53 protein-coding genes, 1 tRNA gene and 1 other annotated feature (2 of these 55 only partly in view) are annotated in these 57,671 nt (G+C 39.5%); of the genes, 45 read left to right on the top strand and 9 right to left on the bottom strand.

Annotation, left to right across the window (positions count from 1 at the left end; all coding sequences use genetic code 11):
• The 11 genes from IEU65_RS03410 to IEU65_RS03365 all read left to right on the top strand — a co-directional run.
• Positions 1–397: the 3' portion of a phage tail tape measure protein gene (locus IEU65_RS03410; protein WP_010276369.1), read on the top strand. 2,486 nt of this gene lie to the left of the window's left edge; 397 of the gene's 2,883 nt are visible here — the last part of the coding sequence; the start codon falls outside the window, past its left edge; the stop codon is at positions 395–397.
• A 3-nt stretch (positions 398–400) separates the two neighbouring features.
• Positions 401–1,126: a phage putative tail component gene (locus IEU65_RS03405; RefSeq protein WP_010276367.1), complete on the top strand. Its 726-nt coding sequence runs from the start codon at positions 401–403 to the stop codon at positions 1,124–1,126.
• Complete coding sequence (locus IEU65_RS03400; RefSeq protein WP_168441502.1) at positions 1,123–6,927, top strand: phage tail spike protein; 5,805 nt, start codon at positions 1,123–1,125, stop codon at positions 6,925–6,927. Before IEU65_RS03405 ends, IEU65_RS03400 begins: the two co-directional genes overlap by 4 nt.
• A gap of 1 nt (position 6,928) precedes the next feature.
• Positions 6,929–7,057 (top strand): hypothetical protein, encoded by a 129-nt coding sequence (locus IEU65_RS10450; protein ID WP_010276360.1) that lies wholly within the window; start codon positions 6,929–6,931, stop codon positions 7,055–7,057.
• Positions 7,058–7,059: 2 nt separating this feature from the next.
• Positions 7,060–7,296, top strand: a complete 237-nt coding sequence (locus IEU65_RS03395; RefSeq protein WP_010276358.1) for a hypothetical protein — start codon at positions 7,060–7,062, stop codon at positions 7,294–7,296.
• A 1-nt stretch (position 7,297) separates the two neighbouring features.
• On the top strand, positions 7,298–7,537 hold the full coding sequence (locus IEU65_RS03390) for a hypothetical protein (protein ID WP_010276355.1): 240 nt from the start codon (positions 7,298–7,300) through the stop codon (positions 7,535–7,537).
• Between the two features lie 12 nt (positions 7,538–7,549).
• On the top strand, positions 7,550–8,641 hold the full coding sequence (locus IEU65_RS03385; RefSeq protein WP_010276351.1) for a GH25 family lysozyme: 1,092 nt from the start codon (positions 7,550–7,552) through the stop codon (positions 8,639–8,641).
• 9 nt (positions 8,642–8,650) lie between these two features.
• Positions 8,651–9,124 (top strand): holin, encoded by a 474-nt coding sequence (locus IEU65_RS03380; RefSeq protein WP_010276344.1) that lies wholly within the window; start codon positions 8,651–8,653, stop codon positions 9,122–9,124.
• Between the two features lie 139 nt (positions 9,125–9,263).
• On the top strand, positions 9,264–9,665 hold the full coding sequence (locus IEU65_RS03375) for a DUF6941 family protein (RefSeq protein ID WP_010276339.1): 402 nt from the start codon (positions 9,264–9,266) through the stop codon (positions 9,663–9,665).
• 11 nt (positions 9,666–9,676) lie between these two features.
• Positions 9,677–10,258 carry a hypothetical protein gene (locus IEU65_RS03370; RefSeq protein WP_010276334.1) on the top strand — a complete coding sequence of 194 codons (582 nt, stop codon included), beginning with the start codon at positions 9,677–9,679 and terminating at the stop codon, positions 10,256–10,258.
• Between the two features lie 947 nt (positions 10,259–11,205).
• Entirely contained in the window at positions 11,206–11,604 is a 399-nt protein-coding gene (locus IEU65_RS03365; protein WP_010276329.1) for a hypothetical protein, read from the top strand.
• Positions 11,605–11,787: 183 nt separating this feature from the next.
• Here IEU65_RS03365 and IEU65_RS03360 read toward each other — a convergent pair.
• Positions 11,788–11,861: transfer RNA gene (locus IEU65_RS03360), tRNA-Arg, on the bottom strand.
• Between the two features lie 98 nt (positions 11,862–11,959).
• On the opposite strand from IEU65_RS03360, the gene IEU65_RS03355 reads away from it, so the two are divergent.
• The 9 genes from IEU65_RS03355 to IEU65_RS03315 all read left to right on the top strand — a co-directional run bounded on the left by IEU65_RS03355 (position 11,960) and on the right by IEU65_RS03315 (position 18,593).
• Positions 11,960–12,478, top strand: a complete 519-nt coding sequence (locus tag IEU65_RS03355; protein WP_010293303.1) for a hypothetical protein — start codon at positions 11,960–11,962, stop codon at positions 12,476–12,478.
• A gap of 601 nt (positions 12,479–13,079) precedes the next feature.
• A complete protein-coding gene (locus IEU65_RS03350) occupies positions 13,080–13,658 on the top strand; it encodes a TetR/AcrR family transcriptional regulator (protein WP_010293306.1) in 579 nt (192 codons plus the stop codon).
• A gap of 52 nt (positions 13,659–13,710) precedes the next feature.
• Positions 13,711–13,794, top strand: a sequence feature (ribosomal protein L21 leader region).
• Positions 13,795–13,805: 11 nt separating this feature from the next.
• On the top strand, positions 13,806–14,105 hold the full coding sequence (rplU, locus tag IEU65_RS03345) for a 50S ribosomal protein L21 (RefSeq protein ID WP_004911533.1): 300 nt from the start codon (positions 13,806–13,808) through the stop codon (positions 14,103–14,105).
• A gap of 31 nt (positions 14,106–14,136) precedes the next feature.
• On the top strand, positions 14,137–14,454 hold the full coding sequence (gene rpmA, locus IEU65_RS03340; RefSeq protein ID WP_002814840.1) for a 50S ribosomal protein L27: 318 nt from the start codon (positions 14,137–14,139) through the stop codon (positions 14,452–14,454).
• Between the two features lie 73 nt (positions 14,455–14,527).
• A complete protein-coding gene (locus IEU65_RS03335) occupies positions 14,528–15,622 on the top strand; it encodes a M24 family metallopeptidase (RefSeq protein ID WP_010294237.1) in 1,095 nt (364 codons plus the stop codon).
• Between the two features lies 1 nt (position 15,623).
• Positions 15,624–16,070 (top strand): hypothetical protein, encoded by a 447-nt coding sequence (locus IEU65_RS03330; protein WP_010294235.1) that lies wholly within the window; start codon positions 15,624–15,626, stop codon positions 16,068–16,070.
• Positions 16,071–16,094: 24 nt separating this feature from the next.
• Complete coding sequence (locus tag IEU65_RS03325; RefSeq protein ID WP_010294233.1) at positions 16,095–16,712, top strand: metallophosphoesterase family protein; 618 nt, start codon at positions 16,095–16,097, stop codon at positions 16,710–16,712.
• Positions 16,713–16,722: 10 nt separating this feature from the next.
• Positions 16,723–18,069 carry a bifunctional metallophosphatase/5'-nucleotidase gene (locus IEU65_RS03320; RefSeq protein ID WP_010294231.1) on the top strand — a complete coding sequence of 449 codons (1,347 nt, stop codon included), beginning with the start codon at positions 16,723–16,725 and terminating at the stop codon, positions 18,067–18,069.
• Positions 18,069–18,593, top strand: coding sequence for a YutD family protein (locus IEU65_RS03315; protein ID WP_010294230.1), 525 nt, complete (start codon positions 18,069–18,071; stop codon positions 18,591–18,593). The genes IEU65_RS03320 and IEU65_RS03315 overlap by 1 nt, the downstream gene beginning before the upstream one ends.
• 28 nt (positions 18,594–18,621) lie before the next feature.
• On the opposite strand, the gene IEU65_RS03310 is transcribed toward IEU65_RS03315, so the two are convergent.
• Positions 18,622–19,059, bottom strand: a complete 438-nt coding sequence (locus IEU65_RS03310; RefSeq protein WP_010294228.1) for a pyridoxamine 5'-phosphate oxidase family protein — start codon at positions 19,057–19,059, stop codon at positions 18,622–18,624.
• A 104-nt stretch (positions 19,060–19,163) separates the two neighbouring features.
• Positions 19,164–20,207, bottom strand: a complete 1,044-nt coding sequence (locus IEU65_RS03305) for a branched-chain amino acid aminotransferase (protein ID WP_010294225.1) — start codon at positions 20,205–20,207, stop codon at positions 19,164–19,166.
• A gap of 159 nt (positions 20,208–20,366) precedes the next feature.
• On the opposite strand from IEU65_RS03305, the gene IEU65_RS03300 reads away from it, so the two are divergent.
• The 14 genes from IEU65_RS03300 (at position 20,367) to IEU65_RS03240 (ending at position 35,675) form a co-directional block, all read left to right on the top strand.
• Positions 20,367–21,311: an NAD(P)-dependent oxidoreductase gene (locus IEU65_RS03300; protein WP_010294223.1), complete on the top strand. Its 945-nt coding sequence runs from the start codon at positions 20,367–20,369 to the stop codon at positions 21,309–21,311.
• 96 nt (positions 21,312–21,407) lie between these two features.
• Positions 21,408–22,700, top strand: coding sequence for an alkaline phosphatase family protein (locus IEU65_RS03295; RefSeq protein WP_147651817.1), 1,293 nt, complete (start codon positions 21,408–21,410; stop codon positions 22,698–22,700).
• 46 nt (positions 22,701–22,746) lie between these two features.
• On the top strand, positions 22,747–23,055 hold the full coding sequence (locus IEU65_RS10360) for an MFS transporter (RefSeq protein ID WP_228934186.1): 309 nt from the start codon (positions 22,747–22,749) through the stop codon (positions 23,053–23,055).
• 5 nt (positions 23,056–23,060) lie between these two features.
• Entirely contained in the window at positions 23,061–23,987 is a 927-nt protein-coding gene (locus IEU65_RS03290) for an MFS transporter (protein ID WP_242455648.1), read from the top strand.
• 139 nt (positions 23,988–24,126) lie between these two features.
• Positions 24,127–25,452: a bifunctional folylpolyglutamate synthase/dihydrofolate synthase gene (locus IEU65_RS03285; RefSeq protein ID WP_010294221.1), complete on the top strand. Its 1,326-nt coding sequence runs from the start codon at positions 24,127–24,129 to the stop codon at positions 25,450–25,452.
• Complete coding sequence (locus IEU65_RS03280; RefSeq protein ID WP_010294218.1) at positions 25,452–26,042, top strand: non-canonical purine NTP pyrophosphatase; 591 nt, start codon at positions 25,452–25,454, stop codon at positions 26,040–26,042. The genes IEU65_RS03285 and IEU65_RS03280 overlap by 1 nt, the downstream gene beginning before the upstream one ends.
• A gap of 72 nt (positions 26,043–26,114) precedes the next feature.
• A complete protein-coding gene (locus IEU65_RS03275; RefSeq protein WP_010294216.1) occupies positions 26,115–27,230 on the top strand; it encodes a tRNA dihydrouridine synthase in 1,116 nt (371 codons plus the stop codon).
• A 207-nt stretch (positions 27,231–27,437) separates the two neighbouring features.
• Positions 27,438–28,901 carry a UDP-N-acetylmuramyl-tripeptide synthetase gene (gene murE, locus IEU65_RS03270; protein ID WP_031941337.1) on the top strand — a complete coding sequence of 488 codons (1,464 nt, stop codon included), beginning with the start codon at positions 27,438–27,440 and terminating at the stop codon, positions 28,899–28,901.
• 101 nt (positions 28,902–29,002) lie between these two features.
• The gene (lplA, locus tag IEU65_RS03265; protein ID WP_188352228.1) at positions 29,003–30,013 is read left to right on the top strand and encodes a lipoate--protein ligase; all 1,011 of its coding nucleotides are present in this window, start codon (positions 29,003–29,005) and stop codon (positions 30,011–30,013) included.
• Positions 30,006–31,142, top strand: coding sequence for a thiamine pyrophosphate-dependent dehydrogenase E1 component subunit alpha (locus IEU65_RS03260; protein ID WP_010294209.1), 1,137 nt, complete (start codon positions 30,006–30,008; stop codon positions 31,140–31,142). Before lplA ends, IEU65_RS03260 begins: the two co-directional genes overlap by 8 nt.
• A 1-nt stretch (position 31,143) precedes the next feature.
• Positions 31,144–32,124, top strand: coding sequence for an alpha-ketoacid dehydrogenase subunit beta (locus IEU65_RS03255; protein ID WP_010294207.1), 981 nt, complete (start codon positions 31,144–31,146; stop codon positions 32,122–32,124).
• The gene (locus IEU65_RS03250) at positions 32,117–33,415 is read left to right on the top strand and encodes a 2-oxo acid dehydrogenase subunit E2 (protein WP_010294205.1); all 1,299 of its coding nucleotides are present in this window, start codon (positions 32,117–32,119) and stop codon (positions 33,413–33,415) included. The genes IEU65_RS03255 and IEU65_RS03250 overlap by 8 nt, the downstream gene beginning before the upstream one ends.
• 2 nt (positions 33,416–33,417) lie before the next feature.
• Complete coding sequence (gene lpdA / locus IEU65_RS03245; protein ID WP_010294203.1) at positions 33,418–34,827, top strand: dihydrolipoyl dehydrogenase; 1,410 nt, start codon at positions 33,418–33,420, stop codon at positions 34,825–34,827.
• Between the two features lie 62 nt (positions 34,828–34,889).
• Positions 34,890–35,675: an alpha/beta fold hydrolase gene (locus tag IEU65_RS03240; RefSeq protein WP_010294201.1), complete on the top strand. Its 786-nt coding sequence runs from the start codon at positions 34,890–34,892 to the stop codon at positions 35,673–35,675.
• 20 nt (positions 35,676–35,695) lie between these two features.
• Here IEU65_RS03240 and IEU65_RS03235 read toward each other — a convergent pair whose 3' ends face one another.
• Genes IEU65_RS03235 through IEU65_RS03215 form a run of 5 tightly spaced genes read right to left on the bottom strand, consistent with a single transcriptional unit; the run spans position 35,696 to position 42,101 of the window.
• A complete protein-coding gene (locus IEU65_RS03235; RefSeq protein ID WP_010294197.1) occupies positions 35,696–35,839 on the bottom strand; it encodes a hypothetical protein in 144 nt (47 codons plus the stop codon).
• A 19-nt stretch (positions 35,840–35,858) separates the two neighbouring features.
• Positions 35,859–37,502 (bottom strand): alpha-glucosidase, encoded by a 1,644-nt coding sequence (locus IEU65_RS03230; RefSeq protein WP_147651813.1) that lies wholly within the window; start codon positions 37,500–37,502, stop codon positions 35,859–35,861.
• A gap of 18 nt (positions 37,503–37,520) precedes the next feature.
• A complete protein-coding gene (locus IEU65_RS03225; RefSeq protein WP_010294189.1) occupies positions 37,521–39,152 on the bottom strand; it encodes a glycoside hydrolase family 13 protein in 1,632 nt (543 codons plus the stop codon).
• Between the two features lie 11 nt (positions 39,153–39,163).
• The gene (locus tag IEU65_RS03220) at positions 39,164–40,948 is read right to left on the bottom strand and encodes a glycoside hydrolase family 13 protein (RefSeq protein ID WP_010294187.1); all 1,785 of its coding nucleotides are present in this window, start codon (positions 40,946–40,948) and stop codon (positions 39,164–39,166) included.
• Between the two features lie 49 nt (positions 40,949–40,997).
• Positions 40,998–42,101: an ABC transporter ATP-binding protein gene (locus tag IEU65_RS03215; RefSeq protein WP_010294186.1), complete on the bottom strand. Its 1,104-nt coding sequence runs from the start codon at positions 42,099–42,101 to the stop codon at positions 40,998–41,000.
• Between the two features lie 355 nt (positions 42,102–42,456).
• Here IEU65_RS03215 and IEU65_RS03210 point away from each other — a divergent pair, with 355 nt between their 5' ends.
• From IEU65_RS03210 to pgmB, 9 genes are all read left to right on the top strand, one after another.
• Positions 42,457–43,689: an extracellular solute-binding protein gene (locus IEU65_RS03210; RefSeq protein ID WP_010294184.1), complete on the top strand. Its 1,233-nt coding sequence runs from the start codon at positions 42,457–42,459 to the stop codon at positions 43,687–43,689.
• Between the two features lie 61 nt (positions 43,690–43,750).
• The gene (locus tag IEU65_RS03205; RefSeq protein WP_010294182.1) at positions 43,751–45,112 is read left to right on the top strand and encodes a carbohydrate ABC transporter permease; all 1,362 of its coding nucleotides are present in this window, start codon (positions 43,751–43,753) and stop codon (positions 45,110–45,112) included.
• A 2-nt stretch (positions 45,113–45,114) separates the two neighbouring features.
• Complete coding sequence (locus IEU65_RS03200; protein ID WP_010294179.1) at positions 45,115–45,963, top strand: sugar ABC transporter permease; 849 nt, start codon at positions 45,115–45,117, stop codon at positions 45,961–45,963.
• Between the two features lie 62 nt (positions 45,964–46,025).
• On the top strand, positions 46,026–47,021 hold the full coding sequence (locus IEU65_RS03195) for a LacI family DNA-binding transcriptional regulator (RefSeq protein ID WP_010294176.1): 996 nt from the start codon (positions 46,026–46,028) through the stop codon (positions 47,019–47,021).
• Positions 47,015–47,971: a LacI family DNA-binding transcriptional regulator gene (locus IEU65_RS03190; RefSeq protein ID WP_010294174.1), complete on the top strand. Its 957-nt coding sequence runs from the start codon at positions 47,015–47,017 to the stop codon at positions 47,969–47,971. The genes IEU65_RS03195 and IEU65_RS03190 overlap by 7 nt, the downstream gene beginning before the upstream one ends.
• 211 nt (positions 47,972–48,182) lie before the next feature.
• Positions 48,183–49,535: an SLC45 family MFS transporter gene (locus IEU65_RS03185; protein WP_010294172.1), complete on the top strand. Its 1,353-nt coding sequence runs from the start codon at positions 48,183–48,185 to the stop codon at positions 49,533–49,535.
• 94 nt (positions 49,536–49,629) lie between these two features.
• A complete protein-coding gene (locus IEU65_RS03180; RefSeq protein ID WP_188352227.1) occupies positions 49,630–51,888 on the top strand; it encodes a glycoside hydrolase family 65 protein in 2,259 nt (752 codons plus the stop codon).
• A 56-nt stretch (positions 51,889–51,944) separates the two neighbouring features.
• Entirely contained in the window at positions 51,945–52,928 is a 984-nt protein-coding gene (locus tag IEU65_RS03175) for an aldose epimerase family protein (protein WP_010294168.1), read from the top strand.
• A gap of 2 nt (positions 52,929–52,930) precedes the next feature.
• Positions 52,931–53,602, top strand: coding sequence for a beta-phosphoglucomutase (gene pgmB / locus IEU65_RS03170; protein ID WP_010294166.1), 672 nt, complete (start codon positions 52,931–52,933; stop codon positions 53,600–53,602).
• Between the two features lie 51 nt (positions 53,603–53,653).
• Here the strand turns inward: pgmB and IEU65_RS03165 are convergent, their stop codons facing one another.
• Positions 53,654–54,646: a LacI family DNA-binding transcriptional regulator gene (locus IEU65_RS03165; RefSeq protein ID WP_010294164.1), complete on the bottom strand. Its 993-nt coding sequence runs from the start codon at positions 54,644–54,646 to the stop codon at positions 53,654–53,656.
• 116 nt (positions 54,647–54,762) lie between these two features.
• Here IEU65_RS03165 and IEU65_RS03160 point away from each other — a divergent pair, with 116 nt between their 5' ends.
• Both IEU65_RS03160 and IEU65_RS03155 read left to right on the top strand, forming a co-directional pair.
• The gene (locus IEU65_RS03160) at positions 54,763–56,439 is read left to right on the top strand and encodes an alpha-glucosidase (protein ID WP_031941336.1); all 1,677 of its coding nucleotides are present in this window, start codon (positions 54,763–54,765) and stop codon (positions 56,437–56,439) included.
• A 70-nt stretch (positions 56,440–56,509) separates the two neighbouring features.
• On the top strand, positions 56,510–57,671 hold the 5' portion of the coding sequence (locus IEU65_RS03155) for an SLC45 family MFS transporter (protein WP_168441501.1). 182 nt of this gene lie beyond the right edge of the window; the window shows 1,162 of its 1,344 coding nt (coding positions 1–1,162); the start codon lies at positions 56,510–56,512; the stop codon falls past the right edge of the window.

The raw sequence follows: 57,671 nt of genomic DNA, 5'->3' as shown, positions 1-57,671 counted from the left end.
GAGGTTTCCATCAATTGACATCCCACATATTCCACTGCCTCACTTTAATCTATCTGGTTCATTTAATCCGTTAAAGGGTAAGATACCTCACATCGGTGTTGATTGGTATGCAAAGGGTGGTGTGTTCACTAAGCCTACTTTGTTTGCTAATAACGGCGGATTTAGTGGTGTTGGTGAAGCAGGACCCGAAGCAGCATTACCACTTAATGCTAAGACGTTGGGTGGTATTGGTAAGGGCATTGCTGAAGCAACCGGTGGATTAGGCGGTGACACAATCAATGTGACCGTTCAAGTGTTAGCTGACACATCAGCACAAACGATAAAGAAGTTAACAGACGCTGTGACAGACGGTATCACACGTGCTCAAAATTCTAAAACTAGAGCGATAGGAGGTTAATCAGTGAGACGAGGAGATTTTAATATCAACGGTTTTGTTGGTTCTGCCAATGGAGCTGTGATTACAAACTGGTTTGATACCGGTATACCAGAACGAAAAACAACTTTAAACGATAGCGCGGTCGGATTAGATCGTGCTATTTTGTTTGATGATGGTAATTATGCAAATCGAGAGTTTGAATTTGAGTTCTCAATTCAAGCCGACACAGAAGCACAACGGAAGTCACGGTATACGGCTTTCATGGTTGCGCTAGACACTGGTAAATACGTGCCTGCTACGTTTTATTTTGATGACCAATACCAATACCAAATTTTTAGAACTGACGCAGTAGGAGTGACTAGACCGCTTGTCTTTTCATCTACAAGAATATACAAGGTTAAAGTGAGTGCAGCACCGTATAAGTATTTGTTGAACGTAGCAAATGTTTCTGGAACATCATTGACGTTGACTAACCCAGAGCTTTATTATGCGAAACCACATCTTATTATCAAGGGAACAGGTGCAATTAACCTAACTGTCAATGGCGTTGTTACTAAATTGACAAATGTCACGACCAGCATTGAACTTGATTCAGCACTACAAACTGTTTGGCGAATGGACGGTGTAACGGTTGTCAATGAGAATGCAAAAATGGCGATTGGTGACTTCCCGTTACTAAAGCCGGGGGCAAACACCGTATCGGTGAACAGTGGCACTGTTGAAGTAGAACCAAGATGGAGGACGCTATGACACCAATTTTATATGAAAAAGATGAGATTGATTTCACCTCACAAGGTCTTGGCTCGTTGGTTGAAATCTATGATGTTGATGTAGAAGAACAACGCAACGGTTTACTACAATTAACGGCTAGCTATCCAGTTTCTGGTGTACGATATGCTGATATCTCGGTTGGTCGTCTTATTCTGGCTAAGCCTAACCAGCGAGACGATATTCACGCTTTCAGAATTGTTAGCACAGAACTTGACATTAGTGGTTATGCAGTGACGATTGAAGCTGATTCGATTACGTATGATCTAACACATAACCTTGTTAAACATTTAGTTGCTTCAGGTGACGGGCAATCATTTATGACTGCACTTAAGAACGCTATTGTGAATCCATCTGTTTTTTCCTTTTATTCTGATATAGCAACCTCATCAACAACATCGCTCAATTACGTAAATCCTATGGAAGCCATCATGGGAACAACCGGCTCATTCTTACAGATATGGGGTGGTGAGTTAAAGCGCGAGAATAGGCGAGTGGCCATGTTCAACAGACGTGGTCGTGATAATGTTGCGACTTTTAGACTTGGTAAGAATATATCAGGTCTGAAATATAGTGTTGACATCAGTTCATTGGTAACGCGCATTATTCCAACTAAGTCAGTTCAAAACGATGACCAAACAACTACCACGTTGGAAGGAACACCAGTTGATTCACAATATATCAACAATTATGAACAGATTTACACGTTGCCGCTTGAATTTACTGATGACACTATCAAGACAGTGGCGGATTTAAATGCAGCGGCAAAGGGTTGGTTTACTCAAAGTGCTAACACTGGCAGAGACAAACCGACAGTCACAATAGACATCGATGTTTTAAGTTTACAGGATAGCGCAGACTATCAGGACAAGTTCAAGAATTTAGAGAGCGTGTCACTAACCGATACTGTGACCGTATATGTGCCAGAATATGGTGTGAATGTCACAGCTATTGTCAACGAATTGCATTATGACCCTATTTTAGACAGAGTTACAAAAATGACGGTTGGGACAGCTAAGCAATCGTTTGCTGACAGTTCTCGAACACAGTTATCTGATTTACAGGACAAGATTATTTCTGTTCAAAATCAAGCTGACGCAGCGGCAGTGAGTGCAAACGGCAAGAACAAAAACTACTATGGTAGCGTTGAGCCATCACACCCACAAGAAGGTGATTTGTGGTATTGGGTAGACGGTGACAAGTCTGGTGTTAAGCAATTTGTTAGTGGTGATTGGGTCGATTTAGTAGATTCGGACACGCAAGAAAAAATAGATGATGCTGTATATGACGCAGTCGCACAAGCCAACGCACACACTGATGAAGTGAAGCAAGGTCTGTCAACTGATATTGCAACAGCAAAGTCACAGGCTGCGTCGCAGGCTAGTTCAGCAGAAGCTAACGCTAAGAGTGCGGCAACGTCTCAATTTAATCAAGCACAAAACGCTCTGTCAGCTGCTAAAACAGACTTAACGGACAGCATTGCTAGTGAAGCGTCTGCACGTAACACTGCGGTAGCTGCTGCCAATTCACAAGCACGAACTTATGCTAATCAAGCTAAAGCAGACGCGCTAAACACAATAGCTAAAGAGGTTACAGACCGACAGAATGCAGTTAGTGCATTAGACACCAAAGCTACTAATGCGGTTAATCAAGCCAAGAGTGATATTAACGATACAATCAAAGCGCTTAGTGTTGGTGATAGAAACTACATTCTTGATACAGCAAACCCAAAGACACAAACTTCTAATGGGAAAGATAACCAAGATATTTATAATCAAGCTATATTTTATTCGCCTATTAAAAATTGGGGAATAGCAAACGGCGATTACATCATATCTTTTGACTGGACTTTAAAAACAGCATTATCTTCGGATATGCAAGCAAGCGTGTTTTTTAATCAAAGTCCGTGGCAACAACAAAATTTTACTGTTAAATCAGGTCAATTAACAGGGCATGTGGATTTAAAGTTTAAATTGAACCCAGGAATTTTAACGGCCACTCAAGACGTAACTAGTTTGACTTTTAGAATAATGAGTCAAATGGCTTCTGGAAATACTATAACTTATTCTAATCTGTTCATGAAATCTGGAACAATTATCACCACATGGACCCCAGCACCTGAAGATGTTGTCTTAGATTACACAACCAAAGATAACCAAATTAAAGAAACCATCACACAGTACCAACATACTAACGATGGAAAGGTTTCTAAGGCTCAAACGGATGCCACAACCGCATTAGGTTTGGTTGCAACAAAGGTATCACAGACTGATTACGACCAAAAGACGGGTGATTTATCAACAAAATATACACAGGTTAAGCAAACTGTTGATTCACAGGCTACAGATATTGTCAATATCAAGGCAACAGCCACAAGCCAAGCCTCTAAGATTAACAGTATATCAAGTGATGTTGATGGAACCAAACAAAGCATTAGTGACATCGAGACAACACAAGATAGTCAATCTGATAAGATTAACCAAATTACAACTGATGTGAATGGTACCAAACAGTCCATCACTGATATTCAAACTAAAGACGGTCAACAAGATGCCCGTATGGGTAATATTGAAACATCAGTATCTGGCGTTCAAAGTGACTTCAGTAGTTATAAGACCACCAATGACGGTGCTGTTCAGACAGCTCAAACAACCGCGCAGACAGCAGTAGATGGTTTGAAAACTAAGGTTAGTCAGACTGATTACAATACCAAGACAGGTCAACTTCAGACAGACTTAACAGCTACTACGCAGACAGCTAATCAAGCTAAAACAGACATTGTTTCCATCAAACAAAAAGATGGTGAGCAAGATGCAAAAATGAACTCGATTGTGTCTGACGCCAACGGAACTAAGCAGACTGTTAGTGATTTGCAAACCACGCAAGGGAAACAATCAGGAGACATTAGTACGTTACAGCAGAGAGCTGATGGTTTTGATGCAACCGTTGCTAAGATTAACACTACCGTGAATAGTTTGGGGCAAATTAACCAACTGTTTAACACAGAGTTTAGTCCCGATTTTGCAGGTTGGAATATTGGAACTCCTACTACATCAGGAAAGTTCACAGCAACAACTCCTTTATCTTCTGATACATCATGGTCACTATCATCTGAGAAATTTAATGGTAGCAATGTACTGTTAAATGCTTATGGATATGGGGCTTCATCAATAAACTCTGGTCTAATTCCTATTGGGGGAAATGTAATATCAGTATTAGCTATGGAGGCATACTCTTCTAGTAACTACAATGGTACAGTTACAGCTTCATTAAGATTTTATTATTATGACTCAAATCAAAATTATATATCAAATACGATTAAAGACAGTTCTAAAATATCTTCATGGACTAGGCTAACAGCCTCTGCTACATCACCATCAAATTCAGCCTATGTCGTTGTAGTATTCGTCACCAATGGTTCAGTTGGTACTAGTAGTTATTCACAGCCAATGCTTGTATTCTCATCAACAGTTGGAGCATATGTACAAGGTAACTACAACAACAACAGTGCAACGGCGAAAGCACAACTAACTGCTGATAATGCGGCATTGAACTTATCGAAGTATCAGACAGATGCAGACGGACGAATCAGCAAAGCACAAGCCGATATTACGGCTACGGCTCAGCAGGTGGCGACAAAAGTTTCACAAACTGATTACGACACTAAAACAGGTCAACTCACGACTGGTGTTAGCAAGGCACAACAAACAGCAGACGCAGTGACAACTTCGCTTGGGAATTATAAACAAGACGCCGATGGACGAATTAGCGCTAATAGTGCTGATATTGTCACAAACGCTAATGCGATTAAGCAAAAAGTTGCACAGTCCGATTACGATGCCAACAACACGAAGTTAACTTCACGACTAACAACAGTTGAGACCACAGCTAACGGAACTGCTACAACAGTTTCTAATTTACAACAGACAGTCAACTCGTTAGGTCAAACTAACTTAATAAACAATTCTGAATTTAGTCCGGATTTGCAGGGCTGGTCTATGACTGGTTCTGGAACTTACACTGTGGGTGATTATGATTATTCTGGAGCGGTTTTAGTACTAGCGAATACAGGTGGGGGAATAGTTAATCTTTATTCTTCACCAATCTCGCTTAACGGTTCATCAAGTATAACCATTTCTTGGAAGTTGAATTATTATATTTTTTCAGTAGGAACAAATGGTTTATCTTATATATATCTTCAATACTTGGACTCTAGCTTAAATCCCATTCCGAACGTTTTCATAAATCCACAGAATGTCGCTGGTTCCAGTGGTAAAGGTTGGACGAACTATATCGTCAACAATTTTACTTTAACTAATATGCCCACCGGTGCAAAGTATATCAGATTGGTTGTGGACGCTCGCGAAAAGGGAAGTAAAATTGGCATCAATAAACCCATGCTAACCTTGGGAACAACCGTGGGTGCTTATGTTGCTGGAGCGTACAACAACAACGCAGCCCTTGCGCAAGTGAAAATCACCGCAGATAGCATATCTAACTTTGTGCGTGATTCAAGTGGTAACATCTCATCTGACTTCCAAACAGCGTTGAGTAAAACGTCTATCATCACAGGCAGCACGCTAGCCACAAGTATTCAGACTCAAACGGCGACACAGATAACATCTGCTTTAACGGACAACAACGGTAAGATTATTAGTTTAATCAACCAGGATACGTCTGGTGTTCAAATAGCTGGTAAGAACATCGTGCTGAATGGTGATACAACTGTCACTGGTGACTTCTACGCAAAAGGTGGTAACTTTAAAAACCTTAACGCTTCAAATATGACTGTTGGGACGATAAACGGTAACCAAGTAAACGTCACGAACATCAACGCAAACAACATTGTATCTGGTGCTATTTCTGGTGCTAACTTGAATATCAATTTGAATACCGGATCAGTCGTGTTCCAAAAAGGTAGAATTAACAGCTCTGATTACACCACTGATATTAATATCGACCAAGGATATATTTCTACTGCAAACGGAGTTACTAGAGCATTACTGACACAGGGAAAATTGCAATTAATCGATCCAACTTTGTTTAGTCCTCAAACCAATCCGTATTTAGAAATATCAAATAATAGTTCTTTGTTTAATGGAATGTCAGCTTTGATTAAAGCAAGAGATTCTTTGACAGTTTCTATCAATGGATATGATGACAGAGGGTATGACACGCCGATATCTACTGAAAAGTTTGTCGGTTTAAGTATAGGTAAATATAACGGCAACTTGATGCCAACTAAAATAGGTGGAGCAGAACAGGGTGTCATAATATCTGGTGGTAAGCAGTATAACGATATTGTCGGGACCAGTGAACCATATATATATATTGGTTCAGATAGTAAAGGCGCCTCGCCAAACGGAGATAGAATATCATTACAAGCCAAAGCTGTGCACATTCCATCTGCATACAACGTTACTTGGTCGGCATCTGCCAATGTTTACATTGCCTCAGATGGTAGCTTATATCGCGCTTCATCTGCCAAGAAATATAAACAGGATATTAAACATAATGTTCCGTTAAGCGACAGTAAAAAATTACTTGAAATACCATTATCAACGTGGATAGACAAGCGCCAATATCGTGAAAAAAATGACGAAACACGGTACTTCGGTATGATTGCCGAAGATTTACGTGACGCTGGGTTAGAATACCTAGTTCAGTATGGTGAGGATAACGAAGTTGAGGGAATTAACTATGACCGTGTCGCATTATTGTTGATACCGTTAGTCAAAGAATTAAAAGAACGCATTGAAGAATTAGAAAGTGAAGGTAAATAAAATGAAACCAGATTTAAACTCAATTGTACAAACGTTATTGCAAGAGAACGCTAACTTGACTTTGCAGAATGCGCAGTATAAGTCACTTGTTGAGCAATACGAGAACCAAGCCAAAGAAGAGGAGAAATAATCATGAATATGACAGTTGGAGATTTACAATTTAGTTTCGTTGACGGTAAGTTGACATTAAAGTACGCGTCAGTTTCATTTAACGCAGGCACGTTCCCAAATAGCCTTAACGGTAATCTGCAGGTGACGCCAGAAGATGGTATTAGTTTGACATCAACAGAAGATGACATCAAGGCAGCAGCTAAGACGAAAATTCAAGCGCTTATCGCAGAAGCTCCAGCAGAAACAACGGAGGGATAATATGGCATTTCCACACGATATTGTCGGGTGGATAACAGTCATAACGTTTGCAGGTGGTTTATTTGGGTTAGTGTTCAAATACACAATCGGCGACAAGATTGTCAGTCTACAAGACACCATTAAAGATCTAAATAGTAATTTGAAAGCGCAAGACGGACGGCTTGACCAACATGAGGGCAAGTTGATTAGCCTTGACACACGAACGTCAGCACTAGAAAAGTGGACTGACACACACTCATAGGAGGAAAGATAAGTGAATAAATTAAAACGATGGGTGATTGCTTCTGTTGGAGCGGTTGCCTTTTTAGTTGCCACGATTTCAGGTGTTTCAGCCAATACATTGGGTATTGACGTTGCCAGTTATCAGGGCACAACCACAAGCTATTTCAGCCAGTTTAAGAGCTATGGTGATAACTTCACTATGGTTAAGCTGGGCGGACGTGGCGGCGGTGAGGGTAGTCATTATGTCAATCCTAAAGCCTACGCCCAAATTCATAACGCTGATGCCGTCGGTATGCAAACCGGTGGCTATTTCTGGGGTGAGTTTGGTGATTCAGTTAGTGAAGCGAGTTATCACGCACAATTAGCTGTACAAGATGCACAGAACGCTGGATTAGCCAAAGGTAGCTACATTGCATTGGACTATGAAAAAGGCGCTGGTCTCACTAAGGCTAACAACACTACGGCTATTTTGACGTTCATGGATCAGATTTACGCTGCTGGCTATAAGCCAATGTTTTATAGCTATACAAGCTACGTCAATTCGTACGTTGATTTAACACGTATCAATGCACGTTATCCTAATGCATTGTGGTTAGCCTGGTACTTGACCACGGCGCATCAAGCAACGCCACCTATGCAATACTTCCCAAATTATTCCAATGTGAAGATTTGGCAGTATGGTGATAATCACTTTGGTGTTGATGGTAATGTCATGGTGGTTGGTTCATTGGATAATGATAAGCCAGCCGAACAAACGGCTTCAAAGCCATCACAGTCAACGAACACACCAAGCACACCAGCAAAGACACGTTATGCAACCTTTAGTGGTGTCTACGTGGCTGACTACTGGACTAAGTACAATAACAAAATGTACGGTGTCAACATTGATATGAGTATTCCAGTGATTGATTACAACAACTATATTCCTATCTCAGCCTTAACTTTGACTGACCGATATGGTAATAAGTTGAAAAATCAATACATTCAAGGCAACAACGGACGTATGGAGTACTTCACTTTGAACGGTAAGTACAAGGTTATTTCACAGACAGCGACAACGATTAACGTTGAAATTGGTGGTGAGCCAGTTTCCATGATGAAGTCGTTTGCAATAATCAAATAAGGAGATCACATGCAAGTAAATAGTATTTCAGATGTTATTATCGCAATCGCTTTGGCAGCTATTCCAATCATCGGTGGCTGGATTGGTAAAGTCATTACTGGTAATAGCAAGGCTACCACTTTGATTAACGTTTTATCACCATTGTCTAAAGCTGCAATCGTAGCTATGCAAAAGTTAGGTGTGACACAATACCTAGAGGGTGAAGCCAAGAAATTGGGAGCCGTTGATATCGTCAAAAAAGCGTTATCAGCGTTAGGATTATCAGATACTGATGAAACACTAATCAAAAACGCTATTGAAAAAGAATACGCTGCGTTGATTAATGAACTGAATCAGACGTATCCACAGATGACGGCCGAACAAGCAAAAGCACAAGAGGCAGCAGCACAACGAGCTAGTGAAGTAGCTAAGGCTGATGAGTTAGCCAAAGCACAACAGGCATTAGCTGATGCACAAGCAAAGGTTAACGCCTTACAAAATTGAATATAATAAAAGCCGCCCGACTGGATTATTTCTGGTTGGGCGCTTTTTTGTTAACAATATATATACTCATAGTAATAAAATTATGTAAAAAACAAACATTATGATATATAATAAAAAATGAAAACAAAGGAGAAAAAACATGAGTGTACAAATAGTTTTTGGAGAAGGTTTTGAAAGTCAACAAAACCCAGCTACAGGATCAGGAGCGATGAATGCATTAATTAATCCTACGATGGCTTTTGCTTTGCCGGTTGTGCCTAGTGCGTTATCTTTTGCAGCGGGTGTTTTGACTGAAAACATCAGTTTCGAAAAGCAGCACGATTTGCAGTTTACGATTTTAGAGAAAAGCACTCAGAATGTAGTAAACGATATAAATGGTAAATCTCCTATTCAAAATATGAACCCATTGAAGACATTTAACTTCAACTTGAATTTTAGAAATGTGCTATTTAGAGAAGAGGGAGAATATGAATTAGTATTCAAAATCGATGGTAACGAGCAGGGTAGGCAATCATTCCGCATTGTGCATGTTGCTCAATAGGTTTTTACAATATGGATGTTGTTTATAGCACTGAGTCAAAAACACCGTTTTTTGAATTTAATAGTGGAACAAAAGATGAATTACATCATTCATCTAAAATATTACCGGTAATTGCCGCAGCTTTTATATCAACTGTCACGTTAAATAGTGGCTATGTTTCCATAAATTCCGACGATGGATTAAAAAATAAAGTTTTCGATATTTACTCATCTGATGATTCTTTAAATCATCATTCTAAAAGCATTACTACCTTTACAAGTAAACAAATTGAAGGAGGTGTATTAGAAATGTCAGATAATGATTACCTAACAAATCGCGATTTGAATAGTCTAAAAGATTTAATTGATGCTTCCAAAGAGGCAACGATTGCCAAAGTTGAAACTGTAGACGCAAAAATCGATACAGTATCGCAAAAAATAGACACAAGTGAAGCTAAATTAAAAAAATATATAGCGGACGAATTAAAAAAACATCAAAGTCAAATAAGCAAAAAGAATTACGATACAACGACTAGATGGATAGCGGTTTTTGCAATTTTAGTACCAATAGCTTGGTCGTTAATTTCTCATTATATATTTCACTGGAAGGGATAATTTGTCTCTATAATTCTTTACTATATCATTTATTTGCCCCAAACCCGCACAAGTGATACCATTAAATAGCCCAACAACATCATGATGAGTTACTTCCAATTTCGAATCTGATATGTTTGTTGGGTTTTTATTTGCAATTAAAATTTAAATAGCTTACAATAAGTAAGTCTTATGTTGACACTACCCAGCAATCATTATCGGAACTAGACCTAGATGTCTACCGATATCGCACAATGATCGTTGGGTTTTAATTTGTGATAAAATAGAGTCGTAGTTCTTTCAAGAGTGGACTACAGACCCAACAATCGGTTTCATGCTCTCGCGAGCTCTTCCTTATGGGATCGTTTTTCAACTTGTTGGGTTTTATTAATAACTAATTTTGATTTTAATAAACGGTAGTGGTATTATTAGAGACGATATATTTTGATATAAACTAGCAGACGGCAGGTAGTACCTGCTTTTTGTTTGCATTTTGAAATTCAAGGAGTATGATTATATTTGGCTCAACAACCAAAATATATTACATTAGCTAACGCTTTATTATTCTCTAAATTACGATTACATGGTTGTTGAGCTTTTATTTGCTTTCAAAAAGTAAGAGTGATAACATATAGTCAGCCCAACAATCACTTTTTAATAATGGAGGCGTCCATTCTGAAATTGTTTTCAACTTGTTGGGTTTTTATTTGCTATTTTAAAGTAAGTGATATACAATATATCTCGTAGCTTGCATCCATAACTCTCGCTACATTTCTTTTATGTTTAAGGAGCACATCTGATGTGTTTCTTTTTTTATTTGCTATAAATTAGTAAGTGGTTTACAATTGTATTCGTAATCTTCCCTATAAGATTACATCCCAAAACGCGTTCAGTCAGTGTAAAAACTGGCTGATTTTTTTATTTGCAATATCGAACAAGTGTTCGTATAATGTCATAGAGGTGACTTTATGGAACACAAAGACTATGATGATTTTAGCGCACTGGTAACTAACTACTTTCAGCATGATTATAGAGAAAGAGGTATCAAGAAGTGGCAAGGGTATTTTTTATCAGACCACACAAGTGCCTTAAAGCATTTCAACGCTGATAACAACTTTGATGAAACGCCCATGAAACAAATGGCAACCAACGATATTGTTAGAGAGGCTATGCATGCTATGGCTAATTGGCGTTTCGTGGTGATACAATTGAATACAACAACATATGAACACGATACACCGAAGAACATAGTAGGTTTGGTAGCCAACCTTAACGATAGAAGTTTGAGTATTGAAAATTCAGATGGGAAGATTAGCAGTCATTTATTAGAAGACATAAGAGCGATCAGAATTGAAAACGCCGACTAGAAATTAATCTGGTCGGCGTTTTTTATTTGTAGCAAATTTGTAGCAAATTGTAGCAAAAAAATACGAATTTATATAACTTTAAATGATTTTAAGCGAACTACACAATTCTGTTCAAACATTGATAAATCAACATTTAAGCAAACAAAAACTGTTATCTCAACATTTGTAAGATAACAGTCAAAATGCGTTGAGGGGGAGTCGAACCCTCGACCTGCCGGGTAGAAACCGGCTGCTCTATCCAGCTGAGCTACCAACGCGTACTTTACTATGATACCATTTTAGAACGATTCATGAAAGAGTTTTTTTAATTCGTTATTTGATTTATACTAGAGTTAGATAAACTTGGAGAATATTTATGAGAAAAGCCTTTATTGCACTAGCAGCAATTGTTGTTGCATTACTTGTTGCCTTTATTACGTTCAGTCAACAGCCCAAATATGCTGGTGTTTCAATGCCAAAAGATGACTATCAGCATTTGAAAACGTCACGTTCCGACATAAAAGCGCTAATTAGTGATTTGAACAAATTTAATTATAAAAAGCAAGCAACGATGTCGGCCATTGAAAAAGATGCTGACAAAATCATAAAAAACAATCGTAGTAATTTAAGTGAGGCTGATGCTCAATCATTGCGAGATGCATTGTATGGGAAAAATGGTATCGTTACAATTGCGAAAGCAGCTCAAACAGGCAAGTATAACATTGATGGTAGCGTGGCCTCACGCTTTCACAGCGCATTTGATACTATTATTTTAATGTCAGTTAACGCAATCAACAAGAGTTCGGCGCAGAGGGCTGATATTGTTGCGCAAATGAAAAGTGATTTGAATATTGAGCAGGCTATTTATCAAATTGGTGCTAAGCACGAAGAATAGTTAAGAGATAAGAAATGCTGTGATCTACTTTTTGAGGGTCATAGCAGTTTTTATTTGCTACATGTATGGCACAATAAAATAACATAAGTAAATTAGCATTGCAATTTGAACACAAACACCAATTATACCGGCGATAATCATGTGACTATTATGAATAACGATGCCAATGATTAAAATCGTAATTAAGATTAAGGTGTAGATAAATAATAAAGTGAAGGCTGACATGATTTTCCTCATACAACTTATATGAAGATATTCTAACACAATTAACGTTATTTAGTTGTCTTCAGATACTCGATAAGGTATTAATTATAAATTAATGCTTCAAAATAGTTGGTTAATATGACCTAAAACATGTTCGAAATTTGTTGGTTATGCACATAGCTAAATGTGACTGACATGATATGATATCACTTAAGGTGACTCCGCAACACAAAACATTCTAATTCAACTATTCCTTTTCATAATTCTGAGTTTGAAAAACGTTTACCCCAACAATGGGAGCCACCGTACATAGCTTCAAATCATCACAAGTTTATTACTTTTGGTTAGCGATAGAGATGGTATAATAAAAACAAATGCTGCAAAGGAGGATAAAACTGTGTCCAAGAAAATTGACGCTCGCATTGTGCGCACGCGGCAAATTATTCAATCAGCAACTATTGCTTTATTGACAACGCAACCTGGATTTTCGATTACAACATTACTAGCACGCGCCGATATTACGCGGGGAACTTTTTATAAGTATTATGCCAATAAAGAACATTTGATTTCTGAAGTCAATGATGTCATATTGAATGATTTATTGTTACATACAAAAGAAACTTTTATTGTTGCTGAAATGATTGCCAGTGTCAGCCGCCAAGCCGCTTTTTATAATGCGGTGTTGAATCATCATGCCGATCCTTCTTTCCAGCATGCACTGTTTGATCGTCTCAGGACGCAAATGCAAACCAAAGTGAATGCATCAGCTCAGGATGTTAATCGACGATTGCAATATCAGTGGGAGACAATTAATGCAGGCTTCTGGGCTATGATTGCGCGGTGGTTGAGTGATGATATGAATATGACACAAGATGATTTGCTGCAAGAATTCGCAGTTTTATGGCGAGGCAATCCGACTGTTATCAAAGATACGGGGTTAGGTTTATTTGACTTTACGCCTAAAGCCGCAAAATAGCGCATTAGATTTGACTAATGCATTTTCAACTGGTAAAATATAAGGGTTGTTAGCAAAGCTACAACCACTCAGATCAGGTTAAAGCATGTTTGGGACTAGGGCCTAACCGCCTGTGATGGTGAGTCTAAGTATAAGGAGAATTCAATAATGGCATATGCAATTATTGTAACTGGCGGCAAACAATACAAAGTCGCTGAAGGTGACACAATTTTCGTTGAAAAGTTGGACGCAGCTGAAGGTGAAAAGGTAACTTTTGACCAAGTTGTTCTGACTGATTCAAAAATTGGTACACCATTTGTTGATGGTGCAAAGGTAGAAGGCACAGTTGAAAAGCAAGGCAAGCAAAAGAAGGTTGTTACTTTCAAGTACCGTGCCAAGAAGCATTCACATACTAAGCAAGGCCACCGCCAACCATATACACGCGTGAAGATTGATTCAATCGCGTAATCATTACTACTTGTAAAGGAGAAATAGACTTATGTTGATGAATCAAGAAAACTTGCAAATGTTCGCTCACCACAAAGGTGGCGGATCTTCAGCCAACGGTCGTGACTCAGCAGGTCGTCGTTTAGGCACTAAAGTTGCTGACGGACAAGATTTGACTGCTGGCTCAATCATTTACCGCCAACGTGGTACGCATATTTATCCAGGCGTAAACGTTAAAAAGGGTGGCGATGACACATTGTTTGCTTTGACAGACGGTGTTGTTAAGTTTGAGCGTAAAGGTCGCGAAAAGCGTCAAGTATCTGTTTATACACGTGAACAATACAATGAAATCGTTGCTGCTGCCAAGTAAGTAGCTATTCTAAAGACTGACTTAGGTCAGTCTTTTTTGCTATAATGAAAGCAGAACGAGAAAAGAGATTATTATGACAAAATATTACGAAGCACGGCTTAAAAAATTACAAGCACTTTTAAAAAAGCTTGATTTAGACGGTATGATTGTATACCAAGGGTTTAACACAAAATATCTAACAGGTTTTGATGGCGGAACTGGTGATGGGGTTGTCCTTGTTAGTTTAAATCAAGCACGACTGATTACAGATGCTCGATATGAAGAAGACTATAAAGATCGTTTGCCTGAAGGGGTTGATTTAAAAATAACTAGGGCATATTACGAAGATGCAGTTGCAACTGCTCAAGAATTTGGTATCAAACATTTGGCTTTTGAAGCAGATATGCCGTATAACATATACGATTATTTAGATGAACTATTACCTGCAAACATTGAATTTGATGCACTGCCAAGTGCTATTGAAACTTTGCGAGAAGTAAAAGATGAAAGTGAATTGGCTGCGCTAAGACTTGCAGCCACAGCATCTGTCAAAGCTTTTCAAGATTTAATACCATTTATTCAACCAGGTAAAACAGAGCGCGAAGTGGCCAACGAATTAGATCGTTTACAAAAAAAATATGGTGCTGAAAAAGCTTCATTTGACACAATTGTGGCTTCAGGATATCGTTCAGCGTTACCCCATGGGGAAGCAACAGATAAGGTAATAGCTGATGGTGAATTGGTAACAATTGACTTTGGCTATTATGTCGATGGTTATACATCAGACGTTACGCGGACCATCGCTGTCGGCCAAGTGAGTGACGAATTAAAAGAAATTTATGATATTGTTAAACAAGCAAATGAAAATGCCATTGCCATTGTCAAACCCGGCATTTCAGGTAGCGAAATTGATAAAGTTGCTCGTGATTACATTTCGGAGCATGGTTATGCTGAACAGTACAATCATGGTGGCGGTCACGGTGTGGGGCTTGATATTCATGAAGGACCTGCGATAAGTCCACGTTCTAGTGACGAAATGCAGGCTGGTCATTTATTGACAATTGAACCTGGCATTTACCTTGGTGGCAAGGGTGGTGTTCGTATTGAAGATGATGTCATTGTGACTGCAGACGGATACGAAAATTTGACAGCCAATTTGTCAAAAGAATTGTTGGTGATTGGAGTTTAATATGGCACAAACACGATTAGATTTTTTGGTGTTTTATCGCGGAAATTTAGTCAATGGGTTTGATTACGTTTATATAAAACGTCATGAGGGACATGCTTTTTGGCAAAGTGACAGCAAATCACAAGAAGCTAAAGATATTTTGGATCCGGAATTCGATTTTTATAATCCTCACTATAATGACCAAGGGGAGCCATTTAATTGGCGCTATCGGGAAGATTGGGTTGATATGACCAATGTATGGGATCATTTTTCTCAAGAAGCCATGGCTTATATTAAAACATGGTTAACTGAATATCGTGGACCATCGTATGATGATCCGAGCCGAAATGACGAATGGGGTGTCCGCTACCAGATTCCTGGTCAGCCGGAACGCCTCATTTGGGGATTAAATGCTTTTCCAGCAAATTTGGATGATTTTTCAGAGTTTGTGTATCGTTTTGGCAAGTAGTTGGTGGAGAGGGTTTTGTAAACAATGAATTTTTATACAGCAGATACCCATTTTTATCACGATAGTTTATTAACTAGTCAAGTTTTTTCTCCACGCTCACAATTTTTGACGGTAGCAGATATGAATGAGACAATCATTAACCATTGGAATGCTAAGGTGAAGCCTAATGATACTGTCTATCATCTTGGCGACATTGCAATGAAATATACTAAACCGGCTAGCTTGATCATGGCTCAGACATTTGACATTTTATCGCATTTAAATGGTCATATTGTGTTGATTAAAGGCAATCATGATAGCAGTGCTTTGTTCAAATATTTGGCCCAACAACAGCTAAATAGCCAAAATGGTCAACCAAAATTTGACTTTCATGAGGTTGGGGTCAGGTTGAAATTTGATCATCACGAAGTGTTTTTAACGCATTATCCGATGATGTTAGGTTTGACCAAAAATCAAATTAATCTGCATGGTCACATTCACAATTATAGTGTTCATGCTAAGGAAAATATTAATGTCGGTGTAGATTCACCTGATATTGATTATTTGCCCAGCAATAGTGTGCCATTTGGTGCGCCTTTGAGTGAAAATGAAGTAATAGCGATTATTGCTGGGAAAAAGAGAGACTATTTGCAGCGCGTATAGGAGGGGTGTTATGGAAACAATTCACATATTACATACAAATGATATCCATTCGCACCTTGAAAATTGGCCACGCGTATCACGATTTTTACATGAAAAACAAAGATCATATAGCGAAGTAGTTACATTTGATATTGGCGACGCGATTGACAGGTTACACCCCCTCACGGATGCAAGTATGGGCTGGGCAAATATTGAATTGATGAACAATTGTCATTATGATGGGGTAACAATTGGTAATAATGAGGGCCTCGTGTTGTCTCATGAGGCACTTAATCATTTATATGATAAAGCAAATTTTGATGTCTTATTAGCAAACCTGAAAGAATTACCCAATGATAGTCAACCAAAGTGGGCGCAGGAATATAAAATTTTAACAACGGGGATAGGGACAAAAATTGGTGTTTTGGGTCTAACGGCACCGTATGAACTAACATATCCACCGCTAGGTTGGCAGCCGCATGATGTTGACGACACGTTAGACCGTTTGCTGCCAATAATCAGAGAAAAATCAGATGTTATTGTTCTGCTATCTCACTTGGGATTGCCAACAGACGAGCGACTCGCTAAAAAGTATGATATTGACGTTATCCTTGGGGCTCATACACATCATTTGTTACCCCACGGCAAAGTGATTAATCAGACAATTTTGGCAGGGGCCGGTCGCTATGGTGAAAATATTGGCGATGTTACTTTAACGATGGAAGATCATAAAATTATTGATCAAGCGGCAAGGACAACACCGGTTTATGAGTTGCCAGAGTCTGTTGACGACTTTAATTTAATTAAAGGGTGGCTTAATGCAGGGCGTCATGAACTAGAATCGCAGCATGTCGCAGTTTTGCCAAGAACAATTGGTACTGATGAGCAAGCCTATGATGCTTTGCGTGCTTTGAAGCGTTTCTATCAAGTGCCTGCTGCACTTGTGTCAACTGGCATGTTTGTAGAAGATTTGCCTGAGGGCGAGCTGAGTCGCTACGAGTTATTAGAAAGTATGCCACATGCGATCAACCCGATGCTAATCACACTAACTGGGACACAAATTAAAAACTTGATGATCAGCATTGAAAAACAGACAGCTGAGTTGGCCAACTTTCCCATGAAAGGTAGTGGTTTTAGGGGAAAAGTATTTGGTTACATGCGTTTTGATGGTATTGATCGGCAGCAAGATGGTCAAATTTTATATCATGGCGAGAATCTAATAATGGATCAATCCTATCAGATTGCGACATTGGATCATTATAAATGGATTCCATTTTTTCCAATTATTGCTGACGCACCAAGTGAAATTGCGTTAAACATTATTTTACGTGAATTAATGGCAGACTACTATACTGACAAATATAATAAGGATAACTAATGGATCACGATACACTTAAAGAAAAAACGATAGCGCAGCAAGCAGAGAGAAAATCCGTTTACCGTGTGACGCGGCGCGGTGATGAAATCGAAATAGATCGTTTAACGTTAGAATTGGTTGATAATTTTAAAGACGCTTTTGATGTCGATAAATTAGCCATTCGGTATACACCATTGTTAGCCCAATATGATTATATAGTGGGTGATATTTCAGCTGAACAATTGCGGCTAAAAGGTTTCTACCACAATGATAAGTCGGTGGCTAACCAAGATAAAATACAAACCTTACAAGATTATTTATATGAGTACGTTAATTTTGGTGCACCTTATTTTGTGCTAGAAAATATCAATCCTCGCGTCAGAGAGGCACGTGAAAATACTTCACATAAACCAAATACTAAGCCAAAGCGCGAATCCAAAGATAATAAACAGCGTCCAAAAACAAAATCAAAGTCCAAAAATGGAAAACCATCGACTAAAAAAGCACCAACGAAAAAACGTGCATTTACAATTAAACAAAAATAAGCTTAACCTGTTTGGTTAAGCTTATTTTTTAATCATCTTCGGTTTCAGGAAAATAACTCACACCATCTTGTGACACGATCATTGCAGAGTTAAAAGTGATTTTGATGACTACCCAATCATTGTTATCCAGATCACCAACTGTATCATACCAACCATCAATTTGATCTTTAAATAACGGCACGACTGTCTGAATCGGTGTTTCTAAAATTTCAGCAATAGCATCGTTTGAGCCGACCCAAGCATTTTTTTCATTGCTTGGGGCAGTAGTAAATGACACATGAGGATTGTTCTCAATTTCTTTTACTTTTGTCGATTGTCGGAAAGTTGTAATATAGAAAAAGTTTGTCAGTGTTTCAGGTAAAGCATAATAAGTAAACCGATTTGATGGGTGTGTGCCGTCAAGACTTATGGTAGCAATATTAACAACATGCACGCCGAGACGTAGTGCTTCTTCAACTGGGGACATAAGATACCTCACTATTCGTATTTTAATACTATTATAGCTGTTGAATGTGAACAAATTGTGAATTTAGGAAAAATAAAAAAGCGCGGACAGCGCTTTTTTAAATACTAGTCAAGTGGTACATCAACTGCCCAACCTTCAGGACCTTCTTGATCGCCATATTGGATCGCCGTCAAACGATCATATAGTTTTTGAGTCCACGGTCCGACTTCAGTTTCAGAATAGAAGACATGCTTATTACCTTGATGTGTAATTGATCCTACTGGCGAAATGACGGCAGCAGTTCCCATTGCACCGGCTTCAGCAAACTGATCAAGATCATTGATGGAAATTGTTGTCTCTTCAGCTTTTAGACCAAGCTCTTGTGCTACAGCAAGCAAAGAGTACTTTGTGACTGAAGGCAAAATAGAAGGAGATTTTGGTGTCAAGAAACGGCCATCTTTTGTGATGCCAAAGAAGTTGGCTGATCCAAGTTCTTCAATGTTTTCATGAAGACGTGGATCAAGATAAACAACATCCGAATATCCGGCTTTGTGGGCCTCATCACCTGCTAACATGGAAGCACCATAGTTACCGCCAGCTTTGGCTGCACCAGTACCGCCGTGTGCTGCACGATCATAATGATTAGTGACATAAGCGGTTGGTGTTAAGCCACCCTTATAATAGGCGCCAACGGGTGTTGCATAAACTTCAAAAACATAATTATCAGCCGGATGAACACCAACCACTGGACCACCACCAAATTCAAAAGGACGCAAATAAAGTGTTGCACCAGTGCCATATGGGGGAATAAAGTCTTGGTTGGCTTTGGCCACTTCCTTCAAAGCACGTAAAAAGAGTTCTTCGGGTACAGGCGCCATCATCAAACGATCAGCGGAATTTTGCAAGCGCTTGGCGTTACGGTCAGGACGGAACAAGTTAGCACCACCATCTTTTCGACGGTATACTTTTAATCCTTCAAAAATATTTTGGCCATAGTGAAGGCCAGTTGCAGCTTCATTCACTGGAATGTTGGCATCTGTTTCAAGGCCACCTTCACTCCATTTACCATCTTTATAATAAGCTCGGAAACGATAGGGAAGATCATGATATTCAAATCCCAAGTTATCCCAATCAAAATCTTCGGGTTTTGCTTTCTGTTGTTCAGACATTGTCCATCCTTCTTTCTTAGAGAAATATGATAAAACTACTATAACGCTTAGAAACAAATTGTGCAACCCTTCATTTTTTCAAGGCGACCATGTGCAGTTTAAACAAATCATGTATAATAAGGTTATAATTAATGGGGTTAACCAGAATTGGAGATTAAAATGACATTACTACTTGCAGTTAAGGCACTGACGCAAGAAAACAGAGATTTTCTTGCGCAGTATGATATTGATGTTGTGACACCTGACACAATAACTGATGATCAACTATCAGAAGTAGTTATTAGCTATGCTTGGGATAACACCATCGGCAGCAAAATATTAAGCTTACCAAATACCAAATTAAAATGGATTCAGGCACAGTCTGCAGGTGTGGATTACTTACCGTTATCTTTATTAGCACAGCGTGGTATCACTGTCACAAATGCGAGTGGTTTGAAAGCATTGCCAATCGCTCAAACAGTATTGGGTTATTTGCTATATTTTGCTCGGGGATTAAATGTCTATGCTACACGTACTCACTGGGAACCATTCACTGATCAATATTTAATTAGTGAATTGCCTGTTTTAGTTTTTGGTACAGGTCGAATCGGACAACAAATTGCCCATCATATCAAGGCTTTCGGTGGTAAAGTCTATGGTGTCAACACAAGTGGGCGACCAGTAGCAGGCTTTGACGAGACGTTTCCAATGACGGACTATCAAGCTGGTTTAGCTAAAGCACAAGTCATTGTCGATGGGCTACCTGGGACAAAAGATACAGAGAATTTTTTTGATGATCATTTCTTTGCGCAGTTTAACCAACTCTTTTTGTTTATAAATATTGGACGAGGCACCACTTTGAATCAATCCGCTTTACTTGAAGCAATTGATGATTCTCGTGTTAAATATGCTGCGTTAGATGTAACAACGCCTGAACCATTACCTCATGATCATCCGTTATTTGAACGGCCACAAATTTTGCTAACCCAACATACCAGTTGGGGGGAGAATATTAATGCGGGTCGGGTAGGTGGCTTATTCAGGCTCTTTGAAAAAAATGTACCTAGTTTTATGAAAGACCAAACATTTGTCCAAAATGTGGTTGATTTGAACAAAGGATATTAAATTGATTAATTGCTTTACTAGCATAAAAAATGCTAATTTAAAAAGATTATTGAAAAAAATGACGTCCAATCAACGCCAGTAGAGAGGATTTTATTCATGGTTTTAACACATCCACTAGTAATTGTGTCGTTTGATGCATTGGGGGCTGAGGATGTCGCTCAACATCTTGAGATGATGCCTAATTTGGCGCAGTTAATACAGCGTGGGGCTCATGTCAAAAAAGTGGAAGGCATTTATCCAACTTTAACCTATCCATCGCATACGTCAATTATGACAGGTGTTTATCCAGCAAAGCACGGTATTGTTAATAACACTAAAATACAACCAGAACGTGGTGACTCACCAGACTGGTATTGGTATGCTAAAGATATTCAAGTACCTACTTTATTTGATTTAGCGCATCGAAAAGGACTCAAAACGGCAGCTTTTTTGTGGCCGGTGTCGGCAAAAGCACCAATTACTTGGAATATTGCTGAGATTTTTCCTAATCGAATTTGGACGAACCAAGTGTTGGTGTCATTTAATGCCAGTACCCCATATTTTATGTTTGATATGAACCGTCGTTTTGGTCAATTGCGTAACGGTATTAAGCAACCTAATTTGGATAATTTTATTACCGCTGCTGCGGTTGATACGATAAAAAATAAAAAACCAGATTTGTTAGCTATTCATTTAGTTGATATGGATGCACATCGTCATCAGTTTGGGGTGCGTTCGGCAGAGGCTTACGCTGCTTTAAAGCGTCTTGATGCGCATCTTGGCGAATTAATGGCAGCCACAAAAGAGGCTGGTAATTTTGAAAATACGAATTTTGTTGTTCTTGGTGATCACTTCCAAATTGATGTTAATCATATGATTCATCTTAATCAGTTGTTTGCCGAGCAAGGCTGGTTAGTTGTCACTGACAAAGGCTTAATTGATGGGGATTGGCGTGTGTTAGCCAAGACCACTGATGGATCGACATATGTCTATATCAAAGATGATAGTTTACAAGATAAGGTTCGGTCAATTGTTAACCAAGTTCAAGGTGTTGAAACAATTTATCAGCCAAGTGATCTGATCAAATGGCATATCAATCCAGAAGCCGCTTTCATTATTGAGGCACAAAATGGTTATTTCTTTACTGATGAAGTTAACCGTTCAGCGGTCGTTGAAGCGACTGATGATGCTGATTTGGGCACGAGTGATCGCTATAAAGCGGTCCATGGTTTTCGACCAGATAAGTCCGATTATCAGACAACATTGGTATTAGCTGGTCCAGATGTCGAACATATTACGATTGAGGATGCGCGTTTGGTTGATGAAGCACCCACGTTTGCTAAATTTTTGGATGTTGAATTTGAGAATGTGTTAGATGGGATACCCTTGGAAAAAGTAATTAAAAAATAAGCCCGGTGTCATATATGGACTTTATATCATGTAATGGAGTAGTGATGTGCAAAATAGAGGATTAACTACCCAAGAGAAAAGTTGGGTGTTGTATGATTGGGCCAATTCTAGCTTTGGTATTATTGTGGTGACAGCAGTATTGCCAATTTGGGTGGTCAAAGTGGGCCAAAACACAGGCTTTTCCGGCGCTCAGACAACAGCTTTTTGGTCGTATGCTAACGCTTTTTCGACTTTTTTGGTCGCTATTGCTGCGCCAATTTTAGGTGCGATTGCGGATTATGCTGGATTCAAAAAAAGATTATTTACTTGGTTTACGCTGATTGGTATTATTGTATTATTGGAACCGTTGGTTTAGCATTGGTGCCTGATAATAAAATATGGTGGTTATTATTTATTTTTATGCTTGCTAATATTGGTTATAGCGCTGCAAATATTTTTTATGATGCTTTTTTAACAGATGTTACAACTGATATACGTATGAATCGCGTGTCAAGCGCTGGTTATGGTTTTGGATACTTGGGTGGTGTAATACCTTTTGTCATTTTTTATTTATTGCGAGGACTGATGACGCCAACAACAGGGGTTATGTTTGCTTTTATGTTGGCATCAGTATGGTGGTTGTTATGGACGATTCCGATGTGGCGTACAGTAAACCAAGTGAATTTTTTGCCTACGCCGCAACAACCATTCACAGAAGCCATACAAAGAATAATAACAACAATCAAAAATATTGCCAAATATCCAGATATTGCATGGTTTCTCTTAGCCTATTTTTTTTATATCGACGGTGTTAATACAATTTTTACTGAGGCAACAATGTTTGGCGCTGCTGTTGGCATCAAAATGACAACTTTATTAACCGTTTTATTGGCAGTTCAAATTATAGCTTTCCCATCATCGATTATTTACGGGCGATTGGCAAACTATTTTGGTACACGCAAAGTTTTGGTCGGCGGCATTACCATTTATATTGGTATTACCATTTATGCGTTGTTCATTCATCATGCGATAGAATTTTTTGTATTAGCTATTTTGGTCGGTACATCGCAGGGTGGTATACAGGCTCTATCAAGATCATATTTCGGTAAGCTGGTACCAAAAGACCAAGCCAGTGAATTTTTTGGGTTTTATAATATATTTGGAAAATTTAGCGCCATATTAGGGCCCTTATTGTTCGGAACAGTCGCACAAATGACTGGGCAAGTGCAATTAGCGGCTGGATCATTAATTGTGCTATTTGGTGTCGGTTTGGCTGTCTTCATATTTACGCCAACCCGTGCCGACTAATATACATGCAGTTTTTGTACTGAAGCACCATGTTTGGTGCTTTTTTTTGATGACGTAGTAGGATTGTTCGTTCAAATCAATTTAACACAGACGTGATATATGTTAAGATATATTTAAGTTATTTTTTCGGAGAAGTCAAGTGGATAAACAGTTAGAAAAACGTGAAACCAAAATTTTAGCCCGCTATAAAAAGGTAATTAAAAGTTTTGACAAAACCTGGCGCGTGATTGATGACACACGTGTGCCCATTTTACGTGAAGTTCTCAGTTGGTTAGACCATCCTGACACTAAACTCAAAATCATTCAGATTGCTGGTACGAACGGTAAAGGGTCAACAGGCGCCATGTTGGGTGCTGTTTTAAAAGCTAATGGCTACACTTATGGTCATTTTTCTAGTCCTTTCATCATGGATGATCGCGAACAGATTCGTATTAACGGGGAAATGATTACCAAGCAAGATTTTCTGACTTACTATGATCAAGTTGTGGCAACATTTGCCGCCCACGGACATGCAATTGATTATTTATCGTACTTTGAATATTTGACTGTTATTTCCTTATTGGCTTTTGTGGACAACGGTGTTGATATCGTTATCTTTGAAGCTGGTTTAGGTGGCTTGCGAGACGCAACAAATGCCATTGAGGTACCAATGTTGACGGTTTTCACCAAAATTAGCATTGATCATCAAAATCTATTGGGTCACAACATTAAAGAAATAGCCGATAATAAATCAGCGTTAATTAAATCAGGGACATGGGTTATTAATTACGCCGGTCAAGATATTGACGCTACGAAAGTATTGAGAGCTAGAACAGAGGCTGTTGGCGCCCGATGGTTCGAGCACAAGCGTGATGAAATTATAATTTTAAATACAACGCCAGCTGGATTAGATTTGAGTATTAATGGCGAGAGTGGCTATTTTCTAAGTATGTCTGGTGCTTTTCAGGTTCACAATTTTAGTATTGTTTTACAAATAAAAGCAGCATTGATTGAAAAAGGCATGGTCTTTGACCGCGCAAAAACAAAACAAGGATTGGCGAATGTCAGAATATTAGGTCGCATGAATTATCATGAAGACACCAACATTTTGTTTGACGCAGCTCACAATGTTGATGGTATTAGGGGACTGGTATCGGCGCTGAATGCTTGGCACTTGAAAATCAAGCCAACATTGATTTTAGGCGTGCTAAAAGATAAAGACTATCACGAAATGTTGGATGAAATTGTACCTTTTGTGCAACGGGTCATTACGGTTACACCTAATAATAAAACACGGGCTTTATCAGCAGATGAACTAGCAGCCGATATTTTGTCGGATTATCCCAATATTGAAGTAGAGGTTGCCAACGATGCTTCGGCAGCAATTTCATTGGCCATGAGGGTCCGTGAATCCTCAAAAGCGTTAATTGTGGTGACTGGTTCTTTTTATACCTTGAGTGCTATTCATAGAGAAGGAGGCATTTAATGCGATTTGTTTTAGCTTCAAATAATACTGCCAAAACGGAAGAAGTGGCCGTTTTAGCGCAGGCGATGGGACATCAAGTCGAAAATTATCGAAATGTTCTAGGCGAAACATTAGTTTTTCCAGCAGAAACCACGACTTCTCAAATTGAAAATGCTCGTGTTAAGGCACAATTTGTCCATCAGTATTTACCTGATGAATACGTTTTATCAGATGATACTGGCTTATATTTGTCAGCTTTTCCGGATCGCTTTGGTGTTGTGACAGCGCGAGAGTTCAAAGCTGAGGGTATCTTAGGAACTGAAGCAGAGCAACAATATATTCTTGATTTATTGCGTCAACCATCAATAGATCGATCGGGTTATTTATTGGCCGTGATGGGCTTAGCAACGCCGAACAATCGTTTATTAACGGCACAAGGCAAAGGTGGCGTTCGGATTGCAGAAAATAGTCGACGAGGTGATTACATTGATGGCTTAGACAATATTGTTGAAGCTGAAAATGGATTGACTTTGTCAGAAATGTCAATTAATGACGTAATTGATTATCACGACCGTTCTCGCGCTTTGCAGGCACTTGTGAATCTTTTGTGAAAACATCTAGCCCGTGGTAAAATGGGAGAGATGTTTTTTTGTAGATAATATAAAATAATGAGGCAACACAATATGTCAAATTCAACAACAACATTGCCATTTTGGGATGAAGTCGTGGCAAATGCACAAATGGGTCACGATCAAAAGCAACCTTTTTTTAGTATGGCACCTATGGAAGCAGTTACTGATACTATTTTCCGCCGAGTAGTGGCTAAGGCAGGCGCTCCTGACGTCTATTATACTGAATTCACAAATGCCAGTTCCATGATTCACCCAAAGGCCAAATTTTCAGTACAAGGTCGTCTAGCGGTAGCGGAAAATGAACAGCAACCGATTGCACAAATTTGGGGCGGACGTCCAGATGATATCGCTGGCGCTGCTAAACTTTTACCCTCAATGGGGTACCAAGCTGTTGATATCAATATGGGTTGCCCTGATGCAACGGTGATTAAAAACGGCGCGGGTTCGGATTTGATTCGTCATGAAGATTTGGCACGACAAATTGTGGCTGCGGCGAAGCAATCTGGTCTACCTGTTTCAGTTAAAACGCGTTTAGGCTTCTACAAGACTGAAGAATTTAGAGAATGGTTACCCATCATTTTGCGACAAAATGTGGCTGTACTAACAGTGCATTTGCGCACACGACAAGAAATGTCAAAAGTACCGGCTCATTTTGAATTCATCGATGACATTTTGGCGATGCGCGATGATATTGCACCACAAACTTTAATCCAAATTAATGGTGATATCAAAACGCGTCAACAAGGATTGGACTTAGCGAAAGCTCATCCTGGATTAGATGGCATTATGATTGGCAGAGGTATTTTTGAGAATCCATACGCGTTTGAAAAAAGTCCGCGCCAACACACTTTGACAGAATCAATTGATTTATTAAACTTGCAGTTAGATCTATTTGATGAGGTCAATGCGACCGTTACGCCCAAACATTTTGAGGCTTTGAAACGCTATTTCAAAATATACTTGCGTGGATTCGCGCATGCTTCTGCTTTACGGCAAATGTTGATGGAAACGCATTCGACTGATGAAGTACGTACTGTTTTGGCACGTGAATTAGCTAAAGTTTATGATGCTGTTGCTAATGACAAACATATTTACCGAGATAATGCCGCTGCAAGCGCAGATATGGCAGCGGCGACTGCTCGTAAGGTTGCCAGTGAAACTGATTAACGACAATATATTCAAACGCAAACCTTGAAACAATGCGAGGTATTCTTGTGTTTGAATTTTTAATTTTGAGTTAAAAATGATTTTTTAAGGTTAATTTTTAGTTGAATAGCGTTTAGAATGTCATGGCATCTCACGCGAAGATGGTATAATTGTAGTCAGTATTATATCGAGTGCCAATATGAAAAAAGGTAAGAATAATTGAGACAAATAAAATTAACATCGCAACAAATTGAAGATATTTTAACTGAACATCATTTGTTAATCAAATCGGCTGATGTCAACGCGACATTTGACTTTTTGCATTATGATACACGTCAAGTACGCAATAATACATTATTTGTCGTGAAAGGTGCCTTTAAGTCAGAGTATTTAGCCGATGCCCAAGGTGTCACCGGATTGATTGTTGAGCAACCCCTAACGATAAATTTACCGCAATGGCAGGTTACCAACGTCCAAAAAGCGTTATCATTATTGTCAATGGCTTTTTTTGACTATCCTCAAAAGTCCCTTTGGATTGCTGCTGTCACTGGTACAAAAGGAAAGACTACCGCAGCTTATTTTGCATATACAATGCTTAAAGAAGCAACAAACAATCATACGGCACTTTTTTCAACCGTTGATCGTATTACGGGTCCAGAACCTCAAGATAAGAAAAAGTCGGATTTAACGACACCCGAGTCTTATGAATTATTTAAAGATATGCGCCGAGCGGTCGATAATGGCATGACACATTTGGTTATGGAAGTCAGCTCACAAGCCTATCTGAAAAACCGTGTCTATGCGTTGCGGTACAATGTCGGTGCGTTTTTAAATATTTCACCAGATCATATTGGACCAAACGAACATCCGACTTTTGAAGATTATTTGGCTCATAAGATGATGTTATTTGATCACTCAGATGAAGTGATTATCAATGCGGAGACAGACCATTTTGATACAATTTATGCACATGCTAAAGCCGAGCATGATAAAGTTTATTTGTACAGTCATAGCATGATAACAACCGAAGAGAGTGCCATTCATGAGAGTCGATTTACTGTAACCAAAAGCGACTTTCCAGAAATGATTGGGCAATATCGTCTGAATTTACCTGGTGACTTTAATGAATCAAATGCTTTAGCTGCGATGATGATGGTCGCGTTTGCTGGCGTTAAGCATGAGGCAATGGTCAAAGGTTTGGACGAAGTGTTCATTCCTGGTCGCATGTTGAGCCTACCAATTCCAAATCACGGCATTGCATTTGTGGATTATGCTCATAATTACGCGTCCATGAGGGCCTTGTTAAAGTTTGCTCAGTCGCAATCACCCGAAGGTCGCGTCATCGTGGTAGTGGGTTCGCCAGGTAATAAAGGGGTGTCACGACGTGCCGATTTTGGTCGTGTAGTGAGTGAATTGGCTGACGTTGTTTATTTGACAGCTGATGACCCACAATTTGAAAATCCGCTTGACATTGCTCACCAAATTGCTGAACACATTGATAATCAATTATTAGTCGTTCATTTTGAAATGGATCGGATTAAAGCAATTCACAAGGCTATTTCTAATGCTGGGCAGCATGACATTGTGATCGTGGCAGGAAAAGGCGAAGATCCCTACCAAAAAATTAATGGTGAAGATGTGCCATACATCGGTGATTATGCCGTTGTTAAACAATTTAAGATGCAACTATAAAATCCGGTAGGATTTTTTTTTGTCAAAAAATGCCGTCATTTTCTGAAAACAGGCGTATAATAAAAGTGTAATATGTAAGCAGTTACAAAAGGAGAAAAGTTATGCAATTCATCAATTATTTTGGTAATGATGCCTATACCAATATTGCCATGGATGCTTGGTTACTGAAAAACTTGCACCCAAGTGAGCCAGTTTTTGCACTGTGGCAAAATAAACGGGCCATCATTGTCGGCGAGAATCAGAACACGTTTGCGGAGGTTAATCAAGATTATGTTGATAGCCATGATGTTCAAGTTGTCCGTCGCGTATCAGGTGGTGGCGCTGTTTATCATGATTTAGGTAATATTTGCTTCACATTTTTTGTACCGGTTGCAAATAGTGCAAATGTTAATTTTCAACAATTTGTTAAACCGATGGCTGATGCCTTGGAATCAGTTGGCGTTCCAGTGGCAATTTCCGGACGAAATGATTTGGAAATTGACGGTAAGAAGGTATCTGGTAATGCGCAACGCTATGCGGGTGGTTATCTGATGCACCACGGTACTTTACTTTGGAATACTGATGTTGAAGCGATGGTGAGGGCACTAAATGTTGCGGATGAAAAATTTATTTCTAAGGCAGCTAAGTCGGTGCGTGCTCGTGTGGGCAACATCAAAGATTTTGCACCTGAATCGGTAACAATTGATGACTTCATTGCCAAATTACAATATTATTTGAGTGATGAGGGTCGTGATGGTGAATATCAATTAAGCGACACGCAAAAAAAGGCTATTTTGCAAGCAAGGGATCAAAAATTCTCACAATGGTCATGGAATTATGGCAAGAGTCCAGAATTTATGTATGATAATCATGCAAAATTTGACGGAGGTGCGATTGATGTTCAGGTCAATGTTAATGATGGTCGGATCACAGACATTAACTTCACTGGCGATTTCTTAGGTGTTCGCGACTGGCGCGAAATCAAGCCAGCATTAGTCGGAATACCATTTACACCGGAAGCTGTTTCGACCGTACTTGACCAGAATCGTGGGGGACAATACTTTGGTAGCATTACAAATAATGAACTATTAGCAACTTTTTTCCAGAAAGATGAGGTAAAAATTCATGAGTGATCTAACAGCAACAAATCAGCAGATACTAGATTTTCAAGCACAATTAGAGGCACAAGACACGTCATTTCCGATGTTGTCTGTATTAAATAATGATGGTCAAATTGTTGATGAAGAGGCGCTGAAGCGCGCTGATTTATCAGATGAAGATCTTGTCAACATTATCAAAAGAATGTTGCTCAGCCGGCAATTAGATATTCGTTCAACTAAATTAGCTAAACAAGGTCGATTCGGATTCTTTGCGCCAACTGCTGGTCAAGAAGCGTCACAGATGGCATCGTCTTATGCTTTTAATGATGATGATTGGTTGATGCCTGGCTATCGTGACATTCCAGAAATTGTGGTTAAGGGTTGGCCAATTTGGAAAGCCATTTTGTGGTCCCGCGGTCATGTACTTGGAAACGAATTTACTACGGAAGAGGGTAAACCTGTTAATGCATGGATGCCACAAATTATTATTGGTGCGCAGTATGTTGAAGCAGCCGGTATTGCTTTGGGACTGAAGAAAAGAAATAAAGATGCCGTTGCCTATGCTTATACTGGTGATGGTGGTACGTCGCAAGGTGACTTTTACGAAGGCATGAATTTTGCGGGTGCGTACAAGGCGAATGCCGTCTTCTTTGCACAAAATAATGGTTATGCGATTTCAACGCCCCGTTCGTTGCAAACAGCAGCTACGCATTTGGCAGCAAAAGGATGGGCAGCTGGTTTACCAAGTATTGTTGTTGATGGTAACGATCCGATCGCTGTTTACTTAGCAGCTAAAGAAGCACGTGCTTGGGCAACAAGTGGTAAAGGACCTGTCTTTATCGAGACACTAACAGATCGTCTAGAACCACATTCAACAGCGGGTGATGACCCTCTACGTTACCGGAAACAAGCAGATATTGATGCTTGGTGGCAAAAAGAGCCACTGATTCGTATGCGCAAGTTTATGACTGAAAAAGGTATTTGGTCTGAAGAGCAAGAAAGTGCATACATTGACGAAGTTAATGCGCTAATTGATGAGCAAATTAAGATCGCCGACAAAGTAGACAAGCAAAAGATTTCTAATTTCATTAAGCATACATTGGAAGTTCCCGGACAAGCAATGACCGAACAAATCAGTAAGTTTGAAAGTGAGGGAAAGTGACATGGCTGTTAAAAGTTATATTGATGCAATTCGTGAAGCGATGGATTTAGCGCTAGAAAAAGATAATGACGTTGTTATTTTTGGTGAAGATGTCGGTGAAAATGGTGGTGTTTTCCGTGCTACTGATGGTCTGCAGGCTAAATATGGCGAAGATCGTGTTTTCAATACGCCGTTAGCTGAATCCGGTATTGGTGGTTTAGCGATTGGCTTGACTACGCAAAATTACCGCCCAATTATGGAAATTCAGTTTTTCGGATTTGTTTTTGAAGTGATGGATTCCATAGCTGGCCAAATGGCTCGTAACCGCTTCCGCTTCAACGGCACGCGCCAAATGCCAATTGTTGTCAGATCACCATATGGCGGCGGTACCAAAACACCAGAAATGCACGCAGATAATTTAGAGGGTATGGTGGCACAGATTCCAGGCATTCGTGTTGTAATGCCAGCTAATCCAGCTGATGCCAAGGGATTATTGCTGAGTTCAATTGAATCCAACGACCCGGTCGTTTTCTTGGAAAATTTGCATTTGTACCGTTCATTAAAAGGGGAAGTACCCGAAGGTTATTACACAACACCGCTTGATACAGCCGCTGTGGCGCGTGAAGGCGAAGATGTCTCTATTATTTCGTATGGTGGCGGTGTACCTGTAGCACTAAAGGCTGCGGACGCCTTAGCCAAAAATGGTGTGTCCGCAGAAGTGTTAGATTTGCGCACTGTTTCACCATTGGATATCAAATCAATTGGTGACACGGTGACAAAAACTGGACGTGTTGTTGTCGTGCAAGAAGCACAACGGATGGCTGGCATTGGTGCCAATGTAATGGGTGAGATTTCAGAACGCTTTATTTTAAGCCTAAAAGCACCCATCGGTCGTGTTGCAGCGCCTGATTCAGTTTATCCATTTGGGCAGGCAGAAAATGATTGGATGATTAAGCCTGATGATGTTGTTGCAAAAGTGATGGAGGTTGTTAATTATGACTGAGATTTTTAAAATGCCAGATATTGGCGAAGGCATGGCTGAGGGTGACATCACGTCGTGGTTAGTTAAAGTTGGTGATACTGTGGCTATGGATGATCCAGTCGCGGAAGTTCAAAATGATAAGCTGATTCAAGAAATTTTATCGCCGTACGCAGGTACTGTCACCAAGCTGTTTGTTGACGCAGGCACAACTGTCTCTGTTGGCGATTCATTGATTGAATTTGATGGCGACGGTAGTGGCGACAGTAGTGATGAGAGCGCTGAACCAACAGCCAGCGATACAGTTGAAGACACATCAGTTGATACAACCACTTCAGTCACACCGCAAACACCGACAGCGACTGAATTATCAAAAGTTGTGAATGGACATGTTTTGGCTATGCCATCAGTGCGCCATTTAGCCTTTGAAAAAGGGATTGATTTGACTAAAGTCCCAGCAACGGGTCGTCATGGGCATGTGACATTAGCTGATGTCACGGCATACCAAGCAACGGATACACCGGTAGCTGCAACTTCAAGTGAGTCATCTAATGAAACAACTACCTCACCAACAGCGGCAGTGACCAAAGATGTTGAAGTGCCTGAACCTGTACGCGAAGGTCGCCAACCAATGTCAGGCGTTCGCAAGGCAATTGCTAAAGCAATGGCAACACAGAATGTAACTATTCCAACGGTTACTAATTTTGATTCGGTTGAAGTTAGCAAATTGGTCGCTCATCGTCAAACATTTAAGACGCAATTGGCTGATCAAGACATTCATTTGACTTATTTGGCTTATGCGGTAAAAGCGTTAGCTGCAACGGCTAAAAAGTTCCCTGAAATCAACGCAAGTCTAGACATGGATACGCAAGAAGTTGTCTATCATGACGATGTCAATATGGGCATTGCTGTTAATGCGCCAAGTGGTCTTTATGTGCCAGTCATTAAGCAGGCTGACCAAAAATCAATCGTGACAATAGCTAAAGAAATTGCTGAGTTAGCAACCGCTGTTCGTGAAGGAACAATTAAGCCAGCGCAAATGCAAGGCGGTACGATTACAATTTCTAACCTTGGTTCGGCACGTGGTACTTGGTTCACACCAATTATTAATGGTAAAGAAGTCGCAATTCTCGGCTTGGGATCAATTCTGAAAGAACCCATTGTTGGTTTAGATGGTGAATTGGCGGTCGGTCAAAACATGAAGTTGTCATTGAGTTATGATCATCGTTTGATTGATGGCATGTTAGGACAGTCAGCTATTAATTATTTGAAGCAGCTGTTGGCTGACCCAGCCTATATGTTGATGGAGGTGTAATCATGGTTGTTGGTGCACAAGCACGTGAAGTAGATACAGTTGTTATCGGATCAGGACCTGGTGGTTATGTAGCCGCTATTCGCGCTGCTGAATTGGGTCAAAATGTGACTATTATCGAACGTGATCAAATTGGTGGTGTTTGTTTAAATGTCGGTTGTATTCCGTCAAAAGCCTTAATCAATGTGGGACATCATTATCGTGATGCTATATCAGAAAATCCTTTTGGTTTGACACAAGCTGATGCAAAAATCGATTGGTCAAAGACACAAGATTGGAAGCAAAATACTGTGGTCAACACGCTGACTGGTGGTGTTAAAATGTTGCTCAAAAAGCATCATGTTGATATCATTCAGGGTGAAGCATCATTTAATGACAATGAAACATTAAATGTTGTTCAAGAAGATGGCCACGAATTGCTGCAATTTAACAATGCTATCATTGCGACTGGTTCTAGCCCAATTGAAATTCCGGCTTTGCCATTTGGTAAGCGAATTGTTGATTCTACTGGCGCCTTGAGTTTACCTGAAATACCTAATAAGTTAATTATTGTTGGTGGTGGCGTGATTGGTTCTGAACTTGGTGGTGCTTATGCTAACCTAGGTTCTCAGGTCACAATTATTGAAGGCTTGGATCACACGCTAAATGGATTTGACGCAGAGCTGGCTAAACCGGTCATAGATGATTTCACGAAACGCGGTGGGGTGATTGTTACCTCAGCCATGGCAAAAAGCGCTGTCCAAACTGAAAACGATGTGACATTGACTTATGAAGTAGATGGGCAAGAACAAACAGTTTCTGGTGATTATTTGTTAATTGCTGTTGGTCGACGCGCTAATACCAATACGCTTGGTCTCAACAACACTGATGTTAAATTAAGCGATCGTGGCTTGATTGAAATCACTGATAACATGCAGACAACTGTGCCTCATATCTACGCCATCGGTGATGTGACAGCGGGGCCCCAATTGGCACATAAGGCAAGTTTTCAAGCTAAAATTGCTGCAGCTACAATTTCTGGGGATGCGCATGCTCGTGACTTGCATTATTCCTTACCAGCAGTTGCCTATACAAATTATGAATTAGCAACAACAGGCGAAACACCAGAGTCAGTGACAGAAAAGCAGTTAACGGCTACAATTTCGAAGTTTCCATTTGCTGCTAACGGTCGTGCCATTTCAATTGATGAAGCAGTTGGCTTTATTCGTTTGATAAGTGATAAAACAACTAAAGCGCTATTGGGTGCACAAATTGTTGGTCCGGGTGCCTCGGATTTGATTTCTGAATTGTCATTAGCTATTGAAAATGGTCTAACGACGACAGACATTTCCCTAACAATTCATCCACATCCAACTTTGGGTGAAGCCATCATGGATGCCGCTGAAGTTGCGGATGGCTTACCAATTCATATATAATAAGCTTGACATAAACAAAGTTGCTTTTTGTAGCGACTTTGTTTTGATTGGAGGAACAGATTTTGTCAACAATGATGACAAATGATGGTGTGAGACTCGATTATCAAATATTTGGTACAGGTCAGCCCATTATTTTGGTTGAAGGATATTCAGGGAATCAAGCAACATGGGTGATGCAGGTTGAACCACTAGTAAACGCTGGCTTACAGGTAATCACTTATGATCGTCGTAACCATGGGAAAAGCGATACGGTTGACTACGGTATGCGAATGGCACGGCACGGGCAAGATTTAGCTGAATTAATGGCACAATTGAGGCTGGAAAAGCCAATATTGATGGGACATTCAATGGGTGCCAGCACAATTTGGGCTTACTTATCCTTATATGGGGATGCCAACGTCAGAGCTATCATTACTGAAGATCAGCTTCCAAAGATATTGCGAGATGATAGCTGGCCGTATGGCATTTTTAACGCTGATTTGACGATGATTTGGACAGCAGCGACAAAACTACCGCATACAAAATTAACGCGATTGAAACTGTCAGAAACAGTCAAGCATGCTTTGGCTGATAACTATCAACCATTTGACTTTCAATACAATGAGCCACTACTATTAGACAGTTTAATGCAGGATTGGCGTGATGTGTTACGTCGTGAGCAGGTGAAGCACTTATTCATTGCTGGACAAGACTCGCCACTTTGGCCGTCGGCACATGTTGAAACAGTTGTCGCCATGTCAAAAAATGGTCAAGGTGTCACTATTGATAAAGCGGGTCATATTCCTCACATTGAGGCACCAGATCAATTTAATGATGCAGTCCTAAATTTTGTTAGAACAATTATGTAAAAAGCAATCCAAACGTATTTTTAACGTTTGGATTGCTTTTTGTTAGCGACCATTTTTGCTCTAATTTCGGCGATTTTGTCAGCTTTCGTTGTTTGTGTTTGTTGACCCGATTTGTATTTAGCATCGGCTTGTTTTTGTTTAAAATCAATTTGATATCTACCCATGATTTGCTCCTTTAAAACGTTAATTATACCAGATAATAGATTGAAAAGGTTGTAAGTGGATAGATTGTGATATTTCTGGAATAGGATTAATGGTCGCTATCAATGGCTGCCAGCCTTTATTGAGTAGTTGTTCGGGCAGGGAAATTGTTTGAGGGGCATCTGACAAGTTGATGACAATCAAACGTTGGCTATCTGTTGAATTTCGTGTAAATACTAAAATGTTAGTTTTTTCCATAGTGATTAACTTAAAATCACCAGATTTTAAAGTGTCATCATCTCGACGGAGATGGATTAAACGACGATAGTAATTCAGTATTGAGTCAGGATTTTCTCTATCTTCTTGGTAATTACGCTTTGTCGTGTTAGGGTTAGTCACTAGCCATGTCTTTTTAGAATCTTCTGCATTGTCGGAAAAGCCGAATTTTGTCCATTGCATCGGGGTTCGAGCGTTGTCACGCGACCAACTTGTTGCTTTTTTTAAAGCTAAATCTGTTGCAATACCAGCCGACTTGAAGCGTTGAAAATCATGATAAGTTGGTAGATCATCAATTTGGTCTGGCGAGGTAAAGGGCATATTGGTCATGCCTAATTCCTCACCTTGATAAATAAAAGGTGTGCCTCGCAATGTGAGCAACAAAGTTGCCAAGCTTTTGGCTGCTACAGGATTGTTTTCACCATAAACAGTTAATGATCTAGGCTGATCATGATTTTCTAGATAGATGCCTAGCCAGCCTTGTGAATTTAGTTGTTTCTCCCACGTTGTCAAACTAGAAAGTAAATGATTGATGTCAGCGCGCGGCGGTACTTCTGACTGACGAGATTGATGTTCTAATTCAAAAATCATGTCAATGAAACCCTGTGGTCCCGTCCAATTTCTAGCCGTGTCGGCATGCACACCGCCAGCCTCGCCAACAGTCATCAAATGAAGTGATTGAAAAGTATCATGCAAGCGTTTTAAAAATTTTTCGATACCTAGATTATTAGCAAAAATATCAAATTGATGTTCACCAGTGGGTTGTGGTGTCTCGAATGAAACCTTTTTAAGATGACTGAGCGCATCGAGACGAAAGCCATCAATATTTTGCTCAGACCACCAAGTAATCATATTGATAATTTCGGTTTGTACAGATGGATTTTCCCAATTTAAATCAGGCTGTTCTGGTGCAAACAAGTGGAAATACCATTCATCAGTTGCCTGATTATAGGTCCAAACACTATCTCCAGTAAAGTTAGTCCAATTGTTTGGTGGCTGGTGATTATGATTTGGTTGCCAAATATAAAAATCGTGGTATGGGTTATTACGACTGGTTTTGGCTGCTTTGAACCAAGCATGCTGATTTGATGTATGGTTGACAACTAAATCCATAATGACACGGATATCTTGTTTGTGAGCAGCTGCAATAAGCGTTTTGAAATCAGATAACGTACCATACTCTGAAGCGATGTTTTGAAAATCAGCAATGTCATAACCGTTGTCGACATTTGGTGAGGTATAAATTGGATTTAGCCAAATAAAATCAATACCAAGCCATTTAAGATAGGGTAGGCGCTTAATAATACCTTGTAAATCGCCGATACCATCATGATTTGTATCTTGAAATGAGCGTGGATAAATTTGATAGCCAATAGCGGATTGCCACCATGGTGGATTAATTTTTGTCATCAATAAATACCTCCAAAATTACAATTTTGTCGTGACTTGAACCACAAATGCCTCGTAAGGTTGAAGTATTTTATTATGCAAATTTTTGGGTTCGTCATAATTTGCAACTATGGTGGCTTCTATGTGATCTTCACTTGTAAACGTATTGGTCTGATTGCTGAAATTAGTCACAACTAGCCAAGTTAGATCATGATAGTGTCGGTAATAGGCAAAAACTTGATCAACTGTATCAATGAGCTCAAAATCACCATAGACAACAATTGGGTTTTGATGTCTAAGCGTAATTAATTTTTGATAAGTGTAGAAAATACTGTTGGAATCATTCAAAGCGGCTTCAACATTAATATCAGGGTAATTGCTATTAACATCAATCCAAGGATCAACATCAGAAAAACCACCGTTTAGGCTGTTGCGCCAAGGTATAGGTCGTCTTGCATTATCACGACCTTTATGGTTAATTTGATCAAGTATTGCATCAGATGAGAGATAGCCATTTTTGAGTGAGTCATGGTAATAGTTTAATGATTCAATATCTCGTAAATCTGAAATATCTTTGACTGGTGTATTGGTTAACCCAATTTCTTCGCCTTGATAAATGTAGGGCGTGCCTTTCATCATGTGCAGTAAAATTGCCAACATTTTTGCTGATGCCACACGGTGAATCGTATCATTACCCCATCGTGATACAATCCGAGGCAAATCATGATTGTTCCAAAAAAGTGAATTCCAACCATCATCACTGTTGAGCTGTGTTTGCCATTTAGTCATGACCCCCTTGAGTTTGCTAACATCTAATGGAATATAAAACCATTTGTCTTGACCAGATTCTTGATCGAGAGTTATGTGTTCAAATTGAAAAACCATTGATAGTTCTTTTCGGTCAGGACGCGTATATAATTTGGCGATGTCAGGTGTCGCACCCCAAGTTTCGCCAACTGTCATCAAATCATGATTAGCAAACGTTGCTTGGTTCATTTCTTTTAAGTAGTCATGGAGCTTAGGCCCATTAGCGGTTATTTTGTCATCTGGTATTTTACCAATCAAATCAATGACGTCTAAACGAAAACCACCAACGCCTTTGTCAATCCAGAAATTAATCATGGCATAGATTGCTTGTCTGACATCAGGATTGGTCCAATTTAAGTCTGGTTGTTTTGGACTAAATAGATGTAAATAATATTGATTCGTGAGTGGATCTAATGTCCAGGCACTACCACCAAATGCAGAATGTAGATCATTCGGGGCAGCATTATGATTAGCATCTCGCCAGATATAAAAATCTCGATAATCGTTATCACGGCTTCGCTTTGATTCAATAAACCAAGCATGCTCATCAGAAGTATGATTTAATACCAGATCCATCACGATTTTGATATTTCTTTCACGAGCATCATGAATTAAAGCTTCCATGTCGGTCATGGTACCAAATTCAGCCATGATATTTTCATAATCACTGATATCATAGCCGTTGTCATCGTTTGGAGAAGCATAAACTGGTGATAGCCATATTGCATCAACGCCTAGTTTTTGCAAGTAGTCAAGATGTGAGATAATGCCTTGAATATCGCCGATGCCGTCATGATTAGTGTCCTGAAATGAACGGGGATATACTTGATAAACAACGGCTGATTGCCACCAAGGTGCTGTCATAAAAAAACTCCTTACTGATTAGAAATCGTCACAAGAAAGCCGTTAGGCTGAATGATGTGGTTGTTGTACAACTGCTCTGAAATGATGTGAGATATATCAATTGATGTTGGTATTTCGTAATTTGTATTCCCAGCATTAAATATTGCGAATATCTTTGTTTGACCTAGCTGACGTGTGAAACCAACAATGTTTTTGTTATCATCCGTCTCCCAGGACAGTGTACCCTCAGACAAGACAGTTTGATAATCATGACGTAGCTGAATCAGTTGCTTCAAAAAGTCATACATCGTTGCATCTTGTTGATCACTTTGCCAAACCATAGGCCGGCGATTATCTGGATCTTGTTGACCACTCATTGCATATTCGCTACCGTAATAGATATCAGGCGTACCTTGCTGTAAAAACATAAAAGTATACATTTGTTTCACAATGGTCTTATTATTGTGTGCTACGGTTAGAATGCGTGGCGCATCATGTGAGTCAAGTAGATTAAACATGACCTGATTGGTTTGATCACGATTTAGCATTAGTTGTGCATTGAGTTTATGGACCATCTGGGAGGGCGAAATTTGTTGTTTGGCAAAAAAGTCAACAATTGACCCTGTGAAAGCATAATTCATGACGGCCGAAAATTCATCGCCCTGCAACCATGATTGTGCACTTGTCCAAATTTCACCAAGTATATAAATATCAGGCTTGATGGCCGTAGTGGCTCTGCGGAATTTTTTCCAGAAATGATGATCAACTTCATTTGCCACGTCCAAACGCCAGCCATCAATATCAAATTCTTTTATCCAGTAGGTCGCGATGTCAATCAGATAATCTTGTACTTCTGGATTAGCGGTATTAAGTTTTGGCATGTGCGGCGTAAATGCGAATGTATCATAATTTGCGTCTGCAGTATATTCAAAATTATCAGTCGGCGTATAACGCACAGGGAAGTCATGAATATGAAACCAATCAGCGTATTTTGATTGACGACCATTAGCAATAACATCTTGCCATTGAGGACTTTGATCACCGATATGATTGAACACGGCATCAAGCATCACTCGAATTCCGGCCGCATGTGCTCTTTCAACCAATAATTTAAAATCTTCTTTTGTACCAAAATGTGGATCGATTTCAAAATAATCTTGCGTATCATATTTATGATTAGTAGGTGCTTTAAAAATAGGTGTGAGATACAAGCCGTTAATACCAAGTTGACTGAAGTGATCTAAATGGTTGATGATACCTTTCAAGTCCCCGCCATAAAAACTTTCAGCGGTGGGATGATCACCTGACCGCCAAGGTAATGTTCCAGATGGATCATTTGATGTGTCACCATTGGCAAACCGTTCAGGAAAAATTTGGTACCATACAGTTTTTTTGACCCATTCTGGTGCTTTAAAACGATCAATTTCTTGAAAATAGGGCATTTTGAAATAATTATTAGCACCCATCAAACTGTTGTCATCATTTGAAGAGGATGTGAGTGTTTCAAATCCTTGATCACCATAAAAAATGGAATCGCCGAGACTGTCAGTTAAAATAAAGCCATAGTTTAAACGGTTGAAAGGCGCTGTTAATGATGCTTGCCAATATTGATGTGTTTCAGTGACAAGTGTTTTTTTCATGACGACATTGGCCGATTTTTGCCAAGTACCGTTCTGCCAATTATAGGGATCTCCAGCAATGACGCTAATTGATTGAATATCATTTTTTGCTGTTCGAATTCGTAATCGTAATTCATCTGCTGTATATAAATAAGCGTATTCAGATTCAGGGCGGTGATAAATTGCTGCTTTATTCATAAATAATTGCCTCGTTAATAGATTAAACTGTCAGGAAATATGCGAAGTTTTAGACAATACGTTGTGTCGTATCGGCATCAAAAAAGTGTCCTTTATTGGTGTTAATAGCGAGTTCGACTGAGGCACCAGGTTGATTGTAATCGCGAGCATTTACACGAGCGATCAGTTGTTGTGAACCAACTTGCGTATACAACATTGAGTCGGCGCCCATTAGTTCTGCAATGGTAACAGTTGCTGTTACTTTACTTTCGGGATAGGTGTCAAGTGCTACTTGCTCGGAGTGAATATCTTCCGGTCGGACACCAAATACAACTTGTTTGCCTTCGTAGCCACGGGCAGTGAGTTGTTTAGCCATACCAAGCGGAATTTTCAGACTAAAGCCATCTTTTGTGGTCAATATATCATGACTGAACTGACCAGAAATCATATTCATTGATGGCATACCAATGAATGTGGCAACAAAAATGTTAGCAGGTTCATTGTAGAGTTCTTGCGGTGTACCGACTTGTTGAATGTCACCGTGGTCGATAATAACAATGCGATCAGCCAGTGTCATAGCTTCTGTCTGGTCATGCGTCACATAAATAGTAGTGGCACCAATTCGCTTGTGAATCTTAGTGATTTCTGCTCTAATTTCAACACGTAATTTTGCATCGAGGTTAGATAGCGGTTCATCCATTAACAAAATTTTCGCATCGCGAACGATTGCGCGACCCATTGCCACACGTTGTCTTTGACCCCCAGATAAATCAGCGGGTTTGCGATCAAGGTAGTCTTCAATGCCAAGAATTTTCGCTGCGTCTTGAACACGCTGTGTGATTTCAGCTTTGGGTACTTTTCTCAATTTGAGGCCGAAAGCAATATTATCAAACACGCTCATATGTGGGTAGAGGGCATAGTTTTGAAAAACCATCGCAATATCTCGGTCTTTAGGTGGAACATCATTCATTAATTTATTGTCAATGAAAAATTCACCACCAGAGATTTCCTCCAAGCCGGCGATCATGCGTAAAACAGTTGATTTACCAGAACCAGACGGACCGACAAACACGATAAACTCTTTATCGTGAATTTGAAGATTATAATCTGCCACAGATGGGGTGGACATGTGTGGATATGTTTTATTGATGTGTTCCAAACGAATTTCAGCCATTTTTTCTTCCTCGTTTTTTTAATATCGGGTATCGCAACTATAAAAAAATGATAGCGCTTACATGAATTAGATTAGCATATTTAAAAATAAATGCAAGCGTTTCCACAAAAGTGTTATACCAAATTTTATATGCTTGTGAAAAATGTGATTAATTCAATAATAAAATCATAGATAATTCATACTTAATAAAAAAATACTTCTTTATATGCTCAATTATTATCAATAAAAATATCATAGCTTGTCTAGACCAATTCATAAAAAATAAAAATGTAAGCGCTTGCATTACTTGGATAAATGTTTTATGATGATTGCGTAATCAAAAATACAAAGAGAATTTTTCTGGAGGAAAAACATCATGAGAAAAATGATGAGCGTGACGACTGGCGCAATGGTAACATTGCTGACGGCTTCAACTGCCGTTGGATTATTGAGTGTTTCACTTGATACCCCAACAGTAAATGCTGCCAAGACGAAAAAGTTGAAGTTGTGGGTAGATACAAGTACAAAACCAACTTATGTTCAAGCTGTCAAAGATTTTGAAAAAGCGAATCCTAGCATCAAGGTGACTATTAAGTACACAAGCTCAACTGATGCATTAAAGAATTTGCAAAAGGACCCATCGGCTGCTGCAGATGTATTCATGTTTCCACATGATCAAATTGGATCGCTAGCTTCTCAGGGACTAATTTATCAAAATACCAAATATGCTAAAAGCCTTAAATCAACACAAATTTCTAATGCGATGAAAGGGGCAACCTATAAGGGCAAGGTGTACGGTTATCCTTATGGCATTGAGTCACAAGTCTTGTATTATAACAAAACGCAACTCGGTAATGATGATATTAAATCTTGGACTAGTTTGACATCTAAGGGAAAAGTGGGAACAAATTTAGCATCAGCTGGTGCTAACTACATTTTCTCACCACTATTCTACACTGCCGGAGATACGTTGTATGGTGCTAATGGTGAAAAAGCAAAGGGTACAAATATTGACAACAAAAAAGGTGTGTCCGTTTTGAAGTGGATGAAAGCTCAAAAAGATAATCCGGGCGTTGTTCAAGCCAGCACGAACACATTGAGTCTGTTACAATCAGGCAAAATTTCGGCAACTTTGTCTGGTCCATGGTCATACAATGACTATAAAAAAGCCTTAGGGGACAACTTAGGCATTGCACCATATCCAACAGTTGACTTGGGTTCAGGTGAAAAACAGATGCAGGCGTTCTTGGGTGTTAAGTTATTCGGTGTTAAGCAAGATACTAAGCAGCCTTTGGCAGCGATGAAATTAGCGAAATACTTATCAAGTGATAAGGTACAAGAGCTAGGATTCAAAAATTCGCACTACATTCCATCATCTAAAAAAGTTCAAGCCTCTCAAGATATTCAAAATGATGCGCTTGCAAAGGCGGTTGTTGATATGTCGAAGAAAGGTTATTCAACACCAATGCCTAAATCACCAGCCATGGCTAACTTCTGGACATCAGCTGATGCCTTGTTTAACGACACATACAAGGGCAAGATTTCAGACAGTCAAATGTTGCCAAAGCTAACCACTTTGGTTAAAAATGCTTCAAAATCAGTTAAATAAAAGGAAAGCAGTGAGTGGCTATCACTCACTGTGTACATACTTATGAAGGATGGAAAGAAAGATGTTTAAAAGAAAAAAGCATTCGACTTTTGAAGCGCATATACCACTAACAAAGTTATTTAAAAAAGCAGATGGTGCAACTAAGGCTTCTTATATTATTATGGGAGCTGCCAACATTGCCAATAAGCAATATCTCAAAGGATTCATCTTTTTATTACTAGAAATATCTTGGGTGGCGTGGTTATTCACGACAGGATTAAAAGCTTATCACAACATGATAACGCTGGGAACACATGCACAGGGTTTGGTGTATGACAAAAAGTTAGGGATTTCTGTATTAAAAGCGGGTGATAATTCGATGCTTTTGCTACTATGGGGTATGCTAGCTGTCATTATTACGGTACTGTTTATTCTCTTATATCGTGCTAATTTGGGATCGGCGCGTAAAATATGGGAATTGAAACAAGACGGTGAGACACTGCCAACGTTGAAGCAAGACTTAGCATCCTTGCTTGACGAAAAAATGCATGTGACTTTGATGGCAATTCCAATGACAGGTGTTTTGTTCTTTACTATTTTGCCATTAATTTATATGATTGCGATTGCTTTTACATCATACGATCACAACCACTTGCCTCCCAAAAATTTATTTAGTTGGGTCGGATTTGCGAATTTTGGTAATGTTATTTCAGGGCAAATGGCCAATACCTTTTTCCCAGTATTGGCTTGGACATTAATTTGGGCTGTTGCAGCAACAGTAACTTCATTTTTCTTTGGCGTTATCTTGGCGATGATGATCAATGCTAAGGGCATCAAAGGTAAAAAAGTTTTTCGAACTATCTTCATTTTAACGATGGCGATTCCAGCCTTCATTAGTTTACTGATTATGAACAATATGTTTGCTGACGGTGGATTAGTTAACACATTACTGATCAACTCAGGTCTGATTAAAACATCGTTACCATTTTTCACAAATCCATTGTTTGCCAAGTTTACAATTATTGTTGTTAACCTATGGATTGGTATTCCAGCTACAATGTTGGTGACAACGGGGATCTTACAGAATCAATCCGAAGAACAAATTGAAGCAGCAGAAATTGATGGCGCTAATAAATTTCAAATTTTCAGGTCAATCACATTTCCGCAAATTGTGTTTGTGATGGCGCCGAGTTTGATTCAACAGTTCATTGGTAATGTGAACAATTTTAACGTGATTTACTTGTTAACAGGTGGTGGACCAGCTAATTCTAATTATTACGGTGCTGGATCAACTGATTTGCTGATTACTTGGTTATACAATTTAACTCTGAATACTGCTGATTATAACTTAGCTTCGGTAATTGGTATCTTAATCTTCATTTTGTCCGCAACATTCTCATTGATTGCTTATAAGAAAATATCAAATTCTGGAATGGAGGCATAACAATGCATAGCTTAAAAGGCGTAAAACGCCGTAATACAATGATTTTGTATCTATTATTGACTGTCATGGCAATTGTTTGGGTCGTGCCCATTCTCTGGATTATATTGACTAGTTTCCGTGGCGAAGGTGGCGCGTTTGTAAACTATTTTTGGCCAAAAACCTACACCTTTCATAACTACGTACAACTTTTTACCAACTCACAATATCCTTTTGGTCGCTGGTTCTTGAATACGTTATTTGTGTCGATTGTGAGCGGCTTTATTTCCACAGCTTTAGTGTTAGCAATGGCATACTCATTGAGTCGCTTACGATTTAAGTTAAAGGGTCCTTTTTTGAAGGTTGCCTTAGTTTTGAACATGTTTCCGGGCTTTATGGCAATGTTTGCTATCTATTATATTTTGAAAGCAGCTGGTTTAACGCAAAGTTTATTCGCCCTAATATTAGTTTATGTATCTGGCGCTGGTTTGGGATTTTACATCCAAAAAGGATTTTTTGACACGATTCCATATTCATTGGATGAAAGTGCCATGCTAGATGGTGCAACCAAATGGCAAATTTTTACCAAAATTACCTTGCCATTATCTAAACCAATCATTGTCTTTACGGCATTGACAGCTTTTACTGGTCCTTGGATGGATTTCATTTTTGCTCAGGTTATTATGGGTGACAATGTTAAAAATTATACAGTTGCAATCGGATTATATTCGATGATGACTAAAGAGACGGCCAATTCATTATTCATGAGTTTCGCTGCGGGGGCAGTGATTATTGCAATTCCAATTACGATTTTGTTTATTGTGTTGCAACGATTCTACGTTTCTGGTGTGACAAGTGGCTCGGTCAAAGGTTAAAAAAGATTGGGGCGTCAGTCCCAATCTTTTTCATGTTAAAATAACGTGTACAGGAGGTCGCTATGGTAACAATACAAGATATTGCAAATAAATCCGGAGTTGCTATTTCAACGGTTTCGCGCGCGTTGGCTGATTCACCGAAAATTAGTGTTAAAACAAAGGAACGTATTAAAAAACTTGCACAAGATATGGGCTATACGCCAAATTTTGCTGCACGGAACTTAACACAGCGTGAAAGCAACACGGTAGGGGTTGTTTTTCAACCACAAGCTGCAGGTAGTGCTGAAAATGATTTTGCCATGCAATTACTATTTGGGATTAATTCTCAACTTGTTGCGCGACAATACTTATTGACTACTGCGACGGGCAGCAATTGGTCTGAAGTCTACAATGCCGTTAAAATGATGGTGGAAGCTGGACAAGTTCGCCGTTTTATACTACTTTACACTGTTGAAAATGATCCGATTTCTGAATTATTACGAGAAAACAACGCCCGTGTTGTTGTTACAGGTGAACCCGAGCAAGCTAATGATGTTTTATATGTTGATAATGATAATCGCCGAGCTGGGGAAGAAGCAACTAGGCAGCTAGTTGACCAGTTTAATCTAAAAGCACCGCTCTTTGTTCGTACGTTGGCTGATTGGCGTTATGAGCGAAATCGTGAAATCGGCTTTCATATTGCACAACCAGACGGTCAAGTCTTATCATTACCAATTGATTTTCAAGCGCAAAAACAGGTATTGGAAAGTTATTTCGAATTGCACCACGAAATTGACGGCATTATTGCTAGTGATGACAAAATCGGCTATCTGGCACGTAATCAGGCGCAAGCGCATTTGCCCACACATCCAAAATTGCCAACGATAGCTTTTAATCGTTCTGAATATGCACGACTGGGTGGTAAGGACTTTTACTCAGTTGATGTATTACCACGTAGCTTGGGCAGTGAAGCGGTCCGATTATTGTTTAACGATCAGCGTTCTGTGCTGGAGCAAACTAAGGCAACAAGCGTGATTGTGCCGTATCGTTTACCTGAATTTGGTGATGAGACATGGTGAATTTAAGCGATGTTGCGCGAAAGGCGCATGTTTCAAAAATGACAGTTAGCCGTGTAATTAATCATCCAGATCAAGTATCACCTGAACTGATGACATTAGTACAACAAGCAATTGAAGCCGTCGGCTATGTGCCAAATCAAGTCGCACGGGCATTGGTCAACCAACGCCATTATGTCATTCGTTTCTTACTTTTAGAAGATGTTGCAACAGTTGAACCGAATTATGCCAAATTATTGATTCGATTAGCTCATAATTTACAACAAAAAGGCTACACACTAGAAATTAGCTTAGATATTACGGCAGAGACACAAAGTATTGACGGGATAATTGTCAGCGGTTGGCGACAAGAAGATTTATTAAAATTACAAACGCTTGATGTGCCAGTGATACTTTATGGCGCAGCGCCACCAAATTCTCCCTTATCATCTGTTGACGTGGATAATCAAGCTGGGATTGAAAAAGCGACTGAATATATGTGGCGGCAGGGATATCGTGATATTTATTATATTGGTTTATCGTTAGATTTACCTTTTGCTAAGCAACGTGAAGCTGGGTATCGAGCAGTTATGGCACAAAAAGGCGGTCGTGTTAACGTTTATCAAACTGAAAATCATGCCCACTTAGCGGATACGCTATTAACGAACTTAATGCACAATTTCGAATTACCAACTGCGATTGTTTGTGCGACTGATCGGATTGCACTTGGTGTGTTGCGTGCTGTTCAGCGTGTTTATCATATTCCGCGTGAATGTGGCGTAATCGGATTTGATGGTGTGTTCATTGATCAGCTGACTCAACCGCAATTAACTACTGTGAGACAACCGTTTGCCTTAATTGCTGAAAAAATTGTCGCACAAATTATTTCTCAGATTGAATCAGAAAACACCTTAGAAGTAGAAAATACCAGCATTTTACCAGATATAGTTGTTCGAGAAACAACAAATTTGTGATGATGTTACCGTTAACATTGTGCAAACGCTTCCATTAATTATCAAAATGTTTTATACTATAAAATGTAAACGGTTACATGATTTGATGCCCAAAAATATGTGTCTCATTTCTAATGAAGAAAATACAGTTTCATCACGAATTGTTCATAGAAATGGTGCATGATTAGAGCAAACAAGTTATGTTTCAAAATAATTTTTGGAGGAAGTAATTATGGCAGATAAGAAAAAAGGGCAGGGGTTGCCAAACTTGCCGCTAAGCACCATTTGGATGCTGAGTTTTGGATTTTTGGGCGTGCAGATGGCGTTTTCATTGCAGAGTTCCCAAATGGGACGTATTTTTCAGACATTGGGTGCTGATCCCACTAAGTTAGGATTTTTCTTCATCCTACCACCATTAGCAGGGCTGTTTGTTCAACCACTAGTTGGTTATTTCTCAGATCGCACTTGGACAAAGCGCTTTGGTCGTCGAATGCCTTATCTATTGGTTGGCGCTCTTGTGTCAGTTATCGTGATGTTCTTGTTGCCTAATTCAGGTAGTTTTGGTTTTTCAACTACTGCTGGTTTGTGGTTTGGAGCGATTACAATTTTGTTCATGGATTTGAGCTCTAATGTTGCAATGCAACCCTTCAAGATGGTTGTTGGTGACATGGTTAATGAAGACCAAAAGTCATACGCATACTCAATCCAAAGTTTCTTATCTAATACAGGGTCTGTGCTGGCAACCATTTTCCCATTCTTACTGACGGCCATTGGTGTTGCTAATACAGCACCTAAAGGTCAGGTGCCAGCTTCTGTGATTATTTCATTCTATGTTGGTGCGATTGTCTTAGTTGTCTTTTCACTGATTGCAGTCTTTAACGTGAAAGAATACGATGATGCCACTTATGAGCTATATCATGGTTATGCTTTGAATACACCAGATGATGGTGAAGGTGGCTTCTTGACTTTGTTAAAGCGTGCACCAAAAACATTTTGGATGGTTACTTTGACTCAGTTTTTCTGCTGGATGGCATTCCAATATTTGTGGACATACGGTACTGGTGCTGTGGCAGACAATATTTTCCATGCAACTGATCCAACAACGGCTGGTTACCAAAATGGTGGAAACTGGTTTGGTATCATGTCAGCGGTTTATGCCATTGCAGCCGTCGTGTGGTCGCTTGTATTATCAAAGATTCCAGCAAACAAAAACAAAACAGGTTATGCTTTGTCACTATTTTTGGGGGCAATCGGGTTCACATCAGTGTTCTTTATTCACTCACAGTATTTGTTGATTGGTTCATTTATTTTAATCGGTATTTCATGGGCAGGTATGATGGCATATCCATTTATTATGGTAACCAACGCATTGCCTGGTGATCACATGGGTACTTATCTAGGATTGTTTAACGGTTCAATTTGTTTACCACAAATTGTAGCCTCGGTTGCTAGTTTTGCACTATTTCCTGCACTTGGTTCACATTTCCCATCAATGATTTTGGTATCAGGAATCTTAATGTTAATTGGTGCAGTCAGTGTTGGATTTATCAATGAAATTCACAGTAATCCAGTAGATGCACAATAATGGCTAACGCTTCGGCGTTAATATGTGCGATTAGTCGTCGTAGATATTAGCGCTGAAGCTAAGCATTAGAAAAATTGAAGAGGTAGAAAGTCTTATGAAACGAATTTTTGAAGTTGATCCTTGGACAGTTACATCACATGATTTGAATCCCGAAGATAAACGTCTCCAAGAATCTATGACGAGTTTGGGCAACGAATACATGGGCATGCGTGGTATGTTCGAAGAAGTCTATTCCGGTGACACACATCAAGGTATTTACGTTGGTGGTGTTTGGTTCCCAGATAAAACACGTGTCGGTTGGTGGAAAAATGGTTATCCACTTTACTTTGGAAAAGCTATCAATGCGCTAAACTATGTCAAAGCAGACATTTACGTTGATGGCAATCAAGTTGATTTAGCTAAGAATGATGTGACTGATTTTGAAGTATCATTGGATATGAAAAATGGTGTTTTGAATCGAACATTTACTGTGTTTGGCGTGACGTTTAAAATCACGCGCTTAGTTTCAGCAGCAGTGAAGGAACTAGCAGATATTCACTATGACTTGTCATCTGCTGATGGTCAAGCGCACACAATTCGTTTTGATGCTAGTATTGATGCTGACGTTGTCAATGAAGATTCAAATTATGATGAGAAGTTTTGGCAAGTTTTGGATGCGGGTAATGACACTAATTCATCATTTATCGCTACGCAAACGATTGAAAATCCGTTTGGTGTGCCACAATTTACAGTTGTTGCCCGTCAGAGCTTTGTTGGCGGTGAAAAGCATGGTGTGAACCGCTCTGAAAAAGAAGTGACTGATAACTTTGACATTGAAGTACCAGCTAAAGGTTCAGTTAGTTTTGAAAAGCGCGTGATTGTGACAACTTCACGTGATTATGATGGCCTAGCTCAAGTGATTAAAGCAGGTGAAACACTAACTGCGGATCTTGCCGCACAAACATACGACGACATATACACAGCGCATGCGCAAGAATGGGCTAATCGTTGGGAAAAAGCTGATGTTCAAATTGAAGGAGATGATGCGGCGCAGCAAGGTATTCGCTTCAACCTATTCCAGTTATTCTCAACCTACTATGGTAATGATCCACGCTTGAATATCGGACCAAAAGGTTTCACTGGCGAGAAGTACGGTGGTGCCACGTATTGGGACACCGAAGCATTTGCTATTCCTGTTTACCTTGGTGTTGCTGATCCGTCTGTGACCCGTTCATTGCTACAATATCGTTTTGATCAGTTGGATGGTGCATTCCACAATGCCAAAGAACAAGGCTTAAAGGGTGCTTTGTACCCAATGGTGACCTTTGATGGTATTGAGTCACACAACGAGTGGGAAATTACTTTTGAAGAAATTCACCGTAATTCGACAATTGCTTATGCGATTTATAATTATACAAACATCACGGGAGATCACTCATGGCTTGACGGTTATGGCGCACAAGTTTTGTATAATATCGCCCGCTTCTGGGCAGATCGTGTCCACTATTCTGCCCGAAACGATAAGTACATGATTCATGGTGTCACGGGTCCCAACGAGTACGAAAACAATGTTAATAACAATTTCTATACAAATTGGATGGCAAAATGGGTTTTGCAATACTCACTTGAACACTACGATGAAATTAATGCTGATGAAAAAGCTAAGTTGGCTTTGACAGATGAAGAATTAGCAAAGTGGCAAGAAATTGTTGATAAAATGTATTTGCCAGAGGCTGATGTTGAAACCAAGACAGGTAAAAAGCATATCTTTGTTCAACACGATACATTCTTGGATAAAGATTTGACTCCAATCGCTGATATGCCACAAGATATTCGTCCAATTAACCAAAACTGGTCATGGGATCGCATTTTGCGCTCGCCATATATTAAGCAATCTGATACATTACACGCCATGTTCTATTTCCCAGACGCGTTTACAGAAGAAGAAAAGCGTAACAACTTTGAATTCTATGAACCATTGACAGTGCATGAGTCATCATTGTCGCCATCTGTTCACTCAATTTTGGCTGCTGACTTACAAATGGAAGATAAAGCAGTTGAAATGTACGAACGTGCGGCCCGTTTGGACTTAGATAATTATAATAATGATACGTCAGATGGTTTGCATATAACTGCTATGACGGGTTCATGGTTAGCGATTGTGCAAGGATTTGCCGGCATGCGTGTTCGTGATGGTAAACTCCACTTGAAGCCATTCTTGCCAAAGAATTGGACAAAATATGCTTTCCGTTTGGTATTCCGCGGTCATGTTTTGGAAGTGTCAGTTGATGGTCAAGGTGCACATGTTGACTTGATTTCAGGTGAACCATTAGTGATTGACCTATTAGGGCAAGATGTCGAATTGACAAAGTAATAAGCATGATGATGAGCGAGGAATCGCTCATTTGCTGTATAGCAGGAAAGGATATCATGAAAGTAGTAGAGAAGGATTTTGGACAATTACCTGACGGAAAGGTCGTGACGGCGTTTACCCTAGAAAACATCAATCACACACAGATTACTGCGATTTCATACGGGGCAACTTGGCAGTCATTTTCCGTTGAACGTGATGGTGTCAAACAAGAATTATTAGTACAATTTGATGATTTAGCCGCGTATTTAGATAATCCATTCCATTTTGGAAACACAATTGGCCGTGTTGGTGGACGTCTATCAAAAACTGATTATGATATTGAGGGTGCACATTTTACATTAACACCAAATGATCATGGCAATGTTTTACACTCTGGCATCAATGGTTTTGATGCGGTTAATTGGCACGGTGAAGCAAGAAATTTGGGTACAGCGGCGGAAATTAATTTTACACGTACCTTTGATGATGAATTTGCCGGTCAATTAGCTGCCCGAGTGACTTATCGATTGGACGATGAAGATCGTTTAGACATTATATTTAGTGGCGTTTCAACCGAGAATACATTGTTCAATCCAATGACGCATGTCTACTTTAATTTAGTTGGTAAGGATCAAGATATCAGTCAGCATAAATTACAAATTGCGTCACGTCAACATCTTGAAGTTGATAATCACACGATTCCAACCGGTAACGTGATTGATAATCAAAATACAAAATTTGATTTTGCGCATTTGCATGCCTTGGGACAAGAGCATTATGATGATGCTTGGGTATTAGATCCCAGCCGTCAAGGGGAGGGAGTAGGACTAACTTCACCCGATGAAAGTTTGACCTTGACAGTGGATTCAGATCGCAATGGTGTGGTTGTATTCACTGCCAATCCTGACGATAGCAGCGACATTAAAACAGCGCTTGCTATTGAGATGCAGACCTTGCCTGACGCGGTTAATCATGAAGACTTTGGTGATATTGTTTTGCCAGCAAATGAAACAAAAACATATACTGTAACTTACCAAATTAAAAAAAGTGAGGATAAATAAAAATGGCTAAATTTTCAGATATTAAAGGTTTTGCCTTTGATTTAGATGGGGTTATTGCTGATACGGCGCGTTTTCATGGCGAAGCTTGGCATCAAACAGCTGATGAGGTTGGCACAACTTGGACACCAGAATTGGCTGAAGGTTTGAAAGGCATCAGTCGTATGGCTTCCTTGCAAATGATTTTGGATGCTGGGGATCATGCCGATGATTTTTCTCAAGCAGATAAAGAAGCATTAGCAGAAAAGAAAAATCATAATTATCAACAACTTATTTCAACATTGACGGAAGATGATATTTTACCTGGCATGAAAGATTTTATTCAATCGGCTAAGACAGCTGGCTATACAATGTCGGTGGCATCAGCTTCTAAAAACGCACCAATGATTCTAGATCATTTGGGATTGACCGAGTATTTTGTTGGCATTGTTGATCCCGCCACTTTGACAAAGGGAAAACCTGATCCTGAAATCTTCGTTCGTGCTGCGGAAGTCTTACATTTAAATCCAGAAAATGTAATTGGATTGGAAGATTCAGCTGCTGGTATTGTCTCAATCAATGGCGCAGGTGAGACATCACTAGCCATTGGTAACGCAGATGTTTTGTCAGGAGCGGACTTGAATTTTGAGTCTACTTCAGAAGTGACCTTAGCAAATATTGAAGCTAAAATGCAATAGATAACTAAAAAGAGTGTCAGTGTTTTTATGCACTGACACTCTTTTGTTGTTCTAATTAATGTTTGCCACTGTATCGCCTGGCTTGAGTGTGATATCAGTAAAAATGATGGTGTGCGGCGACAGGTTTTGATCGGCGAGAGTCGTAATAGCTAATTCTCCCATTTGTGCAAAGTTTTGTTGCGCAGCTGTTAGGATAGGACGTGTTATTTGGGTTAGTTCTGTCCCGTCAATGGTCACAATTGATAAATCATCTGGGACGGCAATACCAGCATCTTTCGCCCCATTGAGTAACCCGATACTGATAATGTCTGCTGAGCCAATTGCAGCCGTGAATGGCAGGGGATTGCCAAATTTTTTGATGGCATCTAAACCAGTTTGGTAAGCGTTTTCAACACCCCAAATGAAGTCGGGATTATAAGTAATCCCATGATCTAGCAACGCATCAATAAACCCTTTTCGTCTTAAAATAGCAACAATTGGATCTGGATTGGACGCCCCGATTAAGGCCATTTTACGGTGCCCTTGATTGTATAAATAATCCACGATAGTGTGCATCATGGCGTAGTTATCAGAGGAAATAGAGGGAATGACGTTATTGAGTTGGTTAGAGACACTCAGCAAACGCACGTCAGCTTTTGTTAAGACTTCAAAAACAGGATCTTCAATATCAATCGCTAACATGACAACCGCTAATAATTGCCGAGAAAGCAATGATTTAACAGTTTTGATTTGCTGCTGGCTGTCCGTTTCAACGAAAGCAATCAATAATTCATAACCTAATTCGAAAGCCTTTGTTTGCATGCCTTTAATGATTTCATCAGCAAAGTTAGTGTGCGTGGTTGGTACCAATACACCGATGACGCGACTTTCTTTTTGTGATAAATCGGCGGCCGATTGATTTTTATAGTATCCCATTTCGTGGGCTAATTGTCGAACGCGTTGTGCGGTTGCCTCACTAAAACGCCCGCGATTAGTTAAAATTCGTGAGACGGAGGCGGCTGAAATGCCAGCTTTATTTGCAATGTCTTTGATTGTAATAGCCATAAATTATATTATAACCCAAAATAGTTTGACAAACGAAATGAAAGCGGTTACAATATTAATTGCGTAAACGTTTACTCAAAAAATAAAAAGTTAATTGGAAATCATGAGGCATGATAATGAATCAAAATAAATGGTGGCAAAAAGCAACCGTCTACCAGATTTATCCGCGCAGTTTTCAGGATAGTAATGGTGATGGTGTTGGTGACATTCCGGGCATTATTCAACGACTCCCATATTTAAAAGAACTAGGGGTGCAAGTCATCTGGCTAAGTCCGATTTACCAATCACCAAATGATGATAATGGATACGATATCAGTGATTATCGCAAAATTTTACCAGAATTTGGCACGATGGCAGATGTGGATGAAATGATTACAGTGGCCCATGAGTTGGGCTTAAAAATCATGATGGATTTGGTCGTCAATCACACATCTGATGAACATCAATGGTTTCAACAAAGCCGCCAGTCGCGTAATAATCCATATCGTGACTATTATATTTGGCGAGATCCCGTCGACGGACATGAACCAAATAATTGGTTGTCGGATTTTGGCGGATCAGCTTGGGCGTTTGATGAAAAAACAAAACAATACTATTTACATCTTTTCTCAAAAAAACAGCCTGATTTGAATTGGGAAAATCCAGCGCTACGTGAAGCAATCTATGAAACCATGGCTTGGTGGTTGAACAAAGGGATTGATGGATTCCGAATGGATGTCATCAATCTTATCTCAAAACAAACAGGATTGCCAAATGATCCTAATGTGAACGCCGATAATCACGGATCGTCAATGACATTTGTTGCCAATGGACCAAAGGTACATCAATATTTGCAGGAAATGAATGCTAAGGTGTTGTCACGCAACGATATTATCACTGTTGGTGAAACACCAGGAGTGACAACATCAGATGCTATTCAGTATGCTGGATTTGACAGTCACGAATTACAAATGATTTTCCAATTTGAGCATACGGAGATTGATAATAGCCGTGAAGGCTTAGGAAAGTGGAGTGATGAGCGATTTAATTTAGTAGATTTGAAGCGAATTTTATCTAAATGGCAAACAGAACTGGATGGCAAAGCTTGGAACAGTCTTTACTGGAACAACCACGATCGACCACGTGTGGTATCAAGATTTGGTGATGATTCTGAAGCTTATCGCGTTGTCTCTGCAAAAATGTTAGCCACAACATTGCACTTTATGCAGGGAACGCCCTACATTTACCAAGGTGAAGAAATCGGCATGACAAATGTTGATTGGTCATCAATTTCACAATACCAAGACATTGATACCTTAAATGCCTATCAAGATTTAGTGGTTGAACAGCAACGTGTCTCACCAGAGCAGATGATGACTTATATACATCATTCCTCACGTGATAATGCTCGGACGCCAATGCAGTGGGATGATAGTAATCAGGCTGGTTTTACAAAGGGAAAACCTTGGCTAGCAGTTAATTCGAATTATGAAACAATTAACGTGGCACAAGCATTAGCTGACCAACAATCCATCTTTTATTTCTACAAAAAAATTATTGCATTACGACAGCAAATGCCACTCATCACTAACGGACATTATCAGGTACTGGACATGGCAGATTCAGAAGTCTATGCTTACAAGCGAATTGGTGTTGATTCTGAATTATTAGTCATTAGTAACTTTACGAATCAAACTCAGACACGTCATTATCGATTGAACGATGGCGCGAATATGATTTTAAGTAATTATGATGATGATCAGGGGGATACCTTACGACCTTATGAATCAAAAGTGTACTTTGAAGGTACATAATGGCATGAAATGTAAGCGGTTGCTTTAAAATGGCGTGTGTAAACTAAAATCACTTAAAAGGAGAGTGAATATGTTGAATAGTAAGACACAAAAAAAAGGTCAGCTCCCCATGCTGACCAGCATGCAGTTATTCTTAATGACTTTTGGTTATGCTGGTGTTCAAGTTGCATTTTCAGTACAAACTGGTAACATGGGTCGAATCTTTCAAACGTTAGGTTCAGATCCAACAAAATTGGGATTTTTCTTCATTTTACCACCGTTAGCGGGTATGATTACGCAACCATTAATTGGTTTGTTCTCTGATAAAACTTGGTTGCCTAAGTTAGGTCGACGAATGCCTTATTTGATTGGCGGCTGTTTGGTTTCCCTAATTGTGTTATTGCTTTTGCCAAATACCGGATCGTTTGGATTTGGGTACGGTTCACTGACAGCACTATGGTTTGGTGCAGTGACAGTGTTATTCATGGACCTATCGGCCAATGTCTCTATGCAACCGTTCAAGATGATTATTCCAGACATGGTTAATGAACAACAAACCGATAAGGCTTGGAGTTTGCAAAACATTTGGGGTAGCTTAGGGGGCGTGATTGCTTTCGTCTTTCCGTTTATTTTGACCTCATTTGGGGTAGCCAATACGGCTGCCCGAGGTGTTGTTCCAGATTCTGTTAAAATTTCATTTTATGTGGCAGCGGCTATTTTGTTAATTTCAACGGTCTTTACTATTATGAATGTGAAAGAATACGATCCAGAAACACTGGCCTATTACCACGGCTATAACGCCGAAACAAAGCAGCATGAATCATTTATCACAATTCTAAAGCACGCACCAAAGGTATTTTGGACACTAGGTGTGGTTGAATTCTTTGTTTGGTTCGGTATTCCATATATGTGGACATATTCAACTGGTGCTTTGTCAGAAAATATTTGGCATGTTTCAGATCCTGCATCTGCGGGTTATCAAGCGGCTGGTAATTGGTTTGGTATTTTACAGGCTGTTTACTCAGTTGTAGCAATTTTGGTGGGAATTTTATTCCAGCGTTTGAATAATAAAACGCGTAAAGGTGCTTATTTTCTCAGCTTGATTGCTGGTGGTATTGGCTTTATTGTTGTTGCCTATGGCCATACACATCTTTCATCACTGATTGGATTCATTTTGATTGGTGTTGGTTGGATTGCGTTAATTTCTATTCCATTTACCATCTTGACGAATGCCTTAGATGGTAAACATGATG

This window comes from Leuconostoc pseudomesenteroides KCTC 3652 (assembly GCF_014634745.1).
Taxonomy (GTDB): domain Bacteria; phylum Bacillota; class Bacilli; order Lactobacillales; family Lactobacillaceae; genus Leuconostoc; species Leuconostoc pseudomesenteroides.
The sequence above is the reverse complement of the archived record's forward strand: the minus strand, read 5'-3'. Positions and strand labels throughout refer to the sequence as shown.

Coding starts and splice junctions, on each gene's coding strand:
- IEU65_RS03165 (WP_010294164.1), bottom strand. CDS start 54,646: ATGGCTATTACAATCAAAGACATTGCAAATAAAGCTGGCATTTCAGCC.
- IEU65_RS03380 (WP_010276344.1), top strand. CDS start 8,651: ATGCAAGTAAATAGTATTTCAGATGTTATTATCGCAATCGCTTTGGCA.
- IEU65_RS03215 (WP_010294186.1), bottom strand. CDS start 42,101: ATGGCTGAAATTCGTTTGGAACACATCAATAAAACATATCCACACATG.
- IEU65_RS03295 (WP_147651817.1), top strand. CDS start 21,408: ATGGTTTTAACACATCCACTAGTAATTGTGTCGTTTGATGCATTGGGG.
- rplU (WP_004911533.1), top strand. CDS start 13,806: ATGGCATATGCAATTATTGTAACTGGCGGCAAACAATACAAAGTCGCT.
- IEU65_RS03305 (WP_010294225.1), bottom strand. CDS start 20,207: ATGTCTGAACAACAGAAAGCAAAACCCGAAGATTTTGATTGGGATAAC.
- lplA (WP_188352228.1), top strand. CDS start 29,003: ATGCAATTCATCAATTATTTTGGTAATGATGCCTATACCAATATTGCC.
- IEU65_RS03365 (WP_010276329.1), top strand. CDS start 11,206: ATGGAACACAAAGACTATGATGATTTTAGCGCACTGGTAACTAACTAC.
- IEU65_RS03210 (WP_010294184.1), top strand. CDS start 42,457: ATGAGAAAAATGATGAGCGTGACGACTGGCGCAATGGTAACATTGCTG.
- rpmA (WP_002814840.1), top strand. CDS start 14,137: ATGTTGATGAATCAAGAAAACTTGCAAATGTTCGCTCACCACAAAGGT.
- IEU65_RS03260 (WP_010294209.1), top strand. CDS start 30,006: ATGAGTGATCTAACAGCAACAAATCAGCAGATACTAGATTTTCAAGCA.
- IEU65_RS03355 (WP_010293303.1), top strand. CDS start 11,960: ATGAGAAAAGCCTTTATTGCACTAGCAGCAATTGTTGTTGCATTACTT.
- IEU65_RS03255 (WP_010294207.1), top strand. CDS start 31,144: ATGGCTGTTAAAAGTTATATTGATGCAATTCGTGAAGCGATGGATTTA.
- IEU65_RS03280 (WP_010294218.1), top strand. CDS start 25,452: ATGCGATTTGTTTTAGCTTCAAATAATACTGCCAAAACGGAAGAAGTG.
- IEU65_RS03310 (WP_010294228.1), bottom strand. CDS start 19,059: ATGTCCCCAGTTGAAGAAGCACTACGTCTCGGCGTGCATGTTGTTAAT.
- IEU65_RS03160 (WP_031941336.1), top strand. CDS start 54,763: ATGAATCAAAATAAATGGTGGCAAAAAGCAACCGTCTACCAGATTTAT.
- IEU65_RS03275 (WP_010294216.1), top strand. CDS start 26,115: ATGTCAAATTCAACAACAACATTGCCATTTTGGGATGAAGTCGTGGCA.
- IEU65_RS03230 (WP_147651813.1), bottom strand. CDS start 37,502: ATGACAAAAATTAATCCACCATGGTGGCAATCCGCTATTGGCTATCAA.
- IEU65_RS03250 (WP_010294205.1), top strand. CDS start 32,117: ATGACTGAGATTTTTAAAATGCCAGATATTGGCGAAGGCATGGCTGAG.
- IEU65_RS03300 (WP_010294223.1), top strand. CDS start 20,367: ATGACATTACTACTTGCAGTTAAGGCACTGACGCAAGAAAACAGAGAT.
- IEU65_RS03220 (WP_010294187.1), bottom strand. CDS start 40,948: ATGAATAAAGCAGCAATTTATCACCGCCCTGAATCTGAATACGCTTAT.
- IEU65_RS10450 (WP_010276360.1), top strand. CDS start 6,929: ATGAAACCAGATTTAAACTCAATTGTACAAACGTTATTGCAAGAGAAC.
- IEU65_RS03235 (WP_010294197.1), bottom strand. CDS start 35,839: ATGGGTAGATATCAAATTGATTTTAAACAAAAACAAGCCGATGCTAAA.
- IEU65_RS03175 (WP_010294168.1), top strand. CDS start 51,945: ATGAAAGTAGTAGAGAAGGATTTTGGACAATTACCTGACGGAAAGGTC.
- IEU65_RS03200 (WP_010294179.1), top strand. CDS start 45,115: ATGCATAGCTTAAAAGGCGTAAAACGCCGTAATACAATGATTTTGTAT.
- IEU65_RS03395 (WP_010276358.1), top strand. CDS start 7,060: ATGAATATGACAGTTGGAGATTTACAATTTAGTTTCGTTGACGGTAAG.
- IEU65_RS03375 (WP_010276339.1), top strand. CDS start 9,264: ATGAGTGTACAAATAGTTTTTGGAGAAGGTTTTGAAAGTCAACAAAAC.
- IEU65_RS03320 (WP_010294231.1), top strand. CDS start 16,723: ATGGAAACAATTCACATATTACATACAAATGATATCCATTCGCACCTT.
- IEU65_RS03195 (WP_010294176.1), top strand. CDS start 46,026: ATGGTAACAATACAAGATATTGCAAATAAATCCGGAGTTGCTATTTCA.
- IEU65_RS03190 (WP_010294174.1), top strand. CDS start 47,015: ATGGTGAATTTAAGCGATGTTGCGCGAAAGGCGCATGTTTCAAAAATG.
- IEU65_RS03315 (WP_010294230.1), top strand. CDS start 18,069: ATGGATCACGATACACTTAAAGAAAAAACGATAGCGCAGCAAGCAGAG.
- IEU65_RS03335 (WP_010294237.1), top strand. CDS start 14,528: ATGACAAAATATTACGAAGCACGGCTTAAAAAATTACAAGCACTTTTA.
- IEU65_RS03400 (WP_168441502.1), top strand. CDS start 1,123: ATGACACCAATTTTATATGAAAAAGATGAGATTGATTTCACCTCACAA.
- IEU65_RS03185 (WP_010294172.1), top strand. CDS start 48,183: ATGGCAGATAAGAAAAAAGGGCAGGGGTTGCCAAACTTGCCGCTAAGC.
- IEU65_RS03225 (WP_010294189.1), bottom strand. CDS start 39,152: ATGACAGCACCTTGGTGGCAATCAGCCGTTGTTTATCAAGTATATCCC.
- IEU65_RS03370 (WP_010276334.1), top strand. CDS start 9,677: ATGGATGTTGTTTATAGCACTGAGTCAAAAACACCGTTTTTTGAATTT.
- IEU65_RS03390 (WP_010276355.1), top strand. CDS start 7,298: ATGGCATTTCCACACGATATTGTCGGGTGGATAACAGTCATAACGTTT.
- IEU65_RS03325 (WP_010294233.1), top strand. CDS start 16,095: ATGAATTTTTATACAGCAGATACCCATTTTTATCACGATAGTTTATTA.
- pgmB (WP_010294166.1), top strand. CDS start 52,931: ATGGCTAAATTTTCAGATATTAAAGGTTTTGCCTTTGATTTAGATGGG.
- IEU65_RS03205 (WP_010294182.1), top strand. CDS start 43,751: ATGTTTAAAAGAAAAAAGCATTCGACTTTTGAAGCGCATATACCACTA.
- lpdA (WP_010294203.1), top strand. CDS start 33,418: ATGGTTGTTGGTGCACAAGCACGTGAAGTAGATACAGTTGTTATCGGA.
- IEU65_RS03330 (WP_010294235.1), top strand. CDS start 15,624: ATGGCACAAACACGATTAGATTTTTTGGTGTTTTATCGCGGAAATTTA.
- IEU65_RS03180 (WP_188352227.1), top strand. CDS start 49,630: ATGAAACGAATTTTTGAAGTTGATCCTTGGACAGTTACATCACATGAT.